Genomic DNA, 57,671 nt, shown 5'->3' on the forward strand with positions numbered 1-57,671 from the left:
ATTAAAGTAGGCGAAATCAGGATTACCAATTTCAATAAATTAAAGATATTTCAAACCATCCACGATCATCATACTTTTTCATTTGAAGTACGACAGGATTTATTAGTTGACGAGTTTAAAAGTGTGATGCCTTTTTCACAAAAACTGTACGGCGAGAAAATCAGCATCGAAATAAAACCTATAGACGGTCTGGAAGATCTCATGATTGGCGCAGACCTTAAACATTACACCATGCAGTTCTATGGTGTGGTAACCAAAGTAAAACTGAAGAAATCCCGTGTAAAAGATATAGAAGAAATTATCGTAATAAAAGGGAAAAGCTCCACGATAGCACTCGAAAACGGTCCCGAATGCAGTTCTTTTACCAATATGACCCTGAGCGATATTGTAACCAAAGTAAAATCAGGCTGTGATATTGATATGGATGTAAGACCATTTTATTTAGAAAACCTGCCTTATACGGTGCAGTATAACGAAAGTAATTTCTCTTTTCTAAACCGTCTGGCAAAAAGAAACGGACACTGGCTGTATTATAACGGACGCACCACTGTTTTTGGAAGCCCCGGCGGTGTGGGCGGACAGCCCCAGTTAGTTTACGGGGTAAACATGCAGGATTTTGATTATACCATTAAACTCATGCCGGCAATGTTTAAAGTAATAGAAAATGACAACCGAGACGGCAGTTACAGAACCGATGAAACCTTAAAATACAGAAGGGAAGCCGATGGTTTTCAGCAGAACTTTTTAAATAAGTCTAATGAGTTCTTTAATAAAGAAACCATAATACAGCTTAACCAGAATCCTGCCGGAGGATCTGCACGACGTTCCTCAGAAGAATATGCCAAAAACAAAATGCGTGCTATTTTAAGCCGTTTAACAGAAGTAAAAGCCTCCAGCGAAGTTCCGGGAATTACGATAGGAAACGAAGTCAGGATAGCGGGTGTCGACGTACAGCTGGAAAGCTCCTACCGCGTAACACAGATAACCCACATTTGCGACGACGGAGGCGGTTATGAAAATTATTTTACAGCCGTAAACTTTAACGGTTCTGTATTCTCTCCCCAGACCGATCCTGATTTAGTGCCGTTCTGCAGAAGCCAGACTGCTGTTGTAACGGGCAATGCGGACCCGGACGGACTCAGCGGCATACAGGTGCAGATGCCGTGGCAGGAAGCCAAAGGCGAAACCACTCCTTATATTCCCTTCGTGCAGAAATACGGAGGCGATGCCAGAGGAAACCATACGCTGCCGGAAATTGGCGATACAGTTTTTGTAGATTTTCAGGGCAATAATGCCGAACTGCCTATTGCAATAGGAACCATAACCAGCAGAAAAGAAAAAAGCGGTTTCAGCACACCAAATAATGATTTAAAGGTATTTAGAACCCGAAGCGGCAATAAGGCTATTCTTAATGATGAAACGGGCGATATTACCATTGAAAGCGAAAAAGGACAAGCTCTTGTTGTAGTATATGGTGACGGAAATATAAAACTAAAAGCACCTAAAAATATTGAACTGGAAGCTGGTGAAGATATTATTATAACAGCAGGAAAAAATATGAAAATTGATGCTGGCCAAAATATTTCTGAAACAGCGGGGGTCAATAAAACTTTAGGGGTCGGAGGAATAATGAATACAAAGGTTGACGGAGATAAAACACTTTATGTGGTTGGTGGATACCATGAACAAATTGACGGAGATTTTCATTCTCATACTGAAAAAGAAAGACAAGAAACAGCTTTAGAGGGTATTCAAAACAATACTGAGAAAGACATTCAAAAACATGCTAAAAATGATATCCAAAACAATAGTGGTGAAAATACTACCAATAATTAAATCATGAGGACAAGATTTGTAAAAGGTACGATCACAAAAACTACCGGTGGGAGTTATAAGATGTATAGTAATGGTAATATTATTAATAATGCAGGTGGATTTATTAGGGAAACTGCAGATAATCAAATTACATACGGAAATCCTGAAGATGCTCCAAAGAAAAAACTAATAAATTCTGCATTACTTTATGAAACAGACGGACACTATAGTACAGTATATTTAGTATGTTTAATGCTGGGGATGAATGAAGAAGATGCTGAAGAATTAGCAATTGCTACTGAAGCGCCAGACACTACAATTCATAGTGAAATAGATTTTGAATTAAACGACACTTGGGCGGATCCAGATTATCAAGGTCCTGTGCATTCTTTAACAGGAGGGTTTCATGGAATTGAAGAATTTATGACGGCAGTAAAAATTCTATGGTTAAAAATTAATGATAAAAATCGGGAAGATTGTATTCGTCAACTTGGAGAATTATTGCATAGGTTTGGTGATACCTATGCGCATACAAAATTAGATAATATCAAACCAAGTAATTTAACTGCTTATAATTTGCATTTAGGGGATGAAAACTTACCGAAAGCAATTGCCAGCTGGAAAGGTCAAGGAGGAAAATTATTGGCTAAAGATATAGAACCGTGGATTGTTAGAATTAACGAATTCACCAAAAAATATGGATATTCTTTTTTAACAAATGAAAATTATCAAAGAGAAGCTTTTAATGGAAAAACCTTAACCGAAGAATTTCAAGAAATCTATTTGCTTAAATCAACAGATAAATTTAAAATGTATGGCGGTGGATATTTTACAACAGAGCATCTAACTATAGATAGTGGTTATCCAGATATGATTTACATAAGACCTGACTGGTATTTAAACTATGTGAAGAATTTAGCATGGCTGCTTGCCCTAAAATTTAAATTAGATCTACAAAAATTTGACATAAGCGTTTTTGAAAGAATGACAAAATTTGCTGCAGAAAATAAATGTTCTTTAAAAGGAATAATTGATTATGAGATTGCTAAAAAAAGAGGAAAAAGAGAGTTTTTTATACCAGTTTTTTATTCTAGTCCTACAAGATTAGCAGCGTCAGGGGATTCTATTGCTTTTACAGATTATTTACAAAAAGCAAAAGAAGCTAAGGAATTTACAATTAAATATATGATGTACGAAGGAAACTATCCCATACCTTTTGATGGAGAAGAAATAACCAATTTATTAAATCTTAAATTCAGCATAAAAACTGAAAATTATTTTTACTATACTGACGCATATAAACTGAAATTTTAATGAAAAAAATAGCTTTAATTAGTTTTTTAATGTTTTTTGTACATTTTTTTATTCTGATTGTTCTTTTTACAAGATTAAACGCATACATTCCAAAACATTATGAAAGTAATGATAGAGGAATATTTACGTTAATTGCGTTCTATTTAACATTTTTGCTATATGCGCTGTCCGTTATTTTAGTTATAGTAGAAAAATTAATGAGAGTTAAATATAAATGGGGAATGTATTTTTTATTGTATTTGAATTGTTTGTCTGTATTTTGTATAAACGCGTTTTATCAATACCATTTATTTAATAATCCTAAATGTTTTGTAACATCTTCAATTGTTATTATTCTTATTTATTTATTATTTGAATTAATGGTTACTTTTTATGTGACAAAAATATTATATACAAAAAATAAATCTAATTAAAATTTTAATGAAAAAGCTTTTAATCTTTGGATTCTTAATATTCTTTATTCATTTTTTTTTATTTAGAGGATTATTTACCTCATTAGATTCTTACATACTTGAGAATACTTCTGGGAATCCTATATTAATAGCTCTAGAGTTTATAGTTACCACAATTATTTTGTTAATTGTTTTTATAATGGTATTTATAGAAAAAATCGTTGAAACAAGTCTAAAATATATATACATCTTTATACTATATCTACATTGCATATTTCATTTTTGTTGTGATGCATTTTATGAATATAATTTATTTAATGATTCAAAATCATTTAGCATTTCATCAATTATAATTATCTTGATTTATTTTATTTTCGAATTGTTTTTGACTTTTTTTATAGTTAACAAGCTTTATCAATCAAAAGATCACGAATAAATTTCTAATGAAAAAAATAATACTGCTATTGCTTCTATCATTTTTGTCGTGTGCAAAAAAAGACAGGATAAACCACTATTTGCCAAAGCCCGTAACGCCAAAAGAGTTGATGGATAATGGTTTTTACAGATATAACTACAAAATGAAAATAATATTATTACTATTAATATCACTACTACTGTTTAATTCATGTCAGAAAATTGATAGAATCAACCATTATACAAATGAACTTGTAACTCAAAAAGAATTAGCTGACAATGGATTCTATAAATATTCAATGACAGGATTGGAAGGAATTGTTAATGAGAAGCATACTTTAAAAGATGGAGATCCTGTAGTTCCATCAAAATTTACAAAATTCATTATGGTTGTTTATACTAATATTGCCCCAACAAATAATGATAAACGACCTATTCCTGTTTTTAAAGATAGCAATGCAATAAAAGGAAAAATTATTACCTATTTTTTTAAAAATGATATTTTAGAATTCAAAAGTATAATTAGCCCTATTGACAATAACAATCAACAAAAGGGATTGTTTAAAACAAAAAAGGATATTGAGCAATATTATAAAGAATTAAAAATTCCTATTAAAGAAATACCTCTTGAAAAATTACGCAATCATAACGACAGTATTGGTTTAAGATCAAGGTTTATAATAAATAATTATGAGTCGTACTTCTATTTATCGGATAGGAACGAAATGACAACATATTATATAAAAGATAAAAAAGGAAATGAAGATATGCTTGTTTGGGATTTTATAATGAAAATTCCCCTTATATATATGTTGAATAGGATAATACTTTTTATAATTTGATATGGCGTTTTTGAAAGAATGACAAAATTTGTTGCAGAAAATAAATGTTCTCTAAAAGGAATAATTGATTATGAGATTGCTAAAAAAAAGAGAAAAAAGAGAGTTTTATATACCAGTTTTTTATTCTAGTCCTAAAAGACCTTTAGCAAGTGGAGACTCAACTTATGTTATAAATTATCTAAAGAAGGTAAAGAAAGTAAGGAATTTACTGTTAAATATATGACGTATGAAGGAAACTATTCTATATCTATTGGTGGAGAAGAGACAACCAATTAAAAGAATTTTTTTATAATCCTATTTAATAGATCTTTTCTTTAAATCTTTAAAAATCTTTTTTAAAGCTCCTGTCATTAAAGCATTTGAATTTTTGTAAAAAACAACATTGTCAGCAAGTTTGCTTGATTTTTCTGTTTCCCACATTGATTTTGTATTGGCTTTATTAGTGATGCCTATAACGTTTTGCGAATAAATAATTTGCTGTAAATTCAAATCGTATATTTCCAGAATTACTGAAGCTTCATTTTTTCCTGAACTGTAGTCGTCCGGGTAAAGTTCTACAGATGATAAGTCGCTTTTATTTTTTTTGGTAGAAATATTAAAAAAAATCAAAGCCTGTTCCGTCTTTAAGTTCCTTTATTTTGACACTGTTGGGGTTTAAATTAATCTTTCGGGTAACAAGCAGTCCTTTTACGTCATGAATATAAAATATACGATCTCCTAAGTTCTTTTTAAAAAAAGTCAGAGACTCTTCGGTTAACTTGTCTTTTGAATTTTTGGGACAATCTAATTCATTTAGCAGCCATTTTCCAGATGTAAAATCAACTCCGGTTCTCTGCCCGATCATAAACATATAATGTGGCGATTGGCAGGATGAAAAAATAAAAAGAAAAACAAAGCCGAATACTAAATACATTGATTTAAAATTATCCATACGCCATAATTGATTTGCTTCAAATATAGTTTTAAATATATAGTTTTAAGATTTTTCTTTGAAAAAAATGAAAATCCCAAATTCCAATTGCTTGAATCAGAATTTGGGATTTTTTTATTATTGGAATTTAACTTCTTAAATCGAATTTAAAAAACCGCTGTTGTTTTTAAAAACCTCTTGGTTTACTTCATCTATATAGGTCAAAAGTTCATCTTTTCCAATAGATTCTGTTGATGAGGTTACAAAATACTGAGGCATTTCTGCCCAGTTGTTGGCATACATCTGTTTGCGGTAAGCCGCAATATGCGAATCGATTTTTCCTTTACTAATTTTGTCTGCTTTGGTAAAAATAATGCAGAACGGAATTTCACTTTCACCCATATACGACATAAATTCAATGTCTATTTTTTGGGCTTCATGGCGAATATCAATCAAAACAAAAGCGCAGACTAACTGTTCTCTGTTTTCAAAATAATCAGTAATAAACTGCTGGAAAATTGATTTCGTTTTTTTTGAAACTTTAGCATATCCATAACCGGGCAAATCGACCAAAAACCAATTATTATTGATTTTGAAATGGTTTATAAGCTGGGTTTTTCCAGGTTTTCCAGATGTTTTTGCTAAGTTTTTATGGTTGGTAATCATGTTTATCAACGATGATTTACCAACATTTGATCGGCCTATAAATGCGTATTCCGGCAAAAAATCTTTCGGGCATTTTGCTGCATCAGAATTACTGACAATAAATTCGGCGGTATTAATTTTCATGTTTTTTGGTTTTAAAACCTCCTTTAAATCGAAATTTAGATGCTATAAATTCTTTTCGGTAAGCCATTTCTCAAGAATTTCATTAAATTCCTGAGGATGCTCCATCATAGCAGCGTGTCCACATTTGTCAATCCAGTACAAACTTGAATTAGGCAATAATTTGTCAAATTCTTCAGCAACATTTGGAGGTGTTACTGAGTCATTTTTACCCCAAATGATGCAGGTGTCAACTGTCATTTTTGGTAAATCTTTGGCCATATTATGACGAATTGCGCTCTTGGCAATTGTTAAAGTTTTAATCAGTTTTATGCGGTCATTGGCGGTCGCATATACTTCATCAATAAGCTCCGGAGTTGCAATTTTTGGATCATAAAATACATCTTCAGCTTTCTTTTTAATGTATTCATAATCGCCTCTTCTAGGGTAACTGTCTCCCATTGCGCTTTCATAAAGTCCTGAACTTCCTGTAATTACAAGTCCGGCAACTTTTTCAGGATAAAGCTTTGTATGATACAAGGCAATATGCCCTCCTAGAGAATTTCCAAGAAGAATTACTTTGTCGAAACCTTTAAAAGTGATGAAATCTTTAACGTATTTAGCAAAACTTTTTACGTTCGTTTTTAAAATGCTTTGTGTGTATATTGGCAAATCCGGAATAACAACTTTATATCCTTTCGTTGGGAAATATTGTGCTACACCATCAAAGTTACTTAGACCTCCCATTAACCCATGCAAAATAACGATAGGGGTTCCTTCTCCTGCTTCAAAATAGCTGTATTTGCCTTCTTTTTTATAGTGTTTGTCCATCTAATCTAATGCCAATTTCAATTTCGACAAATATAGGGTTAAATAAATAAAAATGGATTTTTGCTGCCATTTTTTAACTACATAATTTTAGTAGAACTTATAACTGTTTAAAAATCAGCTTTTAAAACAGTTTTGCGAATATTATGTAAATGTTAAATTCATTGCATTATAATTAATTTTTTAAGAGAAATGCTACTTAATTTTTTTAATTGTTAAAAGAATCATTCTGCAGGCTGATTAATATCTAAAGTGTTGATTGATCAATGTTTATGTAAAGTGGTAGTAAATGGCTTAAACTTATCAACAAAGTGGTAGTAAGTGGTAATATGTGGTAAAATTTTTTATATTTTTGCTGTATAACATGTTAAGTAGTTTTTCTTGAATACAATTGTAGGGACATATGAGTGTAAAGTCGATGCAAAAGGGAGGTTAATGATACCTGCGCCTTTAAAAAAGCAATTGGCTTCGTCACTTCAGGACGGTTTTGTCTTGAAGCGCTCGGTGTTTCAGCAGTGTTTAGAATTGTATCCAATGGATGAATGGAATTTGATGATGGCGAAAATTAACAAGTTGAATCGTTTTGTAAAAAAGAACAATGATTTCATTCGAAGATTTACTGCTGGTGTTAAAGTGGTAGAAATTGATGCATTGGGAAGATTGTTAGTGCCAAAAGATTTGGTGACATTTTCAGGTATTTCTAAAGATGTGGTTTTTTCATCTGCGGTTAATATTGTGGAAATTTGGGATAAAGATTTATACGAAAAATCAATAAGCGGCGAAGATATGGATTTTGCCGATTTAGCCGAGGAAGTAATGGGAAATATTAATGACGACGACAATGGAATATCATAATCCGGTTTTACTTCATCCAACGGTTGATGGTTTAGATATTAAGCCAGACGGCATTTATGTAGATGTAACGTTTGGCGGCGGCGGGCACTCAAAAGAAATTTTGAGACGTTTAGGGCCAAACGGAAAATTGTTTGCTTTTGATCAGGATGAAGATGCGCTGGCAAATGCGCTGCCTGATGAGAGGTTTACCTTAATTAATGAGAATTTTAGATTTATAAAAAGATTTCTTCGTTTTCATGGAATAAAAGCAGTAGATGGGATCTTGGCAGATTTAGGAGTTTCATCACATCAGTTCGATGTTCCGGAGAGAGGTTTTTCAACAAGATTCGATGCTGAGCTGGATATGCGGATGAGTCAAAAAAATGACTTAAATGCTTACCGGGTGGTAAATGAATATGAAGAACAGGATTTACGTCGTGTTTTTTTTGATTATGGGGAATTGAAAAATGCACCAGTGCTGGCAAGAACAATTGTAGAAGCCAGACATCATAGACCAATAAAAACGACCGATGAATTAAAAGAAGTTTTGAAAAAATATTTACCGGAGAAAGTTCGAAATAAAATATTGGCTCAAATCTATCAGGCGATTCGAATCGAGGTAAATCAGGAAATGGATGTTTTAAAAGAATTTATAGAGCAGTCTCTTGAAATTTTAAAACCGGGCGGAAGATTCTCTGTAATCTCATACCACTCTTTAGAAGACAGACTGGTAAAAAGATTTATTAAAAACGGAATGTTTGAAGGAGAGCCAGAGAGAGATTTTTACGGAAACTTCTCGGTGCCGTTTAAAACAATAGGAAAACTGATTGTTCCGGATGATGAGGAAATCAAAATTAACAATAGAGCAAGAAGTGCAAAATTGAGAATTGCCGAAAAGATATAATACATATATATAGGTAGAAAATGAAAAGTGGAGTATTCAGCATATTAAAAGCAAGATTTCTAATAAACGACGATGCCGTAAAAAACTGGCGTTTCATTGTTTTTATAATTCTGCTTGCGATTCTGATGATTGCAAATACACAACGATACGAGCAAAAGGTTTTTGAAATAGCAAAACTAAACAATGAAGTAAAAGAACTAAGATCAGAATTTGTAGATCGACGTTCAGAATTAATGAAGCTGAAAATGGAGTCGACGATATCAGATAAAATGCTCGAAAAGCAGATTTTTCCATCAACGGTGCCTCCTGTAAAAATAGAAGTTAAAAAAGAAGAAGAAAAAAGTTTCTTTAAAAGAATATGGCAGTAGACGATAAACATATATCCTACAGAATTTACCTCGTAGCAGTTTTCATCTTTTTGATGGCAATTGCTATTGTCGTTAAATTAACCAATATTCAATGGGTTGAAGGAGATTATTACAGAAAACTGGCGAAACAGCGTACAGTAAGAAATTTTGTAATTCCGGCAAATAAAGGAAATATTTATTCTGCCGACGGAAGTTTACTGGCAACATCAATTCCAAATTATGAAATTCGTTTTGATGCAAAAGCGCCAAAAACAGAAACTTTTGAGAAATATGTAAAACAATTGTCAGATTCTCTGGAAACTGTTTTAGACAGACCATCAGGTTATTACGAAAAAGAATTAAGAAAAGCGAGAGCCAATAAAAACCGTTATTATTTAATTGCCCGCAACCTAAGTTATACCGAATATGTGAAAATTAAAGGATTTCCATTATTCAATTTAGGTGCTTTTAAAGGCGGAATTATCGTAGAGCAGGAAACCGTTAGAAAACATCCGATAGGTAAAATTGCCGAAAGAACAATTGGTTATGACCGAATTGACCCGGCAACCGGAGTTGAAGTTGGAAAAGGAATCGAATGGGCTTTTAAAAACTATCTAAACGGAAAAGACGGAAAAATTCTAAAACAAAAAATTGCAAAAGGACAGTGGAAACCGATTCGTGATGTAAATGAAGTAGATCCAATTGACGGCTACGATGTAATTTCGACTATAGATGTTTTTATTCAGGATATTGCACATCACGCTTTATTAAAACAATTAGAAGATTACGAAGCAGATCACGGTTGTGTTGTGGTTATGGAAACACAAACAGGTCATGTAAAAGCAATTTCAAATTTAGGAAGAGCAGAAGACGGATCGTATTACGAAACAACAAATTATGCTATTGCTGAATCTCAGGAACCCGGATCGACTTTTAAACTAGTTGATTTAATGGCGATTTTAGAAGATAAAGTGGCAGATACAAGTAAGGTTTATGATAGTCAGGGTGGTGTAGTTAAATATTATGGAAAATCAGTCCGCGATTCGCATCATGGCGGTTATGGAAAAGTTTCATTAGCCCGCGGATTTGAGCTTTCGTCAAACACCGTAATGGTTCAGGCTGTTTATGAAAATTACAAAAATAATCCATCGAAGTTTGTAAATCATATCAAAAGCTGGGGATTAAATAAAACTTTGGGCTTGCATTTTAAAGGAGAAGGAAGACCTTATATTCCGCAGCCGGGAGACAAACATTGGTCAGGAACTACACTTCCGTGGATGGCTTTTGGATATAATGTTTCGGTTACACCAATGCAGACACTGGCATTTTACAATTCAGTTGCAAATGATGGTGTAATGGTTAAACCGCAGTTTGTATCTGAAATTAAAGAATGGAATAAAACGATTAAAAAGTTTGATGTCGAAGTAATAAACCCAAGAGTCTGCTCGCCTGAGACTTTGAAGAAAGTAAGAGCGGTTTTGCAAAATGTGGTTAAAAAAGGAACGGGTTCTAAACTGTATTCGAAAGATTTTTCAATGGCAGGAAAAACAGGAACAGCTCAGGTTAATTACGGCGGGAAAGAAGGAAAATCAGCATTGTATTATGCGTCTTCTTTCGTTGGATATTTTCCGGCAGATCATCCAAAATATTCTTGTATTGTAGTGGTTCACAAACCCAATACTGCTAGAAATAATTATTATGGAGCAGACGTTGCAGGACCGGTTTTTAAAAGAATCGCTCAAAAAATATTTACAGATGCGCCATCAACCAATAAAATAAAACAACTGGATTCTAAGATTGCAAAACAGGAAGTCAGTTATGAAAAATATGAAAAGGAGGCTAATAAAAAATTAAGCCAGATTCCTGATTTAAAAGGAATGCCGGGAATGGATGCGATTGCTTTGCTGGAAAATTTAGGTTTGAAAGTAAAAGTAAATGGAATGGGGAAAGTAAAAAATCAATCGATTCAAGCTGGAACCAGTATTAGCAAAAACACAACAATTGTATTAGAATTATCGTGAAAGTATTAAAAGACATATTATATAAAGTAACTATTGAATCTGTAACAGGTTCAACAGATATTGATATTCAGAAAATCGAATTTGATTCACGCAAAGTAGAATCAAATGATGTTTTTGTGGCAATTCGCGGTTCACTTTCTGATGGACACGATTATATTGAAAAAGCAATTCAGTTAGGTGCAAAAGCTATTATCTGCGACAAACTTCCTGAAAATATTCAGAAAGACGTTACTTATATTCAGGTCAAAGATACCAATACAGCTTTGGCTTTTATGGCAGCTAATTATTTTGGAGATCCATCTGCAAAACTAAAATTAGTCGGCGTAACAGGTACAAACGGAAAAACGACAATTGCATCATTATTGTTTCAGCTGTTTGAAAAAGCAGGCTTTAAAGTCGGCTTATTATCAACAGTAAAAATTGTAGTTGATAAAACAGAATATCCGGCGACACACACAACACCAGATTCTTTAACCATAAATCATTATTTAAATGAAATGGCTGAAGCTGGAGTTACGCACTGTTTTATGGAAGTAAGTTCACACGGAATCCACCAAAAACGTACTGAAGCTTTGCATTTTGTGGGCGGAATTTTCACGAATCTTTCGCATGATCACTTAGATTATCACCCAACGTTTGCTGAATATAGAGACGTAAAAAAATCATTTTTTGATTCTCTGCCAAAAACTGCTTTTGTATTATCAAACATTGATGATAAAAATGGTTCAGTAATGCTGCAAAATACTGCTGCTAAAAAACTGACTTACGCTTTGAAATCTTATGCAGATTACAGAGCTCAGATTTTAGAAAGCCAGTTGTCCGGATTATTACTGAAAGTTAATGATAATGAAGTTTGGGTAAAACTAATTGGGACTTTCAACGCTTACAATGTTTTAGCTATTTATGGTACTGCAGTAGAGCTTGGAATTGATAGTTTAGAAGCGTTGCGTTTATTGTCTGATTTAGAAAGTGTTTCGGGGCGTTTTCAGTATATCGTTTCAGATAACGGAATTACAGCTGTTGTAGATTATGCACATACGCCGGATGCATTAGAAAATGTTCTAAAGACGATAAATGATATCCGTACTAAAAACGAACAATTGATTACAGTTGTGGGATGCGGCGGAAATCGTGATAAAACAAAAAGACCAATTATGGCAAAAATTGCGACAGATCTTAGTGATAAAGCAATTTTAACATCAGACAACCCAAGAAACGAAGATCCCGAAGTGATTTTGGATGAAATGGAACAAGGTGTTGAAGGTCATAATTATAAAAAAGTACTGAGAATTACCGACAGAAAACAAGCTATTAAAACAGCTTGCCAATTAGCTCAGTCAAAAGATATCATTTTAATTGCCGGTAAAGGACACGAGACTTATCAGGAAATAAATGGGGTTCGCCATCATTTTGATGATATGGAGACAGTAAAAGAAATTTTAGAACAACTGAATAAATAATAAAAGATTTTAAGTTCAAATACCACCACACAATTGGAATTTGGAATTTCAAAATTGGAATTTAAAAAATAGAGAAATATGCTGTACTATTTATTTGAATATTTTGACAAAACACTAGATGTGCCTGGAACAGGAGTTTTCCAGTACATTACTTTTAGATCGGCTTTAGCATTCATGCTTTCATTGCTTTTGTCAACTATTTATGGTAAAAGGGTGATTAACTTTTTGCGTCGTCAGCAAGTGGGAGAAACTGTACGTGAATTGGGTCTTGCGGGTCAAAACGAAAAAGCAGGTACACCTACAATGGGAGGATTAATTATCATTTTTGCCACATTGGTTCCGGTTTTCTTATTTGCCAGACTGCACAACATTTATATCGTGTTGCTTATTGTAACTACTTTGTGGATGGGAACTATTGGTTTTGTTGACGATTATATCAAAATATTTAAAAAAGATAAACAAGGATTAAAAGGAATTTTTAAAGTTATTGGTCAGGTTGGTCTTGGAATTATTGTTGGTGCAGTTTTGTATTTTAATCCTGCCGTTACAGTAAGAACAGATACAGGAAAAACAGATGTTTTTAAAACTGCAGCAAATACAACAGTTGTACTGCCTGCTCCGGTTGAGGAAAAATCTACAGCAACAACAATTCCTTTCGTAAAAAACAACGAATTTGATTATGCAGAAGTTCTTTCTTTTATGGGAGACGGATACGAAAAATGGGCTTGGTTAGTATTTATTCCGGTAGTGATTTTCATAATCACAGCGGTTTCCAATGGAGCTAATTTAACAGACGGAATCGATGGTCTTGCCGCCGGAACCTCCGCAGTTTCAGTCCTTGCGCTCGGAATATTTACATTCGTTTCAGGAAATATCATTTTTTCAAATTATCTGAATATCATGTACATCCCCAATTCGGGAGAAATGACCGTCTTTATTTCGGCATTTGTTGGAGCATTGATTGGATTTCTTTGGTACAATTCATTTCCCGCATCCGTATTTATGGGAGATACAGGAAGTTTAACAATTGGAGGAATCATTGCCGTATTAGCCATTGCAGTTCGTAAAGAAATATTGATTGTTTTATTCTGCGGAATTTTCCTTGCCGAAAGTGCTTCAGTAATTATTCAGGTAACCTATTTTAAATATACAAAAAAGCGTTTTGGCGAAGGCCGAAGAATTTTTCTGATGTCACCGCTGCATCATCATTACCAGAAAAAAGGATACCACGAAAGTAAAATCGTAACCCGTTTCTGGATTGTTGCCGTAATGTTAGCCATATTATCAATCGTTACTTTAAAACTAAGATAGATGAGATTAGTGGTATTAGGTGGAGGAGAAAGCGGGGTTGGAACTGCTATTCTCGGGAAGAAAAAGGGATACGATGTTTTTGTGTCGGATTTTGGAAAGATAAAAGAGAGTTATAAAGAAGTTCTTATCATTAATAAGATTGACTGGGAAGAAGAACAGCATACCGAAGATTTGATTTTGAATGCTGATGTGGTGATGAAAAGTCCCGGAATTCCGGATAAATCTCCGATAATAAAAAAACTGGTTGCCGCGGGAGTAAAAGTGATTTCGGAAATAGAATTTGCAAAACCTTTTACAGAAGCATTAACAATAGGAATTACCGGAAGTAATGGTAAAACGACAACCACAATGCTTACGCATCATTTACTAAAATCGGCCGGACTCAATGTAGGTTTGGGAGGAAATATAGGAAAGAGTTTTGCCTGGCAGGTAGCCGAAAATAAATACGACGCATACGTTCTTGAATTAAGCAGTTTTCAGTTAGACGGAATAATAGATTACCGGCCGGATATCGCCATAATAACCAATATCAGTCCGGATCATTTAGATCGATACGAATATAAATATGAAAATTATATTAATTCGAAATTCCGAATAACGATGAACCAAACCGAAAGTGATTATCTCATTTACGATGCAGACGATGAGGCAAGCACAGAATGGTTAAAAAACAACAAAACAAAAGCAAAATTAATTCCTTTTTCATTGACCAAAACATTCGATGAAGGGGCTTCTATAAATAACAACAAAATGGAAATAAAGATCAACCAAGAAGAGTTTACAATGGAAACAGAACACATTGCGTTAGAAGGAAAACATAATATGAAAAACGCAATGGCAGCAAGCTCTGTAGCAAAATTGATGCAAATTAGAAATGCAACGATTCGTGAAAGTTTATCTAATTTTCAAGGTGTTGAACACCGTTTAGAAAAAGTATTAAAAATTCAGAATGTACAATATATCAACGATTCAAAAGCAACAAATGTAAACGCTACTTTCTTTGCTTTAGACAGTATGAATGTTCCAACGGTTTGGATTGTAGGTGGGGTTGATAAAGGAAACGATTACAACGAATTAATGCCATTAGTTCGCGAAAAAGTAAAAGCAATTATCTGCCTAGGAATCGACAACCGTAAAATTATTGACGCTTTTGGAGCTGTAGTAGATATTATGGTTGAAGTAAATAACATGAATGATGCAGTAAAAACTGCTCAAAGATTAACAGAAAAAGGTGATGCTGTTTTATTGTCTCCAGCCTGCGCGAGTTTCGATTTATTCGAAAACTACGAAGACAGAGGGAAGCAATTCAAGCAAGCTGTACACAATCTATAATTTTAGATTTTAGATTTTAGATTTTAGATTGGTCTAAACTTTGAAATTGTAGGTTATAAATATTTAAGTTCTTTTTGATTATGACGACGGATGAAATGAAATTGAGAACAAAAAAGTTCTCTTTAATGATAATTGAGCTGGCTGAGAAAATGCCAAATACGAATGTGATTAGATCAATTACTAATCAAATAGTTAAGCGGAACATCTGTTGGAGCAAATTATAGAGCTGTATGCAGAGCCAGAAGTGATAGAGAGTTTGCAGCTAAAATGAATATTGTTTTAGAAGAAGCAGATGAAACTTTATTCTGGTTAGAAATTATAAAAGAAAAAATGTGGATTGCAAAATCTGAATTAGAAATAATCTGGAAAGAAGGAAATGAACTGACTGCCATTTTTGTAAGCAGTTTAAAAACAGTAAATAAAAGAATCAATAAATAAGGAAAACGAAGTTTTTAGAAAATAATCTAAAATCTAAACTCAGAAATCTAAAATCTACAAATGAAGGAGCTGGTTAACAAACTAAAAGGAGATAGAGTAATATGGTCATTCGTGGCCTTATTGGCGTTGTTTTCGTTTATGCCTGTTTTTAGTGCGAGCAGTAACCTGGCGTATATAGGTCACGGAACCGGGAACACATTGGGGTATTTAGTAAAACACTTAGCTCACGTCTGCATCGGTTTTTTAATTATTTACTGGGTTCACAAAGTGCCGTACCATTATTTCAGGGCAATTTCAAAAATTGCACTTCCTGTAGTGTGGCTCTTGCTATTGTACACTTTGTTGAAAGGAACTGTAATTGCAGGAGCAAATGCAAGTCGTTGGATTCAGGTACCGTTCATTGGAATTACGTTTCAGACATCAACATTAGCGGCAAGCGTATTGTTTATTTATGTAGCACGCTATTTGTCAAAAACCAAAGAAGAAAATGAGCCGTTTCAAACCTCATTTATTCAGCTTTGGATTCCGGTATTTATTACACTGGCATTAATATTACCAGCCAACTTTTCGACCACAGCGTTGATTTTTGCAATGGTAATGATGCTTACGTTTATTGGTAAATATCCGTTAAAATATATTGCTTTTATTATTGGGTCAGGAATTGCGATGTTAGCATTTTTCCTTTTAGTGGCAAAAGCATTCCCAGAATCAAGGTTTTTCAGCAGGGTTTCAACATGGGAAAGTCGTATCATGAACTTTACGACAGATAAGCCCGATGAAGATGATTATCAGATTGAAAAGGCAAAAATTGCAATCGCATCAGGAAAATTAGGAGGATTAGGACCTGGAAAAAGCGTTCAAAAGAACTTTTTACCGCAATCTTCTTCTGATTTTATTTACGCCATTGTAGTAGAAGAATATGGTTTAGTAGGCGGTGTTTCAATATTAGTTCTGTATTTATTGTTATTGTTCCGATTTGTGATTGCATCGCATAAAGCCAATACCTTGTTCGGAAAATTAGTTGTCGTCGGCCTCGGATTTCCGATGATATTTCAGGCCATGATTAATATGGCCGTTGCAGTAGAATTACTGCCCGTAACAGGGCAAACGCTTCCGCTAATAAGTTCCGGAGGTAGTTCGATCTGGATGACCTGTTTCTCTCTCGGAATTATTATTAGTGTAACCAAGAAAGAAGAAGAAATTGCCGAAGAACAAGAAGAAAAAGCAAGAAGAAAAGAAGCGCTTCAAAGATTGATAGATAAGGAACTGGCCGAAGATGATTTGCCGGTTGATGAAAAAGAAGAGATTTACGAAGAAGAAGCGATGTATTCCATCGAAGATAATTCAAGAAATCCAATGAATGCAGTTTTAAATAAATAAAAGGAGTAGAATAGTCATGACAAAGTATAAATTCATACTAAGCGGAGGAGGAACAGGAGGTCATATTTATCCTGCGATTGCGATTGCAAACGAATTAAAATTGCAATTCCCGGATGCTGAATTTCTTTTTGTTGGTGCCAAAGACAAAATGGAAATGCAGAAAGTGCCTCAGGCAGGTTACGAAATAAAAGGTCTTTGGATTGCCGGATTACAGCGAAAACTGACTTTGCAAAATATGATGTTTCCTTTAAAACTGGCATCTAGTTTATTGGAATCAAAAAGAATTATTAAAAAATTCAAACCCAATGTGGTAATTGGTACGGGCGGTTTTGCCAGCGGACCATTATTGCAGGCGGCGGGTTCTGCAGGAATCCCGACAGTAGTTCAGGAGCAGAATTCTTTTCCCGGAATTACAAACAAATTGCTGAGTAAAAAAGCATATGCCATTTGTGTGGCTTATGAAAATTTAGAAAGATTTTTTCCAAAAGAAAAAATCGTTTTAACAGGGAATCCGGTTCGTCAGGATTTAATTGATATTGATACGAAACGTGACGAAGCGATTGCTTTTTACGGCTTAGATCCAAATAAAAAAACACTGTTGGTTTTAGGAGGAAGTTTAGGAGCAAGGAGAATCAATCAGTTAATTGAAAAAGAACTTCAAAATTTCCTTTCGCAGGACGTTCAGATTATCTGGCAGTGCGGAAAATTATATTTTGAGGATTACAAAAAATACAATCAGCAAAACGTAAAAGTAGTTGATTTTATAGAAAGAATGGATTTTGTGTACGCAGCTGCAGATGTCATTATTTCACGAGCAGGAGCATCATCAGTTTCAGAATTATGTATTGTTGGTAAACCGGTAATTTTTATTCCGTCTCCTAATGTAGCTGAGGATCACCAAACTAAAAATGCTCAGGCAATTGTAGAAGCAAAAGGTGCGATTTTGTTGAAAGAATCTGAGCTTGACAACGAGTTTAGCATTGTTTTTGAAGCGCTGCTGAAAGACGATGGAAAACAAAAACAACTGAGCGCAAACATTAAAAAACTGGCTCGCCCGGATGCAACAAAAGTAATTGTAGAACAAATTAAAAAGTTGTTATAATATAATATTTTATAAAAATTATACAACACAGAAAATAAATAAGAAGGCTATTTTAGGCAATTTAGGCTTGAAAAGACTTCAGAAAACGCAAAGGATTAATTGTTAGTTTCTTACAAAAAAGTAAGAAGCAGTCAAGTCGAAAAAAACATATTTTAAAATGAATTTAAATCAAATAGAAAACGTTTATTTTATAGGTATCGGAGGCATCGGAATGAGTGCTTTGGCCCGTTATTTCAAATACATCGGAAAAAAAGTTTCCGGTTATGATAAAACGCCTTCTATGCTTACAAGTGAATTGATTGAAAGCGGTATTGATATTCATTTTGAAGACAACATCAATTTAATCCCATCTGATTATTATGTAGAGAATACGCTGGTAATTTTTACGCCTGCGGTTCCAACCTCACATTCAGAATGGCATTATTTTATTGAAAGAAATTACCAAATTAAAAAACGAGCAGAGGTTTTAGGAATTATCACTAAGGATACTTTTAGTTTTGCAGTTGCCGGAACACACGGTAAAACCACAACATCTAGTATTTTAGGACATATTCTACACCAAAGCGGAGCAGATGTTACAGCTTTTGTGGGCGGTATTGTAGAAAATTACAATTCAAATTTAATTGGAACAGGAAAAACGGTAACCGTTGTAGAAGCAGATGAATTTGATCGTTCATTCCTTCATTTGCATCCTGATATTGCCTGCGTTACCTCAATGGATGCAGATCATTTGGATATTTATGGAACAAGTGATGCAATTCAGGCTTCGTTTATTGAATTTGCCTCGAAAGTAGAAGATAAAAGCAAACTGTTTATAACCAAAGAATTACCTCTTGAAGGCGTTCAATGTGCTATAAATGAAGATGCAGTATATAAAGCTTATAATGTTCGAATTGAAGATGGAAATTATGTTTTTGATGTGCAGACGCCGTCAGAAATTATGAAAGACCTTCGTTTTGGACTTCCGGGAAAACACAATTTAATGAATGGGTTAATGGCTATTGCGATGGCGAAAACGTATGGCACCCCGACCGACGCCATTGCAAAAGCTATTGCCTCATTTAATGGAATTAGAAGACGTTTTTCTTATCAAATTAAATCAGATAAGTTAGTTTATATAGATGATTATGCACATCATCCAACAGAAATAAATGCTGTTCATCAGGCAGTTAGAGAGCTATATCCGGGACGTAAAGTTCTGGCAGTTTTTCAGCCGCATTTGTTTAGCAGAACTAGAGATTTTGCCGACGGATTTGCCGAAAGCCTGTCTCAGTTTGATGAAGTGTTTTTGATGGATATTTATCCGGCACGCGAATTACCAATGGAAGGAATTACATCGCAATGGCTGCTGGGTAAAATGACAAACCCGAACAGAAAAATTGTTGTAAAAGAAGATTTATTAGCGGAAATCAAAGCCAGTGATGCGCCAATAATTGTAACAATTGGAGCTGGTGATATTGGTGAAATGGTACCATCAATTAAAAAAATGCTGAATGAAAATATTTAATTGGACAAATATTCGATTAGTACTCATTTTAGGGCTTGTTCTTTTTCTATATTCTTTCGCGCAGCACCGAAATGGAGATAGAAAATTGAAAAAATCTATGGTTGTTTTTGTAGGAGAAAATACGCTTTTTGTAAAGCCGGAAACGGTTAATAAATTGTTGATAGAAAATAAAAGAGACGCTTCCAGTATTAGAAAAGATGAAGTAGATTTGAATAAGATAGAGAAAACCCTTGATGCGCAAGACATGATTGAGAAGTCAAATGTTTTTGTAAGTATCGACGGCGTTCTAAAAGCGGTAGTAAAACAGAAGACACCAATAGCAAGAATCTATAATGGTGATCGCTCTTTTTATATTGACTATGAGGGAAATAAAATGCCCTTGTCAGATAATTTTACGGCGCGAGTTCCTCTTGTTTCTGGGGCAATAAATGAAAAAAATAACGAAGATTTAGCTGCTTTATTTCGCACAATTTACGACGATGCGTTTTTGAAAAAAAACATCATTGCAATACAAATTATGCCTAATGGCAGCCTAAAAATGTTTAACCGAAACTATGATTACGTCATAGATTTTGGTCGTACAATGAATGTTGATAGAAAATTTAGAAACTATAAAGCCTTTTTTCAAAAGGCTGTTTTAGATAGTACGTTATACAAATACAATAAAATTGACCTTAGGTTTACGGAACAAGTAGTTTGCACAAAATAATAGAAGATGGAAAAAGATAACATTGCAGTAGGTCTAGATATTGGAACGACAAAGATAGTTGCCATGATAGGCAAGAAAAATGAGTATGGTAAATTGGAAATTTTGGGTATTGGAAAATCCAAAAGTCTTGGTGTTGCACGTGGTGTGGTAAACAACATTACGCAGACTATTCAATCTATTCAGCAGGCAATACTTGAAGCAGAAAACAATTCAGGTTATAAAATAAAAGATGTAGTTGTGGGTATCGCCGGACAGCACATCAGAAGTATTCAGCATACAGATTACATCAGCCGTAATAATCCGGAAGAAGTAATTGGCGAAAAAGATATTCAGCTTTTAATCGATCAGGTAAATAAACTGGCTATGTTACCGGGAGAAGAAATTATTCACGTTCTGCCGCAGGAATTTAAGATCGATGGACAATCTGAAATCAAAGAACCAATTGGAATGTACGGCGGAAGATTAGAATCTAGTTTTCACGTTGTAGTAGGGCAGGCTTCTTCAATCAGAAACGTTGGAAGATGTATTCAGAGTTCAGGAATCGAATTATCTGGATTAACATTAGAACCATTAGCTTCTGCAGATGCTGTTTTAAGTCAGGAAGAAAAAGAAGCGGGAGTTGCGCTTATCGATATCGGAGGCGGAACAACCGATTTAGCCATTTTTAAAGACGGAATTATTCGTCATACAGCTGTAATTCCTTTTGGAGGAAATGTAATTACAGATGATATTAAAGAAGGCTGTTCGATTATCGAAAAACAAGCAGAGCTTTTAAAAATAAAATTCGGATCAGCATGGCCGGGAGAAAATAAAGACAACGAAATTGTTTCTATTCCTGGTTTAAGAGGCAGAGAACCAAAAGAGATTTCATTAAAAAATCTTTCAAAAATTATCCACGCCCGTGTGGTGGAAATCGTAGAACAGGTTTTTGCAGAAATCAAAGCTTACGGACATGAAGATCCCCGCAAAAAGTTAATTGCAGGAATTGTTCTTACTGGTGGTGGTGCACAATTAAAGCACATTAAACAATTAGTAGAATACATCACTGGTATGGATACCAGAATTGGATATCCAAACGAGCATTTAGCAGGAAACTCAAGCGAAGAAATCTCCAGCCCGTTATTTGCAACAGCAGTTGGTTTAGTAATGAACAGCATCGAAAACAGCACACAAAGTGCTATTAGAATGGAAGTTGTCAATGAACAGCCAAAAGTAGTTTACAGAACCGTTGAACCGCCTGTACAACAGCAGCGATACGAAGTTGAAGAAAACTACGTTGAAAAAGTAGAAGCTATGGAACAGGCAAGGGAAGTAAAAACAATAAAGGCCGGACCAGAATCTACAGAAACAAAAATCAGAAGATCATTTTTTGATAGATATGTCGACAAAATCAAGGATTTTTTAGACAACGCAGAATAATAAAAGAGAAGGATTACTTTCTTGCCCCAAGTCAAGAAGTAAAAAATGTACTAAATAAGAATTTCAAAAAACCAAAAAGATGATGAGCAACTCAGAATTTGGAAGTATTTCATTTGATTTACCAAAAAACCAATCAAATGTAATCAAAGTAATAGGTGTAGGTGGAGGAGGAAGCAATGCTATCAACCACATGTTTAAACAAGGTATTAAAGGTGTAGATTTTATAGTTTGTAATACCGATTCACAAGCACTGCAGAACAGTTCAGTACCTAACAAAATTCAGTTAGGAGTAAATTTAACAGAAGGTCTTGGAGCGGGAGCAAATCCTGACGTAGGACAGCAGTCTGCTATTGAAAGTATCGCCGACATTGAGAAAATGTTGGACCGCGGGACTAAAATGGTATTTATTACCGCTGGTATGGGTGGAGGAACCGGTACTGGAGCAGCTCCCGTTATCGCACAATTAGCAAAAGAAAGAGAAATCCTTACAGTGGGTATCGTGACAATTCCGTTTCAGTTTGAAGGGAAAGTACGTCAGGAGCAGGCACTTTTAGGAATCGAAAAATTACGCAAACAAGTTGACTCTTTAATTGTAATTAACAACAATAAATTAAGAGAAGTTTACGGTAATCTTGGTTTCAAAGCCGGATTTTCTAAAGCAGATGAAGTTTTGGCAACTGCCTCTAGAGGTATTGCCGAAGTAATTACGCACCACTATACTCAAAATATCGATTTACGCGATGCTAAAACAGTTTTGGCAAACAGCGGAACGGCTATTATGGGATCTGCTGTGGCAGAAGGAGAAAACAGAGCAAAAGATGCGATCGTATCTGCATTGGATTCACCATTATTAAATGACAATAAAATTACAGGAGCCAAAAACGTATTGTTGCTTATCGTTTCTGGGTCTAACGAGATAACGCTTGACGAAATCGGAGAAATCAACGATCACATTCAGGCAGAAGCAGGTTACAATGCCAATATCATCATGGGGGTTGGAGAAGACGAAAGCCTTGGTGAAGCTATTGCAGTAACTATTATTGCAACTGGTTTTGACGTTGAACAACAAAACGAGATTGTTAATACTGAGCCTAAAAAAATCATTCATACGTTAGAAGATGAGCAGAGAAGTGTTCATAATTTAACAAACAAACCGCTTACTTCATTTGATTTAAATGCAGAAACACCTACTGCAAAATCAGAGGAGAAGATTGTTTTTGAATTAATGGAAGATACGGTTGCTCCCGTACAAACTCCAGTTGCTCCGGTAACAACACCTACAATCAATCAGGAAGAATTGGTAGTGATGTCTGAGTTCATTAAAAACCTTGATGTAACTTTTGAAATTGTGTCGCCAATTACTGATATTGATTTTAAAATTTCGACTCCTGCTGCAGAACCGGTTCAGGAAGTAAAACCTGTACAGCAAAGAACTTTTGAAAGAGAAGAACAACAAACTACTTTTTCATTTGATTTACCGCTTTTCAAGTCAGAGCCTGAAATTAAAAGAGAACCAATTGCAGAACAAGACAATAAAATTGTTTTTGAACTGTCAAACGAAACTCGCAACATAAAAGTAAATGATCCGGTTTCATTTGTACCGGTAACGGAGCTTTCTGATAAAGGAATTATCAAATATTCGTTAGAAGAATATATGGAAGTTGAGAACGATTTACTAACTTCTAAACCAGTTGAAAAAGTGGTTGAAGATGTTGTTCCTGAAGAATTAAACATTACGTTGAAATCAAGAGCTGATTTTGCAAGCCAGCCAGATTTTACAACAACTTCAGAAGTTTCTCCAATGGAATTAACAATTGAAGAAACACTTCGTTTAAGAGCTGAAGAAAGAAGAAAGAAACTAAAAGAATTTAATTATAAATTCCACAATAACGTTTCAAGAATAGATGAGCTGGAAAAAGAACCAGCTTACAAAAGATTAGGAATCGATTTGTCGAATTCTCAATCAAACAATACAAATTCTAGAATTTCGGTTGGAACAGATAGTAACAACGATTTGCAATTGCGTTCAAATAATTCATTTTTGCACGACAACGTAGATTAATTTTACAATCTTAATATAAGGATAGCCCGAAAATTGGATTTAATTTTCGGGTTATTTTTTTTATCTTCGCACAGAATTTAGAAATTTGACTTTTAAATTAGTATTTTAAAGACAATATTGTCACCCTGAGCGAAGTCGAAGGGTTTCTTGTCGGAAAGGGCTTCGACAACGTTTATCCTGAGCAAAGCCGAATGGACTCAGCCTGACAACTAGAATATTATTTAAAATAAAAAATACCTGATTAATAATCAATTTATAAGCACAGCTTATTCAAATAAAAAAATATAAAGATGAGTTTACAAGCAAAAATCATGGACGAGATCAAAACGGCCATGAAAGCAAAAGATACAGTAGCATTAGAAGCATTAAGAGCAGTAAAATCTGAATTATTATTAGCTTCGACAGCTTCAGGATCTAAAGAAGATTTAAAAGAAGACGAAGAAATTAAATTACTTCAAAGATTAGTAAAAACTCGTAAAGAAAGCGCAAGAATCTTTACAGAGCAAAACCGTCCTGACTTAGCTGAACCAGAATTGGCTCAGGTAGCGGTAATCGAGAAGTTTTTACCGGCTCAGTTAAGCGAAGAAGAAGTAGAAGCTGTAATTGCAAAAATCATTGCAGAAACAGGCGCTTCTGGAATTGCTTCAATGGGTAAAGTTATGGGATTAGCATCTGCTCAATTAGGCGGAACTGCTGAAGGAAAAACCATTTCTACAATTGTAAAGAAGTTACTTTCGTAAATATAATTTATGATTTTATTCCGATAGCTATCGGGACTAAAATCATAAATCTAACATTAACTGACCTCGTAGTTCAACTGGATAGAATATCAGATTTCGGCTCTGAGGGTTGGGGGTTCGAACCCCTCCGGGGTCACTTTAAAAATTGAAAAGCCTGCAAAGTGAATATTTTGCAGGCTTTTTTATGGTTCGAAAATGATAGTCAAATTTTTTATTTTTTTGCAACGTCAATGTTTACGGCAGATTTTGGTTCGAACTCCGTCAAGGATCTAAAATTCTTGAGTAACTTTTTATTTGCATATTGAAAATAAAGTTATTAAGTTCACTTTGTCAAATAACTTTAAACATCTTGAAACAAGAAGTAATAAAAAATATATCGACGGAAAGCGGTGAAAATGAATTTCAAATCCGTCTGCTTAAAAATGAGGGAGTTGGACTTTTGACAACTAAAAATGAAGAAAACTATCTTATTCTTGACAGTTTAGACTTCTGGTATGACTTGATACAAAGCGAATATCCAAAAAAGAAAAAATGTAGTTGTAAAAGCGAATGGTTTAAGATTGCATTTAATTACATACCAAGACTCGGAACGGATGATTTTAGGGAAATACAAATTGTAACAACTTGCGTTCTTTGCAATAAAATTTCTAAACCAATTTCAATAGACATTGATTATTCTCCAACTGAAGAATTGATTGAAAATCCCATTACTTTTTGTCCGAAGCCAAAGTTAAAATATAAATTCCAAGAATTGACAAGTTATTGGTCGGGGGACGATTTAAAAAATCTTTTGCAGTTCATTTTCCAAGACCTAAATCTTAATGTTTATTGTTGGTTTTCACAACAACCAGAAAACAAAAGGAGATTTGAAAAAGTATCATTTGAAAAAGCTATACAAATTATCACAGTTAATCACAGATACCTAAATTTTTATTTTTCAGAAAAGGAATTAGAAACCTCGAAGTATATAAAGTTTACTGATAATAATGGCGTTTATTTAAAAGAAGGGATTTGGAGGAGAGATGAAATTATTCAATTAACTGCTCCCTACGTAATTATGGGATATGGACTTTTATATTACATAAATTTCTGTAATCAATATCTTGACAAAGGAAATGTAAAAGATAAGTCTACTCAATTTGAAGTAGTTACAATTCAGCTTAAAAATTGGCTTAAAGAAAAATTTGTAACCAAACGCGGCGCAAATTGCTTCGACGGAGAGAAAGCATATGAGAAACTTCTTGAAAAGAAAAATGCAAAAAGATAAAATAATTGCGTGCTACTCGTTGATAATATTAAAGTTGTCTGTAATATTGTCTGGTCTAATTTTTTTCGCTTGTAATACAAATAATAAAAATGAAACTTCAAATAGTATGATAAAACTTTATAAGAAAATTGATACACAATTACACTACTGGGAAACTTGGGAAAAAGATGAAAAAACAGCTATAGTACATTGGGGAATTGTAGGACAACGTGGACAAGATAAAGAAGTAACAAATGGACTATTTTATGATTTTCGTAAAGCTGTACAAAAAGAAATAAACTCAAAATTGAAAGAAGGGTATTCAGAGTTTGACAAAAACAATGTTGTTTTTTTAGAAATTGAATATGAAATTGACGGATTTGGAACAGATCAGGATTTAGATAAACGACACAGACTTGAGAATCTAATGGATGAAGTTTTAGGCTGGTCAGGACTTGGACATACAGATGGAGGAAGTATCGGAAGCGGAACAATGGAAGTTGGCTGTGTGGTAGTCGACTTTGATATTGCTAAAAAAGTTATTGAAGAAAAGTTAAAACATACTGAATTTGGTGATTATTCAAGAATATTCAAAATAGATGATGAATGATAATGAATAAAATTGTGAGGAGAGCAAGATCAACTTAAAAGTTGTAACCTAAAATCTTCAAATCTTCCATTAAATGGTTCGAATTCTGTACCGTCAAGGTCACTATAAAATTGAAAAGCCTGCAAAATATTTTTTTTGCAGGCTTTTTTATGGTTCGAAAATTTAGATGATTTTTGCTTTAGTTTTGAAAATGCCAATATTTAAAGAGAATTTTGGTTCGAAGCTCATCATGGATGGATCTTTTAAGTTTTACAATTCTCTTTTAGATTCTAAAGTTAAGGTTTAGCTCCTATTTTGAACTCTCTCTTAAGTTATCTCATCTAGTTTTTAGTTGTTAGCGGTAGTTATTTCTAGTTACTTACAAGTTCATCATTAGCAAAAGTTTGCTGTTTTTTGAGTTTTCCTTTTTCATCATACCATGAAAATGTACCATTACGTTTCCCCTCTTTAAAATCTCCCTGACTTTTAACTTTGCCATTCTCATAGTAACTAGTAACTAGTCCTTCTACTTTTCCAGAGATAAATTTCATGACACCTTTTTTGTTTCCATTGGAATACCATTGTAAAATATCTCCTTCTCGAACTCCGTTATTATAAAATTCCACTTGATCTTTCTGACCGTTTTCATACCAGTTTTCACGTTTACCATCAAGTTTATCATTGATCCAATTTGCTTTTTCTTTTAGATTTCCATTTTCGTGATATGTTTCACAAGTGCCATCTTGAATTCCATTTTTCCAATGAGAAATCTCTTTGATTTGACCGTTTTCAAACCAAATTTTTACTTCTCCATTTGTCTTTCCGTTAACATGATAATTAATGTCTGAGATTTGTCCGTTTTTATAATACCAGCGATTCCATCCAGTTCCATTTACAAGTTTTTTAGTCCATTCAATTTTACCATTGTCAAAATATTTAGTCCATTCGTTACCAATCTTATGATTTTCGATATTTCCTTTTTCTAGAATTTTACCGTTTTGAAGGTATGAAATATAAGGTCCGTTATTAATGTAATAATGAAGTAAAGTATCAGGTTTAACTATTTCATATTCTAAAAGATTATTATTGAGATCATAGTCATATATTGTGTCGATACGCTTACCATTTTTCAATTTGCCTTTTTGATAAATATTACCATTATTATAAAATGATGTAAAACTACCATCTTCTATTGTTGTTTTATCACCAACGGGAATCCAAGATGCTTCACCAGTCTTTGTGTCTATCCAATATACCCAATGTTCGTTTCTTTTTTCTTTGTCATTAATGTCTGCATTATTACAGCCATAAATTAGAATTGATATAAATATTATAAGTAGTTTTTTTGTCATATGGTTTCTTCTTAGGTACAATTACCGATAACGTCCTGATACTACAGCGGGTTTGGGATTAAATTAAGCTGACTCTCTGGATTTCCTAAATCATTTAAATATAAAACCATTTTCCATTAAATCAGTTGTAATAGCTATAGGTAGTAGTTTTTTCTTAGTATATAAAAGTTATTTTTGGCATTTTGTTTTCAAAGTCCAAAATTATTTTTTTATCTATTTTGTTACCATCTAATGTAATTGATTTTAGTCGCTTCATTCTAAGTAAATTACTAGGAAGGTTAGTCAATTCGTTTTCGTATAAATTTAACTCTTCCAAATTATTAAGTAATGAAATTTCATTTGGAAGTTCTTTTATATGATTAACACTTAAATGTATAGTTGTAAGTTTTTTACATTTAGAAAGCTTTAAAATTATACTTAAAATTATTCATTCCAATATTTAAAATTTGAAGGTTTTGCAGTTCTTCTAAATGATTTAGTGCTGTTAAATTGTTTACGGAAAGATTTAATTCTTTTAGATTAGGCAGTTTGAAGATTACTTCTGGGATTGTAGTCAGATCATTTTTTGATAAATCAACACGACAAACCAACTCTAGATTTTTGGGAAAGCTATCTAAATTTTTGTATATTTTTTCATTCTGTAATTCACTTAACAATATTTTTTCGTCTTGCTTTTTTTTACAAGAGGTGATTATAAGTAGAACTAAAAATAGTGTTGTTATTTGAATTTTCATAAAATTATTGCAAACCTTTACACATGTGACTTATTTACCTTAATGGTCTCCTCACAATGGACAAATATTATTGTTTTCTTGTTTTCAAAAATAGGATTTTTATTTCATCAATCATGAAAAGTGTTTTTATTAATTGAACACTTTTCTTGTAAATTTCGATGGCCTTGCTACTTTGACGAATTGAACGTAGCACAATTCAAACTAATAGTGATATTAAATTCAAACATCATTAAAATCTTTAAATCCTCTAAAAGATGGTTCGAATTCTGTACCGTCAAGGGCACATTTAAAATTAAAAAGCCTGCAAAATATTTTTTTTGCAGGCTTTTTTCATGCCTTGAAATTCACTTATAAACAACAAATAAACTACTTTGTATTATTATTGGAAATCTTAATAAAAAAACCGAAATTGAGCTGGAATTAAACTAAATAATAACCCCATCTGCTGAATATTGTTCTAATTTATCAAATTAAACAAAATATATCAATGAGACATACATTAATAATTATGGGATTTTTTACAACAATTTTAAGTTTCTTTGGATGTTCAGGACAAACAAAACAAGAAAGCGATGTGATGATTGTCACTGTAATGGAAGAAAAAAAATTTGAACCATCAAAAGACAAGCTTGTTAATATGCATTTGACTAAACAAACTATATACGGAACTGCGGATAAATATTTATTAGACGAAATTTTTGATCATCTTTATAGTCAGTGCTCAGTTGAGAATCAAAGAGAATATGATATTGTAATGTCATGGAATAAATCAAAACAAGCGGTTTATAAAGTTTGTTTATTAAAAGGAGAAGTAAATAATGGCGGTTATAATCAGTTTTACAACAATTCTGGTGTACAGTATTATAAAGATTTACCAGACGCTTTAAATCTTATTGGAGCTCACAAATTTGCAGACTTAACAAAACGCGCTAATGACACTTTTGAAAAAGAATACGAAAGAGTCACAAAGTATCAGGAAAAATTTGTGGATGACCCATTAGAGGAGTTTGATGATGAGTTTTTTGACTTGAATAAAACTAAAAATCTTGAAAAACTGCTTGTTGACTACATCAGAAAACATAAAAAAGAACTTGTTGATTAATTTTACTGAAGCTTAATCTCTAGAGATGCTGTTTTGAATATTATTGCGTGTTAATTTAAAAGTAAAATCTAAAAAGAAGGCTTCTCAATTAAAGAAGCCTTCTTTTTTATTATCGAATTATTTTTAGATAAGCAGTGTAAACATTGTCTTTAAGTGAAGTTCGCATATAATATACGTTTTCGTCTTTTTCTTTTAAATCAAACTGAATTAAACCGGCATCACAGTAATAGTAAAGTAAGTTATCATCATTGTCCGGGAACTCAATGTTTGAAACAGGCAGGGTTGTTAATTTTGCATCAAATGCTATTTCTCCATTATTTAAATCCAGCTCAAAAAGTTTCTTTTTACGAGTGTATCCCCAAATGTTTTCACTTTCTTTAAGAATGTATTCGATATTATCATCCTTAAAGTCTGTTTTCCAAAGCTGAGTTCCTGTTTTTGAATCAACAGCATATATAGAAGAAAACTGAGGCCCTTGTGCTGCTAAATATATTTTTTTGTCATGGCACAATATACGTTCTTTTGTATTGTATTGACTTTCATCTAATTTAAATTCCCATACAATATCAAGATTATTAGGATTTAATGCAAAAAGTACATTTTTTTCATTTGCAATAAACACATTTTCACCATCTGTTACAGGTTTTCCAGTCATGGCATCCTCAAAGCTTTTTTGGCTTAGTACTTTTCCTGTATCGGCTTCAAAACTATAAACAGTTGAACCGCTTTGAGTAAAAATTTTGTTATTAAAAACTAATGTCTGAATGTCGTTATTTGGAGTGTCTAGTTTGTAATTCCATGCCAGACTTCCGTCTTTTATGTTAAGAGCATAAAGATTACTGCTTCCGTTTTGATTTTGAGCAATGATAAAAAGTTTTCCATTGCTTATAGTTGGGGCCTGATCTTTTAGTATAATTTGATCTGTAATATTACCCAGTCTTGATTTCCAGAAAAACTCACCAGATTGATTGTCTACAGCAAAAATTTCACCATTAATAAACGGAACATATACAACACCATCCTGCAATGTAACTTTGTTGCCGCACATTTCAGTATTAGCATCTGAAGGTTTTACGGTCCAGTTAATTGTTTCGGTTTCTAAATCAAATGAAAAAAGTGCGCCGTCGTAATCATAAATAAGCATTGATTCGCCGTCTAATGGGATTTTTTTAACCGGTTTAAAAGCCTTGTTAACAACCATTTCAGCAACGGGAAGTTTATTGTTGACATTGTTAGTTTTACTGGCTGGCGCTTGTCCAAACATATTTACAGCAATAAATGCAAATAAAAATGGTACTAGTGTTTTTTTCATTTTTGAAATTTTGATTTGGGTGATTTTTTTAAGCAGGTATTTTATTTCTGTGTTTTCTTTCTGAAATTTTTAATTAAAACAAAAACCGAAAAAACAAAAACAATTAAATACACAATTGCCAGGGCAGGTTTTTCAAATTTTAAAGTTTCAAAGTCAATTTGTTTGTACAATGCTGCACCTACAATGATGGCTACAATACTAAACGTAAATACTGGCACATTATTTTTGTTTTCCATGTTTTGATGTTTTTGATTTATAATTGGTTATTTAATAGTTTTTCCTGCATTTCCCGTTTTTACTTCTCCGGCGCGTTTGTAACTGGCTAAAATTACTCCGGTCGAAGTAACAGTATTTTCGATAAATTCAAATCCTGACGGATGTGCATTATCGTCAAATAGTTTTTTTCCTCTGCCAAGCAGTAATGGATGAATTTTTAATCTAATTTCATCTACTAAATCATTTTTGAGCAGTAAATGAATCAGTTCGCTGCTTCCCCAAACCTGAATATCTAAACCTTCTGTCTCTTTTAGTTTTTTTATTTCTGCCAGATTTTTGATAAAGATAGAGTTTTTCCAATCTGATTTTTTTCTGGTTTTAGAAAGAACATATTTATTGCCTTCATTAATGCCAGGCCAAAATGCTGCGTTTTTCGGCCAGTAATCTTCCCAAATTTCAAAAGTCTTTCTGCCCAAAAGATAATCTGCTGGTTTTAGCTCATTTTTTACAGCACTGCTATAAGCTTCGTCTCCATAAGGCGCAGTCCATCCTCCATATTTAAATCCGTCTGATTTATCTTCTTTTGGTCCGCCCGGAGCCTGCATTACACCATCCAGCGAAATCATCGACAAAACAATTATTTTTCTCATAATATATTGATTTTGTGTTTATGTAAATTTAATAAACTTATATTATTGAGAGATAAATAAAATTTTATTCAATAACCAGTTTTATATATTTATTTCCGTCTTCATCAATATCTTCGGCATTGTAAGCACGTTTTCCAATAAGATTTTGAACGGCTTTTTGAGCATCTTCTAAATCACCGCCTAATTCAAGTGTAACAATTCTTGAAGTATTAAAAGCATCTTCATCAACAAAATCTGAAACATGCAGATAGAATTCGTCCAGAATATCTTCTAGCGGATATTGTGAATCTTCGTTTTCTTCTAACTCATATGTTACGGCAAAAACATATAAATCTCCATCTTGTTTGTCAAAATAGATTCCGTTTTCGATTAATTCATAATTAGGCGTATTGTATTTTGGTAATTCAATCTGGCTGATATTCTTCATAATAAGGTAAATATGATTTAAGAAGCTGGTTTTAAGATTATCAAGCGAATATAAAGAAATATTTAATTTCAATTTTATATTTTAGCAAAACAGAGATCAATAAAGCTTTCTGTTTTTTTAATTGAATTAAAACTATGCTTTTTCTCTTTTTAGGTGGAATTTTATTTGGTTTAATAATAGTGTTCAGAATTATTGAACCAACTTATTTACTGCTTTTTAATAAACCGTTGTTTATATTTTGGCATCCTATTTTGAATAAAATGAATGGCGCCGATAAAACAATTTTACGCCGTGAATTTCCATTTTACCTCAATCTTTCAGATAAAAAGAAAGGTTATTTTGAACATAGGGTAAAGTGTTTTATTGATCATTATAATTTTGACGGAAAAGATATTGAAGTTACACAGGAAATGAAACTCATCATTGCCGGTACTTATGTAATGCTGACTTTTGGAATGCGAACCTATCTCATTCACTTATTTGAGAATATTGTCATTTATCCTTCTGTATATTACTCAACCATTAATGATGCATATCATAAAGGAGAATATAACCCGAGAATGAAAACCATTGTTTTTTCGTGGGAAGATTTCCTGAGCGGACATCAGACAAAAGATAATATTAATCTTGGACTTCATGAATTTACGCATGTTCTGCATTTTCATTCCAGAAAAAGAGCAGATCCTAATGCGATAATATTCTATGATGAATTTACCGAAATAGAAAAGTATTTTGATAAGGAAGACTTAACAAATAGGCTTAAGGAAAAACAATATTTTAGAGATTATGCATATACGAACAAGTTTGAATTTCTTGCCGTAATTCTGGAGCATTTTTTTGAAACTCCGGAAATCTTTAAGAAAGAATTCCCGGAGCTGTTTGAAAATGTAAAAACCATGATTAATTTTAAAGAAGAGGTTTAAAATTTTAGTTTACCATGTCTAAAGTCAGAGAAGTATCGCTGCTGTATTACTAAATTGACTTAAACCTTTTTTACTGCAAAAGCAGTTCTGTAAAACTCATATCCTTTTTCAGCACGATCAGGAAGAAATTTTTGTCGGTATTCATCGGCTCCTAAATCTTCCAGAAGCTGAATATTAAACTGATTTAAATACTCTGGCAGCTCATTTGGCATAAAACCAAAAGTCCAGTGCTCTTCTAGTTTTTCCAGATCTTTTAAAAGTTTTTCTCCGCCTAAAAATAATTCAGGATTTTTGAGTATTTCTTTATGCACATAAGTAAATATGACGTAACTGTTTTGGGTAAATTTAGAAATGAAAGAAAAGGTGCTTTTTACGGCTTCTTCTGTTAAATAATTCGTTACACCTTCCCATATCACGGCTGTAGGTTTAGAAAAATCTAAGTTGTTTTCTGCTGCAAGCTGGTCTAGGTTTTGCTTGTTAAAATCGATTTGAAGAAAAGTGACATTTTCTGGAATCCTGCCTATTCGTTTTTTATAAATTTCGGCTTTAAAATTAGATGTATTGGGGTGGTCAATTTCTATTACAGGAATTGATTTTAAAAAGTCAAGGCGCACCGCTCTGGTATCAAATCCGGCTCCTAAAATTATAACTTGCTCCACGCCGTTTGAAACTGCAGTTCTAAGCAATTCGTCAATATATTTTGTTCTGGCAATTCCAGAAGATAAAGCGCCCGGGATTTTTTTATTAATTGTATGGTTGATGTATTTTGAGAAAACAGAATATTGAGACAAACGAACAGCGAGCCTTAATTTAGAATCTACAAAATGTATGGCATAAGGATCAGAAAATAATCTGTCCTTTTGATTGCGTTTAGTTTCCAGCGCTCTAAAAAAAGACATGTATTGAGCTGTTCTGCTGGTTTTTTGAGCTTTCATTATTTTCTGGAGAATAAATTTTCGACAACCCAAGCCGGACCAATCAATAAAAACTGAAGATCTTTTAAAAAAGATGGTTTTTTGCCTTCGATATTATGACCGTAAAACTGCCCAATCCAGGCAATTACAAAAACGCCAATCGAGAATGCCCATAAAGGAAAAATCTGCCCGATATAATAATTAACAACAAGACAAATTCCTGAAAACAGAGCAATTTTTACTGCCATTGCAATCGATAATCGAATGTAGAAAATAAGCACAAAAAGCAAAACTACAAAAGCCCAGTTTTCGATAATTGGCGCATTTAGTTTTAAAGTATTGGCAATAATACCACTCGGAATACTCATTAGTAAACCTACTATAGAAAAGTAAATTGCCGGAACGCAAATGTAATGTATCGCTTTGTTTTTTGGATTTTGATGACTTACGGCATACTCGGCAAACCATTGGTCTAATGTTCTCATTGTTTTGGTTTTATAAGGTTAGTTACCGTAAATCTAGTAAAATTTCTTTTAGCTTTTACCGTGCTGTATTTTCATTATTTCATTTACAATAGCTGTGGCTTTTTCAAAAGTAATTCCTTTTTCCTGATCCAGAGTTAAAGGATGGTTTTCTTCAATCATTTTTATTTCAGGAATCAATCCCAGTTCTTGTTCTATGGCAATTGTTTTAAGAGAAATAGTTTTGCCGTATGTAGGAACATCAGTCTGCATCCAGCCAAAATACGGTTCCTGGTTTATACGGTTTGGGTCTTCCCACAAATCCATTCTCAGGCAAAAGTTATCTTCGCTTATTGTGGTCCATACATTAAAAACCAAATCCTCATGATAATCAATTATCGGAATGGTTAATCTTCCGCGGTGAAAAAAATGTTCTTCATCTACATAACACCAGCTGCCGCCGTATTCAATTCGCTGTTCTCTTTCGTCGGGCGGAACAGCATAATAATAGGCAGGATATTCATTACCGAAACATAAAGGCACTTCGTCGAAAATTTCGCCGCAGCAAGAACATGTGTAGCCTGAATTTGTTTCGTTTGGAGAAGAATTGGATAGTTTCAAAAGATATTTTTTTGTGATTTATAAATTTTAAAAAGTACAGAAGCTTTCGTTTTCTGTACTTTTTAATTAAAATGCTTTTTAAAAATTAAAATATATCGCTGGTGTCAGTTACTAATTTTAGCTTTTTAAATCGGCTTTTATCGAAGTCTATTCGGCTGGCTTTAACCGCTATTGGAAAAAGGGTATCAGTATTTGAAACCATTTTGAGCTGTTTTTGCGCGTTAATCGAAAAATCGGCTTTACCGCTGGCAATTTCGTTTAAGCTGGCAGTTAAATTGGTGTCTAAAGCAAAATCAGTTTCGATATCGACAATTACATTTTTTGCGAAAACAATACCGCTTATTACGAGAATATAATTTCTGTTGGCATTTTTTAGAAGAGAAGGATTTGGATGCAGAAAATCAGCTCCGTACATGTAATCTTCGAGGTTTCCAATTGCGTATTCTCTAGTAACCGAATTGTCATAACTTATGGTTACTTTTTTTCCGGATTTAATTTTTGATGATAATTCAAAATTTCCAAGGCCCAAAGTTTCCATGATCTGCTGAAGAAGTGTTATACCAATATTGAATCCGTAATCATCTTTGTGAGTGGAATTAATATTTAATGCCGGATTTTCAATTTCATTTAATATAATACTGCTTTTAAAAGCATGTTCAATATGGGCATAATAAAGCTGTGCTTCATCAAAAGGCTTTTTGAGCCATAATTGTAAGGGTTTGTGGTTTCTAACGGGGCCCTGAATTATATCATAGCCCTGGTCGCTTAAAAAATTGGTAAGTTTCATTTTTTGGGGTCTTTAAAGTTATCAGGCTCGTTGATTAGTAAGCCCGCTGCAGTTTTAAATAATTTAAAAACGGCAATTGTTCTTACAAAATTACGGATTGCTTATGAAGTTTCCTTCCAAAAAATGTATTATTATTGGTTCTTAAAAATCAATAAAAGAGGATTTATTTCTGGTTGTATTCAAAAACATTATCCCATAATTCATCAATTTTAATCAATGCTTCTTTTAGCGATACAACCTGCCATTTTCCGTCATTTTCAATTCCAAGACCAATACTTTTTAGTTTCATTAAGGCATCGTTTACGTCAAAATCCAATTCGGTTTTTAGGTTTAAAGCAAACCAGGATTCAATTTGAGAATCCAGTTCTTCGGCAGTCAGCGAAACCGGGCTTTCGTGTAAAAAGGTATAGGCTAAAATGGTTTCTTTTAATGCCTCTTCTTCAGATGAATTTAAAAGCGAATAAAAAGCACCACTGTTGTTTCCTAAATTCTTAAAATACAAACTGTCTGAAAGTGTTTTAGAATATCTGATTTTTTTGTTTATGAAATTATTGTACTGGCGGAAACAATACGCAGCCAGAATTCCCAAAGCAATTAATCCTTGATTTAAGGAGGTTTTACTGTTTAGTAAATCGATCGTTTCGCCCGTTTGGTAAGCTTCATACATATTTAGAAGAGCCGGAATTACTTTGGCGCTTAATAATGAAATACCACCAAAAACACCCGGAACCCAAAGCAGCATTTTGTCTTTAAAAGACATTTTTGGAACCGCATTTGGAAAAATGGTTTCAAGGTCATTTTTAGGAACACGCTTAAAGATTTTTAATGCGATAGAACCCGGATCGATTGGCATTTTGCCTAATTTAACTTTTTTTGCTGCCAGATAATCGGCATCGCTGTAATTGAGGTAAATAAGAACCCGATCGTAATATTCGATTTCAACTTCTTTTTTCCAGAAAAAATATTTCTTAATTTTTTCTTTTGCTTTATGATGACCACGGGCATACAATTCGTAATCTTTAAAAGCATTAAAATCAATTGTGAGATTTAAACCAATCAAATCAGATTCCTGAAAGGCTTCTTTTAAAGTTTCTTCGCTGATTCGGTAATAATTCCCGCGTTCTAAAACAGTAAGCAGTGTGTTCTTGAAGATAGAAAAATCGCTTTTGCCAATAAAGCCTTCTCGCTCTCTTTCGCTTAAATCCGGATCATACAAAGCATAGTTCTGCTTTAAGTTTCGGTTTAGATTAAAAGATTCATAATGATAATAATGTTCGATAATTTCGAATAATTTTTTAAAATCATCAGCCTTTTGTTTGTCTTCGGCGAAAGCTGCAATTTGTTGTTCGAGTAAAAATTCCTTATTAAAGGGAATATAATGTTCTCGTGTCATATCAATGAGGGCATTAATTTGTTTTAGGCGCGGATGCCGCAAAGATATGCTTTTGTTTCAAGTTTTTTGAAGCTTTAATGCTGTATAAAAACAAAAGCCGTAAGATGATTTACGGCTTTGCTTTCCTAGGGACATACATTAAACAAGCCCGGATTAGCTGCCTGCCTAATTTTGTAATTAAGATTTAAGTCCTCTCATATAGCGTATTTAGAAAGATAGCGGATTTCTAAACACATTTTATGATACTCCTGGCGAAAGAGCTTTTTGGACTATTATGATCCCTGGTAAATTGTATATTAAAGTTTATTTTGTTCGTCTCTTAATCTTTTGGCCTGATTCTCTCTTACTATTTTATATTCATTGTCAAGCCTTTTGTATTCTGCCTTAATAATGTCGCATATAATGCCTGTACGGTCGCCTCTAATGGATTTTCGAATATAATCGTAAGAATAACCGTGTTTTTCTTTAATAATCTTTAACACTTCTTGGTTGTAACTTGGCTGAGATTTTATATTTTTGTCCATTGCATTTTTTGTATTAAAAGTAAGACAAATATACGTAGGATATTTCTTAATTGCAAATAATTGTAAGATATTTTATAAAATAAAAGTAAACTATGGCGGAAAATACACTTAAAAGGATTAAACAGTATTTGGATTACAAAGGTATTAGAATTAGAGCTTTTGAAAGAGTGGTGGGAATGTCTAATGGTTCATTTGCCAGTCAGTTAAAGAATGACAAAACGATTGGTGTAGATAAATTAGAAAATATCTTACACCAATATCCTGATATCAATTCAGAATGGCTTTTAAAAGGCAATGGCGATATGCTTTTGTATGATACTGTAAATGAAGGACGGGCATTTTATAGAAAAACAGAAAAAACGCAAAGCCGTAATATTCCGGTTTATGATATCGAAACTACGGCAGAAATTGCAGAGCTGCTTGGAGAAACGAATTCTCAAAAGCCTATAAGTTTTTTAAATGTTCCCAGAATTTCTCAATATGACGGGGCTTTGTATTTATTAGACGATAGCATGTATCCGTTATTAAAAAGCGGCGACATTGTGGTCTACAAAAAAATAAATAATCTGGAAAATAATATTATCTGGGGCGAAATGTATTTAATATACGTAAGCAGTGATAATAATGAATTTTTCTTAATTAGGTATTTAAGACAATCTGAACGCGAAGGATACGCACAATTTGTATCTCATAATTCGCATTATCAAACACTGGAATTTCCAATTAGCAGCATAAAAGCAATTGCATTAATAAAAGCATCGGTTAGAGTTAATTCTCTGTTTTAAATTTAGACAGAATTCAAAAAAAGAAAAGTGGGATTTCTAATCGTTACCAGCGATTTGAAATCCCACTTTCTTGTTCCAAAAAAAAAGTGACAAAATTTAACAAGCTTTCTTGCGAAAAACTATATTCTAAAATTAAAAAAATTATTGCATGCAATGATACGCCTAAATAATGTTTAGACACAGCGTATTTATACCTGTTTTTTGTATATTAAGGTATAAAAGATGCAAAGATTAATTAAGTTCAGATTTTTTTAATTCGATTACTCTTTCGATGTATTGTATGAGGTTTTCTCTTTCTAATGAAAATAAAGCTGTTTCTTCTTCAGTTTTTAGATACAAATCAGCAATACTTTCTGCATCCATGTTTTTGGTTTGATAATGGTGCAGGGCATATAATATAAGGTTGTCTACAAAAAGCTCTTTTTGACGTCCTTTTTCGAGAGTTTCAGGATCAGCATTTTTAATTTTTTCTATTTCAGATTCAGGTAAATCAATCGTAAGGTAAGTCGTATCTACAGGAACTTTTGAAAGTATTTCGGGAGTAGTTCTTCCCGAAGCATTGCAATAGGCACAAGGCGCGGGAACCCATTTTAATTGTTTATTTAAACGTCGAATATCCTCCCAGTCTACAAAACCTTTTCCGAGGCATCTGGGGCATTCTAAATCTGATTTTTTAAATAAATTAAAAAAGGACATTTTGCTGAAAATTTTGGTTAGTGGTTTATGACTGCGAAGATAATTAGTTTATGTAAGAAAATTATTTTATAGGTCTTATTTTTTAGGAAGAAAGATTTTTAACAAAAATCTGTACTTTCTAGAGCTATATACTTTTCTAGTTTGGTTGTGTTTTTATTTCTTCAACAATTAAATTTAAACATGGATATTAGACAACTATTTAACCGAGAACATACAAAGCAATTTGCGGGTTAATGTTCTAAATTTGAATGAAGGTTTATAAAGACTATACTTAAATTATAAAAATCATGCAAAATATAGAGACAACCAAAACGCAGAATTTCTTTAGAATCCTATTGGGGCTTTTTATGATTACAGCTGCAATAGGACATTTTACTTTTCAAAGAGCCGATTTTCAGGCGCAGGTTCCAAATTGGGTGCCGCTGGATAAAGACCTTGTTGTAATTCTTTCCGGAGTTGTAGAAATAGCTTTGGGACTTAGTATGTTATTTTTAACACGATATAAAGTGTTTGTGGGCATTGCGCTGGCTGTATTTTATATTTTAGTTTTTCCGGGAAATATCGCCCAATATGTAAACAAAACGCCCGCCTTTGGACTCGACACAGATCAGGCGCGTTTAATAAGATTGTTTTTTCAGCCCGTTTTAATTTTTTTGGCTTTGTGGTCTACTGGGGCGATTACGTACTTTAAAAGGAAATTCTGAAATTTAAATTTGTAAGAAAATATCTTATTTTTTTATTCTTTGTATAGCTTTAATTTTGTACGTTTGTCATCGACAAAATACTTCGGATATATTATTAAAACTTCATAGAAGTTAACATAATCGGATCCCTCGCCATGATGAGTAGTTTAAACCGAAAGGCTAGTAAATCTATCCGTAATACGGGTATTTTGTCACATCTAAAGCGGGGGATTCGTGCGTTTAAAAATTTTCGACATGACAAAAGAAAATCAAAAAACACACCGCGACGTAATGCGGTCAGTAGCTATTTTCGTCTCAAACTTAAGTTATGATGGCGAATTTCAAAAACAACCCATGTATTTGCAAGAAGTTTTGGAAGTATTGCTCAATACCGAATTTGGGAACGATCTCATTTTAAGGCAGAAAATGTTAAGCTGTCTTAAAACCAGCAGAGATTTGGTTAAAGTTTTATCTCAGTTTACAGATAAACAAATTCAAAAAGCCTGCGATAATGTAATAATGGTCAAAGCAATTTAGGTTTTGTTATTCTAAAAATTAAAAGCTCCGTTAATGCGGAGCTTTTTTTGTGTTTTAGTTTGAAAGATTAGCTTTTTCTATTGCTGTTGTTCACGAGCGAGACGCTCGCGCTAGCGGGGGGAAACACTTGAATATTCTTACAAAAATATTTTTTGTATATAAAAGAAATGTTTCAACTTTTGATTTTTTCTATATGATTATTTGGCTAGAAGTCCTATATTAACGAAACGATGTCTGCATCAATTTTATTCTCATTAGCTATATGTTTTTCTAGATCATTAACTATTATTTTTAGTTCAAGAGTAAAATCTATTAAAAAAGGTTGTAAATCGACTTTCGCCAACTTCATTAATTTTTTTTCAAGTGAAGAACTTTCATCGCTATTTGGATCGTCATTAAACTCTTCACTATACAATTGAAAATTTTTATTGATTATTTCCTTTTGCTTTTCTAATTTTTCAGATTTAATAATAGTTGCAAAAGAATTAAATAAAGAAGTTAAAACTAAATAACCATCTATCATTTTATTTGTGTCATATTTTTCAGGTTTTAAAGTACGAATTACATCTTTAATATAGGGAATTAAACCAAATTTAATGACATTTAGTTCGTCTAATTCGGATAACAAAAGATGAAAATTTTCGCGTCCAGCAGCATTAAAAGATTGTTTAATATGAAAACTTTGCATAACTTTTTTGTACACAACTTTTTTGTTTTCATCACTTAAAGAATAAATATAAAGAGCCGCGAAGTACTCTTGCAATGATCTGTGTGGGAATGTATAATCTGTGCCTTCTTTATTTAAAATGTTTATTGCAACTTGTAGATCACTTAACAATTTAGAGTTGTCAAAAAGAATGTTTTTTCTCTTTTCTTTTATATATTTTAATTTATCTTCAAGATATACTTGAGAAAACATAAATTTCTCTTCAAAATAAGAAATAAAAGATAATAATTTTAAGACTTCAATTATTTGTTCTTTTGATAGTCCACTCTGTTTTTCACGTACAAATGCAAGTTTTGACATACTATCATGAACAGAGAATAAAGCATCAAAAACTTGATTGTAAAATTCACTTCTTTTTTGAGGTATATTAGAATATGATTGAAATGTCAAAATGAACATTGATAGTAATAAAGGATTACTTATAAAACTTTTATAAGGTATATTTTCCTTGCTATCTACAGCCTCAATTATTTTTGTTATTAATTCTTTTTCTTCTTTCGGTATTTGTTTAGTTATAAAATCTTTAATATCCTCATCTGACAATTCACAAACATTAAAATTGTGAAAAAGAGGCAATAAATCAATATCTGTATAAGGTCTTGAAGTTAAGAGATAACAGTTTTTATTGTAAATCTTTACAAGATTGTCAATTTCAATTGTTATTTTTTCTTTCTTTGATAAAGAAATTTCATCATATCCGTCTAAAAAAAACACAAAATTACCAGAGTTCATCAAACGTTCGATAATTCTATCATTAGTTGCGATACTAGATAATTTAAATATTTTTTCTTTAATGAAATTAACTAACTCTCCATTGTAGTCGTTTAAATATCTTAGCTCTACTTTTATTGGTATTTTAAATTTTGTTTCAATAGCGTTTATAAATAGATACTTAACAATTGTACTTTTCCCACTTCCAGCGTTTCCAACTAGAGTTATAAACTGTTTTTCTGAAAAAAGGTTTTTTATTGAAGAAGTTGAAATTTTATTGAACTCATCATCATTAAAGGAATAAATATCTTTTTTATCATAAAAGCTTATATAAAGAGGTTGATAAAAATCTTTTAGTTTTTTTGGCTGAACCCTATGTAAAATTGTTTTTGAGTAATAATTTCTATTATACTCTTCAATTTGATATTCTAGAATATTGTTATTTATTATGTGTTTTACTTCTTCGCCAAATTCTTTAGTGATTTTATTAAATAAGGTTTTTAAATTTTCTCCTAGAAAACTTTTTACTAATAGTGCTAATTCCATTTTGTCAAAATTTATAAATTAAATCTATTTGAAAAAAAATTATGTAGAACAGTAATCAATATTATTAATTTGTTACAAATTTTTTATTTATTGAAATCTCTAATCTTAATAAAATTTATTTCAAAGCAATTTTAACAATAAATAAAAATCAATCAATAAGTAGAAATACCCTTTTTTGAAAGAATTAAAGATAAAAAGCCCAACCTAAAAAAAGTTGAGCTTTTCAAAAATTATCTAAATTGACAAATTATCTAATCGAAAGATTATCCAACAAAATCTGATACTTCCTTCCCACAGGAATAATTTCCCCATTTGACATGGTAAGATTTTTAAAAGTAACTGCGGAGATTTTGTTTGCATTTACGATATAAGAACGATGTACTTGTACAAAGCTCGTGCTGTCAATTTCTGAGGCAATGCTCGAAAGCGAACCGTAAATAATGTGGGGTAAATTGTGTTTTGTGCTGTAAAGTTTCATGTAATTGCCCAGGCTTTCGATATATATAATATCACAAAGAGGCATATCAATTGTTTGTCCGTTTAAACGGTAAGAAAAAGTTTTTGAGTTTGTATTGCTTTCTTTTTTTAAGCTGTTGCCAGAGAAATAGGTTTTGGCTTTTTCTATGGCTTTGGCAAATTTTTCGGGCGAAATGGGTTTTAGTAAATAATCGATCGCATCGTTTTGGTAAGCCGAAAGTGCAAAATCAGAATAAGCAGTGGTTACAATTGTAAGCGGTCGGTTGGGCTGCAGTTCCATTAATTCTACACCCGAAATTACAGGCATATTAATATCCAGAAAAATAATGTCGTATTGGTTTGCGTTAAGCAGTTTTAAAGCTTCCATACCGCTAAAAGCGCTTCCGGAATGTTCCAGTTCGTCAAATTTTGAGATGTGCGAAATGAGCGCCTTGTGCGCCGGCGATTCGTCATCGACTATAAGACAGCGGTAGGTAAGTGCCATATACTTAATTTTACAACAAACATATTTTTCTCTTTTTTACAGCTCAAATTGTGTTTTAGGCCGTAAACTTCCAAACGTCTTTTTAGGTTTTCAATTCCAATTCCGGTGCTCGAAAGACGCGAACCCGAATCGAGATAATTGTTTTTTATCGTAAAAGACAAATTCTGGCATTTTACTTTTAAATCTAAAATAATAAACGGCTCGGCAGTTTCGGCAGAAAATTTAACCGCATTTTCTACCAAAGGTAAAAAGAATAAAGGCGGAATTTCGATTTCATCAAAAGCACCTTCAAAATTCTGGGTTACGTTTAAGCGTTCGTTTCTAAAAGTGTAATATTCAATATATTTTTTTACGAAGGCAATTTCTTCTTCAACTAAAACATAATCTTTTTTTGTTGCTTCAATCTGGTAGCGCAGCATGTCTGAAAGATTCAGGATTCGGTCTGGAACTTTGTCTGGTTCAGAAAGAGATTCTCCGTAAAGATTATTCATGGCATTCAATAAAAAATGCGGATTTAACTGCTGTTTCAAAAACGAAAGTTCTGACTTGAAATTCATAATATCCTTATCAGCGTCCATTATTTTTTTTGTGATAACAACATGCATAAAATAGAAAAACATTCCGTTGATAATAAGCGATAATATCTGAAGTGTTTTAAAATTTCCAAGACCCACAAGAGGGAAAAACCAATTCATAAAGAAGTAAAAACAAGTCCAATACACCACAAGCAGCGTAAAGAAAAGCTTAGCTTTTTTTCTAAATAAAACTGGTTTGATAATGCAGATATTAAATATGGTAATCCAGACAATGCAGGGAAAATAACCTAGGGCAATTTTACTTAAAATGTACGACCAGCTGTGACCGTCTAGCTTTATTTCGTCATACACACAGGCTAAAATAACTAAGTAAACCAGGGTATTTACGAGTAGATTTCGCAGAAAAAAGTTTTGATAAATTTTAGAAATTGTCATAACTGCAAAATTAGTTTAATATTATAGTTTATAGCGCTTTGCAGGCTATAATTTATACAAACGCCATTCGTATAAATGATACGCCACTGGTATAAATATTCTATTATAATAGGAACTGCTAAATTACTTTTGATCCCGAATTTCAATTATAATCCACTAACAAAACTTATATAATCCATTTATGAAATCAAGAATCACTTCGGTTTTAATTGTATTTATATCGCTGCATACAATCGCTCAGGAAAAAGAACCGGGAATTAAAACATTTGGTAAAGCCATTGTAGATAAATTTCCAACAACAAGAACTTTTGATGTGCAATACGAACAGTTAGGGCCGTCTAATTACAATTCTGATTTGTTTGGAAATAATTTTGAAAGAGGACGAATCGAAAGCCACAACCGATTTAAAGCTGCTTTTAATCTGCCTTTTTATGCTTCAAAATCAAAGCAGTTTGTTTTAACAACTTCTCTTCGATATAAATATGAAACGTATGAGTTTGGCGATATTTACAATTATACAAGTATGCAGACTTATTCGCGGGATCGTCAGGAACTGCATTTGTGGGGAGGTTCTTTGAGTGCAACTTATATGACGTCGCTTTTTAAAAAACCGGTTATTTATAATGCTACAGCAACAGTTGACGGAGATGAAGATGGTTTTCAGCGCTTAAAAGGATTTGCATCGGTTGTTATAGTGCTGAAACGAACGTCAAGCACAACTATTACTTTGGGAGCTTTGGCTTTGCTGGATCCGTCTTCTATTGTGCCGGTTACACCGCTTTTTTCGGTCAATCATAAATTTAATAATTCAAAATGGGATATGGATTTTATTTTACCGCAGCGTTTGTTGTTTAGAAGGGAATTATTAGAAAACGGAAGAATTTCATTTGGTACTGAATTGAATACTGAAAGTTTTTACTTAAATTTAAATACCTCAAATTTAAATGGCGTTTACGAACTCAATCAGCTCGAGTTAAAATCCGGAATTACCTACGAATATTGCTTTACGCCAAAAATAATTGCATTTGTAAAAGGCGGTGTTAATAATGTTGTAAGTGCACGTATTACCGAAAAAGGCACACGCACTAATCGCTATGTGTATGATCAGAGAGAAGATGCACAGGGATATGTTAGAATTGGTGTATCGTATAATCTTTTTCAGAAAAAATAATTCAGGAGTTTAAGAATTAATATAAATAGTTATGATTGTTGAGGTTTTTAAAACAAATGTCCAGAAAGAATCAGAAAAGAATTATGTTATAGCTGTTATTCAAAATCAGTTTCCAGATTATAAAATTAATTTTGATCTCGAAGACTGCGATAAAATATTACGAGTAGAAGGTGTTGAACCTCAGTATAATGATATTATCGATTATGTAAATTGTCTGGGCTATACGTGCATTCGATTAGATTAACATTTTATTACACAAAACAGGTAAAAATACGCAGCCGTATATTTAGCTTTATAAATAGTTTTGTACGATAATTTCATCTAAAAATAAAACCAACACCAATGACAAGTTTCATTCTTTGGCTGTTCATTTTACTTCTAAAACAATTCTGTTAATACAACAGCTGTTTCTTATTCTTGCTTTTTTTATGCTGAAAAGGTTTGCGTTGTTTTCGGGCATATTTTTTACATTTGTGCCATATGAAAAAAGCTTTCCAACTCTTCGATTTCTCTCAAAAGGTAAATTATAAAAACGAAATTTTAGCAGGTTTAACTGTTGCCATGACAATGATTCCAGAATCGTTGTCATTTGCTATTTTAGCTGGATTTCCGCCTTTGGTTGGTTTATACGCCGCATTTATTGCCGGATTAGTTACGGCCATTTTTGGCGGAAGACCCGGTATGATTTCGGGCGGAGCAGGAGCAACGGTAATTGTTTTGATTGCTCTGATGAAATCGCATGGCATAGAATATGTTTTTGCTGCTGTCGCACTTGGCGGTGTGGTGCAAATTTGTATCGGACTTTTTAAACTCGGAAAATTTATTCGGTTAGTGCCTCAGCCTGTAATGTTTGGTTTCGTAAACGGATTGGCTGTTGTAATTTTTATGTCGCAGCTGGAGCAGTTTAAAACCATAGTAAACGGTCAGGTTTCATGGCTTCAGGGAACTCCTTTGTATATTATGCTGGGTTTGGTTGCGCTTACAGTTGCAATTGTTCTTGTTTTTCCTAAAATTACAAAAGCAGTTCCGGCATCTCTGGTTGCCATTATGGTGGTTTTTGCATTGGTAATTATTTTTAATATCGAAACTAAAACGGTCGAAGATATTGCTTCTGTTCAAGGCGGTTTTCCTCCATTTCATGTACCTAATATTCCCATTTCTTTTGAGACTTTAAAAATCATTTTTCCGTATTCAGTAATTGTTGCGGCAGTTGGTTTGACTGAAGGTTTGCTTACGCTGAATTTAGTCGACGAAATTACCGGAACACGTGGTAACAGCAATCGTGAATGTATTGCACAGGGAAGTTCGAATATTTTAAACGGGTTTTTCTACGGAATGGGCGGCTGCCCAATGATTGCACAAACGCTGGTAAATCTGGGTGCAGGTTCTAGAGCAAGACTTTCGGGAATTATTGCTGCTTTGACGATTTTATTAATTATACTTTTTGGAGCGCCCGTAATTGGAAAACTGCCAATGGCAGCTTTAGTAGGCGTTATGATGATGGTAGCCATTACGACTTTTGAATGGGCGAGTTTCAAGATTATCAATAAAATGCCAAGACACGATATTTTCGTGGGAATTCTGGTGGCGTTAATTACAATTGTATTGCACAATCTGGCTTTGGCGGTTTTAATTGGCGTGATTATCTCAGCTTTGGTTTTTGCGTGGGAAAGTGCCAAAAGAATCCGTGCGAGACAATTTATAGATGAAAACGGCATAAAACATTATGAAATTTACGGTCCGCTATTTTTTGGGTCGATAACCGCTTTTCTGGAAAAATTTGATGTACAGAACGATCCGGAACATGTTATAATTGATTTTAAAGAAAGTCGTGTTTCAGATATGTCAGCTATTGAAGCATTGAACAATTTGACTAAAAAATACCGTCAGGAAAATAAAACAATAGAATTACAGCATTTAAGTGCAGACTGCAGACAGTTACTTAAAAACGCCGATGCGGTTATAAATGTAAATGTTATTGAAGATCCTACGTATAAAGTAGTTTCTTGATAATGGTGAATTGTTAATTGTTAATTGTGAATGGTTAATTATGAATTAATTTATTCATTGCAATAAACCCGACAGGTTTTTAAAACCTGTCGGGTTTGTTGTTATATCTGTATCTTTTTTGTCAGGCTGAGCGAAGTCGAAGCCCACGTGCTAATTGCAGTACCCTTCGACTTCGCTCAGGGGGACAATCACTTCATTATTAAATTATCTAATTAACTAAAGATTGATTTTTGTAACTTTGCAAAATGAAACTGACAGAAACTTTAGAAGATTTTTACACTGTAAAAATAAAAGGGATGCCCGAAAATCTTAAAAAAGAGATCGGACATTTTAATGTTTTTAAATTGGATGATTATATCGGGAGTACTTGTAATCCATTGCCTTATACTAGAAAAGACTTTTATAAAATAAGTTTGATCGTGGGCAGGAACAAAGTGCATTATGCTGATAAAGTCGTGGCAATCGAAGATCAGGCTTTGTTCTTTGCAAATCCGCAGATTCCGTATAGCTGGGAACATATTGATGAGAATCAAACTGGATTTTTCTGTATTTTTACAGATGCTTTTTTTAGCCAGTTTGGAAATTTAAAAGAATATCCTTTGTTTCAGCCCGGCGGTAATCCTGTTGTTCCGGTTTCTAAAGAACTGGCCGAATCTTTAAAAACAGTTTATCTTAGAATGCTGGAAGAAATCAATTCAGATTATGCTTTTAAATATGATGTACTCCGAAATCTGGTTTTTGAAATTATTCACCTTGCGCTCAAAACGCAGACTGTAACTGCTTCATTATACAGTAAATCAAATGCTACAATTCGAGTTTCTTCTTTATTTCTGGAGCTGCTAGAACGTCAGTTTCCAATCGAATCGATTACACAGCAAATTAATTTTCGTTCGCCTTCAGAATATGCCAATCAGTTAAATGTGCATGTCAATCACTTGAATAAAGCATTAAAAGAAACAACTGGAAAAACAACTTCACAGATTATTTCTGAAAGAATTATTCAGGAAGCAATGATTCTGCTAAAACAAACCAATTGGAATATTAATGAAATTGCGTGGTGTTTAGGCTTCGAAGAATTGTCTCATTTTATTAATTTCTTCAAGAAAAATGTTCAGGTTTCGCCTAAAAACTATCGTTTAGCAGAAATTGTTTGATTTTTGCAGCTTCTTGTTTGATTGTTTCAATATTTAAGAAGCACTTCACAAATACCTTTGTCCTGTAATTAATAACGTAAAAAATTAAAATCATGGACAATAACAAAGTTTGGTTTATCACAGGTGCTTCAAAAGGACTTGGATTAGAATTGGCTAAAAAATTATTAGCAGAAGGTTTTAAAGTTGCTGCAACATCAAGAAGTGAAGAGGCTTTGGTAAAAGTATTAGGAAATTCATCTGAAAAATTTCTTCCTCTTGAAATGGATTTAGTTGATGAGAAAAGTGTAAAAAATGCAATCGACAAAACTATCAACCATTTTAAAACAATTGATGTTTTGGTAAATAATGCCGGTTATGGTTTATTGGGAGCATTGGAGGAATTAACAGACGCTGAATCAAGAAAAAACTACGAAGTAAATGTTTTCGGATTATTGAATGTAATTAGAAATACAATGCCGATTCTTCGTGCAAACAAATCGGGGCATATCTTTAATATTTCTTCTGTAGGAGGTTATTATGGAGAATTTCCAGGCTGGGGAATTTACTGTTCTACAAAATTTGCAGTTGCGGGTTTAACAGAATCTTTAGCAGCAGAAGTAAAATCGTTTGGAGTTCATGCTACAATCGTGTATCCGGGCTATTTTAGAACTGATTTCTTAAAAGACAGTTCTTTATTACTGCCTCAAAACCCAATTGCAGATTATAAAGAAGTAAGGCAATCTGAAAGCGCGCACAAGGAAGATATCAACCAAAATCAGCCGGGAGATCCTGTAAAATTAGCTGAAGCTTTGATTAAAGCAAGCGAGGATCAAAATCCGCCTCTGCATTTGTTTTTAGGGGAGGATGCCTATAATATGGCAAACCAAAAAATAGCAAGTGTACAAAGCGAATTGGAAGCATGGAAAGCGGTTTCTGTTTCTACTGGTTTTTAATTAAATAATGATATTTATAACGATTGGTGTTAATTTATCCAAATAGTAAACCCGACAGGTATCTAAAACCTGTCGGGTTTGTTGTGTTTATATGTTTGTCAGGCTGAGCGAAGTCGAAGCCCGCGTACCAATTGGAACGTCCTTCGACTTCGCTCAGGATGACACTCAATTCATTTTCTAATTAACCAGCATCGATTTTACATCGCTTAATTTCCCGTCAACTTGATCAATCTGCAATCCTAAAATATGTGCAATTAAAGGGTAAACAGAAACGTTTTGAAAGGTTTTAACTTCTTTATTTACTTTAAAAGCAGGTCCTTTTGCATAAAAAATAGCATGCATATCTTTGTTTTCATTGTCGTAGCCGTGAGTTCCGCCTTTTATATGAGTGCTTTCTTTGCTTACTAAACTCCATCCTTTTTCAGCTTCAATAACAAAGTCATGTACACGCGGATTAGTTCCGTAATGCAGTCTTTCAGGTACTTCGGTAGATTTCCAGAATTTAATATGCGGTACTTTTTTCAAAGCATTTGCAATAGAATCCTGATAACCGGCTTTGGCCTGCAGACTCATTATTGGGTTAATTACATCTTTGTAACCCAGCCATTCTGGTTTTAAATAATCCAGAACCGCTACTTTTTTATCGTTGCTTATATCGGCCATTCCGTGATCTGAAACGATAATTAAATTGATTTGTTTTCCAATAGGCAGTTGATCTAATTTACGGGATAATTCTCCCATAATAGAATCCATTTTTGTTGCTGCTTTTTTAGTTTCAGGCGAAAGCGGACCAAAATTATGTCCTGAATGATCTGGTTCGTCAAAATATAAAGTAACCAGATGAGGTCTTTGTTTTTCCGGAAGCTGCAGCCATTTTAGAACTGTGTCTATTCTCGCTCCGTACGGGATTTTATTATCATAATCTTTGTAATAACTTGGATTTCTTTTATCAATATCAGATCCCGGCCAAAAGAAAGAAGCAGCTTTTACGCCTTGTTGTTCAGCGACATTCCAAATAGGGTTTCCGCCATAAAAACGAGAATCACTTTTTGCTTTACTTGACAATGAAAAAGATTCGTTTAAATCAGCATCGTAAAAAACATTATTAATAATTCCGTGATGATCCGGATAAAGTCCTGTTACAATAGCGTAATGATTTGGGAAAGTTTTGGTAGGATAAGAAGGTTTCATCGATTTTGCATGAACACCTTTTTTAGCAATCTGCGGCAGATTTTGAAGATTAAACTGCTTGGCATAATCCCATCTAAAACCATCCATAGAAACTAAAACAACATAATTGTCTTTGGTATTTTGGGCTTGTAAAAAGAATGAAAGTGAAAGAAAAATTAAAGACAGGAGCGAGGTAAAATGCTTTTTCATTTTTTGAATTTATTATACCTGCAAAGGTAGAGATAACAGATTTTTTAAATAAAAAGAGAATGTTAAATAAAAAAAGTTTGCCACGACTCGAGCGATAGCGAACTGACGAAGTAATTGCACTAATTTCCACGAATGATTTTGCTTGTAAAAAGTTGCCACAGATTATACAGATTAAAAAGATTTCCTTATTGGATGCACTAAAAATTTTTCACGCAGATTCTACAGATTCAAGCAGATTAATTTTATTTTTATAATCTATGATCTGCATAAAATAAAAATCCTTTTAATCTGTGTAATCTGTGGCTGAAAAGAAAAATAATTCGTGGAAATTCGTGGCAAACAAAAAAAGCGCCAGATAAAAATCCGGCGCTTTTAAGTTTTAAGAACAGAATGAATTACATCATTCCTGGCATTCCGCCTCCCATTGGCATTCCGCCTCCGGCATTTTCTTCTTTAATATCAATTAATGCACATTCTGTAGTTAAGATCATTCCAGAAACAGATGCAGCGTTTTCAAGAGCTACACGAGTTACTTTCTTAGGATCGATAATTCCAGCTTTAAGCATATCTACATATTCGTCAGTTTTTGCGTTATATCCAAAATCGCCAGAACCTTCAGCAACTTTAGCCACAACAACAGATCCTTCAAGACCAGCGTTTTCAACGATAGTTCTTAATGGAGCTTCAATCGCGCGAGAAACGATTTGGATTCCAGTTGCTTCGTCAGCGTTATCTGCTTTTAAGTCAGCTAAAGCAAGTTTAGCTCTTAATAAAGCAACACCACCACCAGCAACGATTCCTTCTTCTACAGCAGCACGAGTTGCATGTAAAGCATCGTCAACTCTGTCTTTTTTCTCTTTCATTTCAACTTCAGAAGCTGCGCCAACATAAAGAACTGCAACACCTCCGGCTAATTTAGCCAGACGCTCTTGTAATTTTTCTTTATCGTAATCAGATGTAGTAGTTTCCATCTGACCTTTAATTTGGTTTACTCTGTTTTTGATGATATCTGCTTCACCAGCACCGCTTACGATAGTTGTATTATCTTTATCGATAGAAACTCTTTTTGCGTTTCCTAACATTTCGATAGTTGTATTTTCTAGCGTATAACCTCTTTCTTCAGAAATTACAGTTCCACCTGTTAAGATTGCTATATCTTCTAACATTGCTTTTCTTCTGTCTCCAAAACCTGGAGCTTTTACAGCAGCAATTTTAAGAGCACCTCTTAATTTGTTTACTACTAAAGTAGAAAGCGCTTCTCCGTCAACATCTTCAGCAATAATCAATAATGGTTTTCCTGATTGAGCAACTGGCTCTAAAACCGGAAGTAATTCTTTTAAAGAAGATACTTTTTTATCGTATAATAAGATGTATGGAGAGTCTAATTCTACTTCCATTTTCTCAGGGTTTGTAACGAAGTAAGGAGAAAGGTATCCTCTGTCAAACTGCATACCTTCAACAACATCAACAAAAGTATCAGTTCCTTTTGCTTCTTCAACAGTGATAACACCTTCTTTTCCAACTTTAGCGAAAGCTGTAGCGATTAATTCACCAATAACTTCGTCATTGTTAGCAGAGATAGAAGCTATTTGCTGAATTTTATCAGAATCACTTCCAACAACTTTAGCTTGTTTTGCTAAGTCAGCCACGATAGTTTCAACAGCTTTGTCGATACCACGTTTTAAGTCCATTGGGTTTGCACCTGCAGCAACGTTTTTAAGACCTTCTTTTACGATAGCTTGAGCTAAAACTGTAGCAGTTGTAGTTCCGTCACCCGCTAAATCATTGGTTTTAGAAGCAACTTCTTTTACCATTTGTGCACCCATATTTTCTAATGGGTCTTTTAATTCGATTTCTTTTGCAACAGAAACACCATCTTTAGTAACAGTTGGTCCACCAAATGATTTCCCGATGATTACGTTACGACCTTTTGGTCCAAGAGTTACTTTTACAGCATTTGCTAATGCATCAACACCACGTTTTAATCCGTCACGTGCTTCAATATCAAATTTTATATCTTTTGCCATTTTTTTTTATTTGCTTTAGGCAGTAGGCTTTAAGCTTTAGGCTCTTCTACTGCTGAGTTAATATTTTTTTATTTTTCTTACAGCTTATAGCTAAACCAATACTTGTTTTAATTTGTAAATTTTGCTTTTTATACTGTTGATTTTTTCTATTTGTTTTTCTGCAATTTCATTATTTAGATATTGCAGGTCTTTAGCTAAAATCAAAAGATATTCTGTTTCATTGGCAGAACCTAAAGCGATGTTGAGAAATTGATTGAATTCTTTGTCACTATTTCTTCCGCATCCTTCACTAATGTTAGTAGGGATTGAAGAACAAGCTCTTCTTATCTGACTTGTTAATCCATAAAGTTCTTCTTTTGGAAAAAGAGAAGTTATTTTATAGATTTCTAAAGTAAAAGAATGACTTAACTGCCAAATATCATATTTTTTGAAATCTCTCATTTTTTTTGAGGCTTTACGCTTTAGGCAATAGGCTTTACGCTTTTGTGAGAGCCTATAGCTTACGGCTTAAAGCTTACAGCTATTTTAGATTATCGCTAAGATATCATCCTCACGCATGATCAAATAATCAGTTCCTTCCAGTTTTAATTCTGTTCCTGCGTATTTACCATAAAGTACAGTATCACCAACTTTTACGGTCATAGTGTGGTCTTTAGATCCGTTTCCTACTGCAACAACAGTTCCTTTTTGTGGTTTTTCTTTGGCAGTATCTGGAATAAAAATCCCTGAGGCAGTTTTAGTTTCAGCAGCAACAGGCTCAATAAGTACTCTGTCTGAAAGCGGTTTAATGTTTAAGGCCATGATTTTATATTATTATAGTTATACGTTTTTTAATGTTCTTTAAACTTTCAGAAATTATGCCATGCTCTATAAACTGACATTTTTTCTTAAAAAAAATGCCAGCTTTGACAGGCTGGCATTTTTAATATATATTAAAAATATTATTTTGCTGGTGCTGCCGGAGCAGGAGTTTGCTGTGCTGGCGCTGCTGGTGCAGTTGCTGCAGGAGCTTCACCTTTTTCAATAATTTTAGATCCTGTATCACCTAAAGCTCCAGTAAAGCTTAAGCTTGAAAGCAAGATTAAAGCAATCAGAATAGTAGCTAATGTCCAAGTACTTTTATCTAAAAAGTCTGTTGTTTTTTGTACACCGCCTAACATTTGAGTTCCACTGATAGTAGAAGATAATCCTCCTCCTTTAGGGTTCTGTACCATAATTACTACGATCAATAGAAAGCAAACTATTGTGATTAAAACTAAGAAAATTGAAAATGTGCTCATTGTATTAATTGTTATTGTTATTTTGTTGTAAAATCTTTATATCCGAAATGCGGTCTGCAAAGAAACTAATTTTTTCTGGATATTTCAAAATTAATATTTCATATGCTTGTATGGCCTTTGTATATTTTTTTTGTTCCAAATATACACGGGCTAAAGTCTCTGTCATTAGGTATGAATTGTCCTCTTCATTACTATTAAGTTGAATAGGAGGAGTCGCCATTGTTGGTTTTATTGGAGAGATTTTTGGATTTGTCTCAATAAATCTGTCAATAATTTCGGCTTTTTTCTTTTTTTCTTCCTCAACAGTAACTATTTCAGTTGTTTCTGTGGTTTTTTTTTCACCGTTTTCACTTTCGCTGCGGTCAATAGGTTCTGCTCTTGCCAGTTGAAGCCATTCCTGGAAAGAATGTTTTTCGCTGACAGAAAAATCTATTGGTTTTCCTATTTCAAGATTTTCCTGGGCTTCTTTTACCGTTTCTGGAATTTCAATTTCAGAGGTTTCAATCTCAGGTGTTCCAAATTCTAAAAGTTTTGCTTTTTCAGTAATTTCTTCAACAACTTCTGGTTCTTCAGTAGTTTTTGTTTCTTCTGTAACTGCTGGTTCTTCAAAAGTAACATTTGCAGCTTCTTTTATAGAAACAAGAACAGGGTTTTCGATTGGGTCAACCTGTACTTCTGCGATTTCATCGTCTACAAATTCATCAAAGAAAGTAGCTTTCACAACTGGTTTTTGAATAATTGGATCAGCTGTTTTTTCTTCAACTTCTTCGACTTTTTTAAATGTATCTAATATTTCTTCTTCACTTGGTGCAGCAATTGTTTCTTCTTCTGGAGCTGGTTCAAAAACTGGCTCTTCAGTTTCTGTAACTTCTTTAAAAGTATTTAGTATTTCTTCTTCACTTGGAGTGATAACAGATTCAATAACGACTCCTTCAACTGGTTTGTCTTTTATTTCTTCATTTTCTATAGAAGTTTTTGTTTCTTCTTCTTCAAAAATTTCAATTGAATTGTCTGCAGATTGAGTTGTTTCTTCTTCGTCTCTAGTTACTTCTTTGAATGAGTTGAATATTTCTTCTTCATTAAGAATTGCGATTGGCTGTTCAGAAAGTACTTCTTCTTGGTTTTCTTCAACTTCGTTTACTTCTTTAAAAGTACTTAATATTTCTTCTTCACTTGGAATAATAAGCGTAGGTTGTTCTTCAATAACAGGTTCTTCTGTTTTTGCGAAAGTATTAGATTCCGTTTCTTCTGTTTTTTGCTGAATTTTAGACGGTTCTTCAAAAACTACAGTGGTAGCTTCTTTTATCGATTTTAAAATTGATTGTTCAATAGGATCGATACGAACTTCCGGAGCTTTCTTAACTTCTTCAAATGTAACGACTTCGCTGTCAAAAACTTTAATTTCTAAAAGGTCTTTTAATTTTTGATCATAAAAATCGTTTTGGATAGAAGTGAAAGTTTCTGATGTTATAAAATCAAATAAAACCGAACGATCTGCAGTATGAGCTGCAGTTACTTTTAAAGCATAATTATACTTAAAACTGTTTTGATTGTAAAGTCCTTTTAGTCGAAGTGCTCTGGCACTTTGAAAATATGGAAATTCATTCAAAACACTTCCTAATGCTTCTACCTGCTTTTCTGTAATAGCATCGGGTTTATTCATTAAGTAGGTATAATCAGTAACGTTCATTATTTATTGTTTAATCGTTTATTTTGTTTAATCGTTTAATTGTTTATTTGTTGAATCGGTTAAACGGTTAACCGATTGAACAAATAAACTGTCTTACCATTTTGCCAGTGACTCATTAAAAATATCCTGAGTTATTCTCTCAAAAATAGTTTTAATAGCTTCGTTTAATACAGATCCTGTTGGCAGACTTGCTCCAGGGAAGTCATAGTAAAATTCAAAAGGTTTTTCAAAATCGTCAGTTTCTTTCTTTTTATTGGTGAACCTTACATTAATACGAATAGTTAAACGGTTTTGTGCCGCGCCGACATCACCTGTTGAAGTTACAGCTGTTGCTGTCATTGGTGTGATTCTATAATCAACTATTTCACCTTCATAGGCTAGTTCTCCGCCATTGCTTACCAAGTTTAAATTGGTCTGATTCATAATTAAATCCTGCAATGCTAATGTAAAATCCCTGTCAATTCCGGGTTCAATTAAATCAGCATTGTTGTGGAAAAAGCTAACCTGAAATGTTTTAGCATCTATTGGACTTGCTCCTGTAAAGTTATAAACGCCGCATCCGCTAAAGGTTGTTGCGACTAATAATAGTAAAAGATATTTTAAGTGTTTCATTTTGTTTTAAGGATTGCTTCGCCATTTTGCTGAGGCTAGGGTCAAAGATATTCATTTCGTTTAAAACATTTTTGAGTTTTAACTTCTTTACAGGAAATTACAAATCAAATTGTTTAATTTTTCTATATAAAGTTCTTTCTGAGATTCCCAGTTCATCAGCAGCAGCTTTTCGTTTTCCTTTGTTTTTCTCTAATGATTTTTTGATCATTTCGATTTCTTTTTGTTCTAAACGTAAAACTTCTTCTTCTTCAATAGTTTCAGCAAACAAATAATTGTCATCTGGAATTTGATAGCTTTCTTCACGAACTGCCGGCGTCATAACAGCGGTTCTTGGTTCTTCTTCAAAATCAATTTCACTGTCATTTTCCTGAGAACCGTATATCTTTTGAATCAAATTCGGATTAATATCCTGCATTTTAGAACTTCCCCCATTCTTCATTAATTCTAAAGTCAGTTTTTTCAAATCATTCAAGTCGCTTCTCATGTCAAAAAGCACTTTGTATAAAATATCTCTTTCAGTACTAAAATCGCTTTCCTTTTTACTGTCGTTTATAACTGAAGGCAGATTACTTCCTTCAGCAGGAAGATATGAAGATAATGTAGAAGCTGAAATGTCGCGGTTCGTTTCTAAAACCGAAATCTGCTCTGCCACATTTCGAAGCTGACGGATGTTTCCATTCCATCTAAATTTCTGCAGAAGA

The 57,671-nt window shown here is 33.2% G+C and carries 58 protein-coding genes, 1 tRNA gene and 1 pseudogene (1 of these 60 running past the window's edge); 31 read left to right on the top strand and 29 right to left on the bottom strand.

Translation table 11 applies throughout. From position 1 onward, the window contains the following. The 3 genes from ACTJIW_RS19015 to ACTJIW_RS19025 form a co-directional block, all read left to right on the top strand. Positions 1-1,836 (top strand): contractile injection system protein, VgrG/Pvc8 family (locus ACTJIW_RS19015; protein ID WP_440718471.1); only part of this gene is annotated, 1,836 nt, incomplete at its 5' end. Positions 1,837-1,839: 3 nt separating this feature from the next. Next, a complete protein-coding gene (locus ACTJIW_RS19020; protein WP_440714418.1) occupies positions 1,840-3,129 on the top strand; it encodes a hypothetical protein in 1,290 nt (429 codons plus the stop codon). A gap of 835 nt (positions 3,130-3,964) precedes the next feature. After that, positions 3,965-4,777, top strand: coding sequence for a hypothetical protein (locus ACTJIW_RS19025; protein ID WP_440714417.1), 813 nt, complete (start codon positions 3,965-3,967; stop codon positions 4,775-4,777). Positions 4,778-5,071: 294 nt separating this feature from the next. On the opposite strand, the gene ACTJIW_RS19030 is transcribed toward ACTJIW_RS19025, so the two are convergent. From ACTJIW_RS19030 to ACTJIW_RS19045, 4 genes are all read right to left on the bottom strand, one after another. Further along, positions 5,072-5,386 (bottom strand): hypothetical protein, encoded by a 315-nt coding sequence (locus ACTJIW_RS19030; RefSeq protein ID WP_440714416.1) that lies wholly within the window; start codon positions 5,384-5,386, stop codon positions 5,072-5,074. Then, positions 5,373-5,621 carry a hypothetical protein gene (locus ACTJIW_RS19035; protein WP_440714415.1) on the bottom strand — a complete coding sequence of 83 codons (249 nt, stop codon included), beginning with the start codon at positions 5,619-5,621 and terminating at the stop codon, positions 5,373-5,375. Before ACTJIW_RS19035 ends, ACTJIW_RS19030 begins: the two co-directional genes overlap by 14 nt. A 222-nt stretch (positions 5,622-5,843) precedes the next feature. After that, on the bottom strand, positions 5,844-6,476 hold the full coding sequence (gene yihA / locus ACTJIW_RS19040; protein WP_012023876.1) for a ribosome biogenesis GTP-binding protein YihA/YsxC: 633 nt from the start codon (positions 6,474-6,476) through the stop codon (positions 5,844-5,846). A gap of 42 nt (positions 6,477-6,518) precedes the next feature. Next, a complete protein-coding gene (locus tag ACTJIW_RS19045) occupies positions 6,519-7,283 on the bottom strand; it encodes an alpha/beta fold hydrolase (protein WP_012023877.1) in 765 nt (254 codons plus the stop codon). Positions 7,284-7,661: 378 nt separating this feature from the next. Here ACTJIW_RS19045 and ACTJIW_RS19050 point away from each other — a divergent pair, with 378 nt between their 5' ends. The 18 genes and pseudogenes from ACTJIW_RS19050 (at position 7,662) to ACTJIW_RS19135 (ending at position 26,702) form a co-directional block, all read left to right on the top strand. After that, the gene (locus ACTJIW_RS19050; RefSeq protein ID WP_044047617.1) at positions 7,662-8,135 is read left to right on the top strand and encodes a division/cell wall cluster transcriptional repressor MraZ; all 474 of its coding nucleotides are present in this window, start codon (positions 7,662-7,664) and stop codon (positions 8,133-8,135) included. After that, positions 8,110-9,018, top strand: coding sequence for a 16S rRNA (cytosine(1402)-N(4))-methyltransferase RsmH (gene rsmH, locus ACTJIW_RS19055; protein WP_012023879.1), 909 nt, complete (start codon positions 8,110-8,112; stop codon positions 9,016-9,018). Before ACTJIW_RS19050 ends, rsmH begins: the two co-directional genes overlap by 26 nt. Before the next feature lie 20 nt (positions 9,019-9,038). Then, positions 9,039-9,386: an FtsL-like putative cell division protein gene (locus tag ACTJIW_RS19060; RefSeq protein ID WP_012023880.1), complete on the top strand. Its 348-nt coding sequence runs from the start codon at positions 9,039-9,041 to the stop codon at positions 9,384-9,386. Continuing rightward, complete coding sequence (locus tag ACTJIW_RS19065) at positions 9,377-11,386, top strand: penicillin-binding protein (RefSeq protein WP_012023881.1); 2,010 nt, start codon at positions 9,377-9,379, stop codon at positions 11,384-11,386. The genes ACTJIW_RS19060 and ACTJIW_RS19065 overlap by 10 nt, the downstream gene beginning before the upstream one ends. Next, positions 11,383-12,846, top strand: a complete 1,464-nt coding sequence (locus tag ACTJIW_RS19070) for a UDP-N-acetylmuramoyl-L-alanyl-D-glutamate--2,6-diaminopimelate ligase (RefSeq protein ID WP_012023882.1) — start codon at positions 11,383-11,385, stop codon at positions 12,844-12,846. The genes ACTJIW_RS19065 and ACTJIW_RS19070 overlap by 4 nt, the downstream gene beginning before the upstream one ends. A 78-nt stretch (positions 12,847-12,924) precedes the next feature. Then, positions 12,925-14,157: a phospho-N-acetylmuramoyl-pentapeptide-transferase gene (gene mraY / locus ACTJIW_RS19075; RefSeq protein WP_012023883.1), complete on the top strand. Its 1,233-nt coding sequence runs from the start codon at positions 12,925-12,927 to the stop codon at positions 14,155-14,157. Continuing rightward, the gene (gene murD, locus ACTJIW_RS19080) at positions 14,158-15,489 is read left to right on the top strand and encodes a UDP-N-acetylmuramoyl-L-alanine--D-glutamate ligase (RefSeq protein ID WP_073407775.1); all 1,332 of its coding nucleotides are present in this window, start codon (positions 14,158-14,160) and stop codon (positions 15,487-15,489) included. A gap of 255 nt (positions 15,490-15,744) precedes the next feature. Then, positions 15,745-15,927 (top strand): annotated as a pseudogene (locus ACTJIW_RS19085) (four helix bundle protein); the annotation flags it as partial. Positions 15,928-15,987: 60 nt separating this feature from the next. Next, positions 15,988-17,307: an FtsW/RodA/SpoVE family cell cycle protein gene (locus ACTJIW_RS19090; RefSeq protein WP_149208391.1), complete on the top strand. Its 1,320-nt coding sequence runs from the start codon at positions 15,988-15,990 to the stop codon at positions 17,305-17,307. 16 nt (positions 17,308-17,323) lie between these two features. Further along, the gene (gene murG / locus ACTJIW_RS19095) at positions 17,324-18,409 is read left to right on the top strand and encodes an undecaprenyldiphospho-muramoylpentapeptide beta-N-acetylglucosaminyltransferase (RefSeq protein ID WP_440714414.1); all 1,086 of its coding nucleotides are present in this window, start codon (positions 17,324-17,326) and stop codon (positions 18,407-18,409) included. Between the two features lie 157 nt (positions 18,410-18,566). Then, positions 18,567-19,916 (top strand): UDP-N-acetylmuramate--L-alanine ligase, encoded by a 1,350-nt coding sequence (gene murC, locus ACTJIW_RS19100; protein WP_440714413.1) that lies wholly within the window; start codon positions 18,567-18,569, stop codon positions 19,914-19,916. Then, positions 19,903-20,625 carry a cell division protein FtsQ/DivIB gene (locus ACTJIW_RS19105; RefSeq protein ID WP_440714412.1) on the top strand — a complete coding sequence of 241 codons (723 nt, stop codon included), beginning with the start codon at positions 19,903-19,905 and terminating at the stop codon, positions 20,623-20,625. Before murC ends, ACTJIW_RS19105 begins: the two co-directional genes overlap by 14 nt. Positions 20,626-20,631: 6 nt before the next feature. After that, positions 20,632-22,044, top strand: a complete 1,413-nt coding sequence (gene ftsA, locus ACTJIW_RS19110) for a cell division protein FtsA (protein WP_149208387.1) — start codon at positions 20,632-20,634, stop codon at positions 22,042-22,044. 79 nt (positions 22,045-22,123) lie between these two features. Then, complete coding sequence (gene ftsZ, locus ACTJIW_RS19115) at positions 22,124-24,106, top strand: cell division protein FtsZ (RefSeq protein ID WP_274252450.1); 1,983 nt, start codon at positions 22,124-22,126, stop codon at positions 24,104-24,106. A gap of 290 nt (positions 24,107-24,396) precedes the next feature. After that, complete coding sequence (locus ACTJIW_RS19120; protein ID WP_012023891.1) at positions 24,397-24,846, top strand: GatB/YqeY domain-containing protein; 450 nt, start codon at positions 24,397-24,399, stop codon at positions 24,844-24,846. Between the two features lie 62 nt (positions 24,847-24,908). Next, a tRNA-Arg gene (locus tag ACTJIW_RS19125) sits at positions 24,909-24,982 on the top strand. 213 nt (positions 24,983-25,195) lie between these two features. Beyond that, positions 25,196-26,113, top strand: a complete 918-nt coding sequence (locus ACTJIW_RS19130; protein WP_440714411.1) for a hypothetical protein — start codon at positions 25,196-25,198, stop codon at positions 26,111-26,113. 106 nt (positions 26,114-26,219) lie between these two features. After that, entirely contained in the window at positions 26,220-26,702 is a 483-nt protein-coding gene (locus tag ACTJIW_RS19135; RefSeq protein ID WP_440714410.1) for a WGR domain-containing protein, read from the top strand. Between the two features lie 350 nt (positions 26,703-27,052). Here the strand turns inward: ACTJIW_RS19135 and ACTJIW_RS19140 are convergent, their stop codons facing one another. The 3 genes from ACTJIW_RS19140 to ACTJIW_RS19150 all read right to left on the bottom strand — a co-directional run bounded on the left by ACTJIW_RS19140 (position 27,053) and on the right by ACTJIW_RS19150 (position 28,767). Continuing rightward, positions 27,053-28,033, bottom strand: a complete 981-nt coding sequence (locus ACTJIW_RS19140) for a hypothetical protein (protein WP_440714409.1) — start codon at positions 28,031-28,033, stop codon at positions 27,053-27,055. 154 nt (positions 28,034-28,187) lie between these two features. Further along, complete coding sequence (locus ACTJIW_RS19145; RefSeq protein ID WP_440718472.1) at positions 28,188-28,460, bottom strand: hypothetical protein; 273 nt, start codon at positions 28,458-28,460, stop codon at positions 28,188-28,190. Continuing rightward, complete coding sequence (locus tag ACTJIW_RS19150; RefSeq protein WP_440714408.1) at positions 28,429-28,767, bottom strand: hypothetical protein; 339 nt, start codon at positions 28,765-28,767, stop codon at positions 28,429-28,431. The genes ACTJIW_RS19145 and ACTJIW_RS19150 overlap by 32 nt, the downstream gene beginning before the upstream one ends. Before the next feature lie 508 nt (positions 28,768-29,275). Here ACTJIW_RS19150 and ACTJIW_RS19155 point away from each other — a divergent pair. Next, on the top strand, positions 29,276-29,869 hold the full coding sequence (locus ACTJIW_RS19155; protein ID WP_440714407.1) for a DMP19 family protein: 594 nt from the start codon (positions 29,276-29,278) through the stop codon (positions 29,867-29,869). Between the two features lie 109 nt (positions 29,870-29,978). On the opposite strand, the gene ACTJIW_RS19160 is transcribed toward ACTJIW_RS19155, so the two are convergent. The 4 genes from ACTJIW_RS19160 to ACTJIW_RS19175 all read right to left on the bottom strand — a co-directional run bounded on the left by ACTJIW_RS19160 (position 29,979) and on the right by ACTJIW_RS19175 (position 32,546). Beyond that, positions 29,979-31,181: an outer membrane protein assembly factor BamB family protein gene (locus ACTJIW_RS19160; RefSeq protein ID WP_440714406.1), complete on the bottom strand. Its 1,203-nt coding sequence runs from the start codon at positions 31,179-31,181 to the stop codon at positions 29,979-29,981. A 41-nt stretch (positions 31,182-31,222) separates the two neighbouring features. Next, positions 31,223-31,417, bottom strand: coding sequence for a hypothetical protein (locus ACTJIW_RS19165; protein ID WP_121362184.1), 195 nt, complete (start codon positions 31,415-31,417; stop codon positions 31,223-31,225). Positions 31,418-31,444: 27 nt separating this feature from the next. After that, positions 31,445-32,047, bottom strand: coding sequence for a dihydrofolate reductase family protein (locus ACTJIW_RS19170; RefSeq protein WP_440714405.1), 603 nt, complete (start codon positions 32,045-32,047; stop codon positions 31,445-31,447). 64 nt (positions 32,048-32,111) lie between these two features. Beyond that, the gene (locus ACTJIW_RS19175) at positions 32,112-32,546 is read right to left on the bottom strand and encodes a hypothetical protein (protein ID WP_052295180.1); all 435 of its coding nucleotides are present in this window, start codon (positions 32,544-32,546) and stop codon (positions 32,112-32,114) included. A gap of 62 nt (positions 32,547-32,608) precedes the next feature. Here ACTJIW_RS19175 and ACTJIW_RS19180 point away from each other — a divergent pair, with 62 nt between their 5' ends. Then, positions 32,609-33,397, top strand: coding sequence for a zinc-dependent peptidase (locus ACTJIW_RS19180; RefSeq protein ID WP_073407768.1), 789 nt, complete (start codon positions 32,609-32,611; stop codon positions 33,395-33,397). A gap of 59 nt (positions 33,398-33,456) precedes the next feature. On the opposite strand, the gene ACTJIW_RS19185 is transcribed toward ACTJIW_RS19180, so the two are convergent. The 6 genes from ACTJIW_RS19185 to ACTJIW_RS19210 all read right to left on the bottom strand — a co-directional run bounded on the left by ACTJIW_RS19185 (position 33,457) and on the right by ACTJIW_RS19210 (position 38,097). Beyond that, positions 33,457-34,332 carry a class I SAM-dependent methyltransferase gene (locus ACTJIW_RS19185; protein ID WP_440714404.1) on the bottom strand — a complete coding sequence of 292 codons (876 nt, stop codon included), beginning with the start codon at positions 34,330-34,332 and terminating at the stop codon, positions 33,457-33,459. Then, positions 34,332-34,796 (bottom strand): Mpo1 family 2-hydroxy fatty acid dioxygenase, encoded by a 465-nt coding sequence (locus ACTJIW_RS19190; protein ID WP_149208382.1) that lies wholly within the window; start codon positions 34,794-34,796, stop codon positions 34,332-34,334. Before ACTJIW_RS19190 ends, ACTJIW_RS19185 begins: the two co-directional genes overlap by 1 nt. Before the next feature lie 48 nt (positions 34,797-34,844). Next, complete coding sequence (locus ACTJIW_RS19195) at positions 34,845-35,393, bottom strand: DUF2199 domain-containing protein (protein ID WP_440714403.1); 549 nt, start codon at positions 35,391-35,393, stop codon at positions 34,845-34,847. Positions 35,394-35,478: 85 nt separating this feature from the next. Continuing rightward, positions 35,479-36,180, bottom strand: a complete 702-nt coding sequence (locus tag ACTJIW_RS19200) for a gasdermin (RefSeq protein WP_073407763.1) — start codon at positions 36,178-36,180, stop codon at positions 35,479-35,481. Positions 36,181-36,343: 163 nt separating this feature from the next. Then, positions 36,344-37,573 (bottom strand): TMEM143 family protein, encoded by a 1,230-nt coding sequence (locus ACTJIW_RS19205; RefSeq protein ID WP_440714402.1) that lies wholly within the window; start codon positions 37,571-37,573, stop codon positions 36,344-36,346. Between the two features lie 296 nt (positions 37,574-37,869). After that, entirely contained in the window at positions 37,870-38,097 is a 228-nt protein-coding gene (locus ACTJIW_RS19210) for a hypothetical protein (RefSeq protein WP_440714401.1), read from the bottom strand. 92 nt (positions 38,098-38,189) lie between these two features. Here ACTJIW_RS19210 and ACTJIW_RS19215 point away from each other — a divergent pair, with 92 nt between their 5' ends. Continuing rightward, entirely contained in the window at positions 38,190-38,882 is a 693-nt protein-coding gene (locus tag ACTJIW_RS19215; protein WP_440714400.1) for a S24 family peptidase, read from the top strand. 231 nt (positions 38,883-39,113) lie between these two features. On the opposite strand, the gene ACTJIW_RS19220 is transcribed toward ACTJIW_RS19215, so the two are convergent. Continuing rightward, a complete protein-coding gene (locus ACTJIW_RS19220) occupies positions 39,114-39,578 on the bottom strand; it encodes a hypothetical protein (RefSeq protein ID WP_073407758.1) in 465 nt (154 codons plus the stop codon). 287 nt (positions 39,579-39,865) lie between these two features. Here ACTJIW_RS19220 and ACTJIW_RS19225 point away from each other — a divergent pair, with 287 nt between their 5' ends. Both ACTJIW_RS19225 and ACTJIW_RS19230 read left to right on the top strand, forming a co-directional pair. After that, positions 39,866-40,282, top strand: coding sequence for a DoxX family protein (locus tag ACTJIW_RS19225; protein ID WP_433815445.1), 417 nt, complete (start codon positions 39,866-39,868; stop codon positions 40,280-40,282). A gap of 234 nt (positions 40,283-40,516) precedes the next feature. After that, positions 40,517-40,798 carry a hypothetical protein gene (locus ACTJIW_RS19230; protein WP_440714399.1) on the top strand — a complete coding sequence of 94 codons (282 nt, stop codon included), beginning with the start codon at positions 40,517-40,519 and terminating at the stop codon, positions 40,796-40,798. A gap of 214 nt (positions 40,799-41,012) precedes the next feature. On the opposite strand, the gene ACTJIW_RS19235 is transcribed toward ACTJIW_RS19230, so the two are convergent. The 3 genes from ACTJIW_RS19235 to ACTJIW_RS19245 all read right to left on the bottom strand — a co-directional run bounded on the left by ACTJIW_RS19235 (position 41,013) and on the right by ACTJIW_RS19245 (position 44,714). After that, entirely contained in the window at positions 41,013-42,782 is a 1,770-nt protein-coding gene (locus ACTJIW_RS19235) for an NACHT domain-containing protein (RefSeq protein WP_440714398.1), read from the bottom strand. Between the two features lie 247 nt (positions 42,783-43,029). Next, positions 43,030-43,743: a LytR/AlgR family response regulator transcription factor gene (locus tag ACTJIW_RS19240; RefSeq protein ID WP_274252467.1), complete on the bottom strand. Its 714-nt coding sequence runs from the start codon at positions 43,741-43,743 to the stop codon at positions 43,030-43,032. Continuing rightward, positions 43,716-44,714, bottom strand: coding sequence for a sensor histidine kinase (locus tag ACTJIW_RS19245; RefSeq protein WP_012023911.1), 999 nt, complete (start codon positions 44,712-44,714; stop codon positions 43,716-43,718). The genes ACTJIW_RS19240 and ACTJIW_RS19245 overlap by 28 nt, the downstream gene beginning before the upstream one ends. A gap of 181 nt (positions 44,715-44,895) precedes the next feature. Here ACTJIW_RS19245 and ACTJIW_RS19250 point away from each other — a divergent pair, with 181 nt between their 5' ends. The 5 genes from ACTJIW_RS19250 (at position 44,896) to ACTJIW_RS19270 (ending at position 49,981) form a co-directional block, all read left to right on the top strand. Further along, positions 44,896-45,885 carry a hypothetical protein gene (locus tag ACTJIW_RS19250; protein ID WP_440714397.1) on the top strand — a complete coding sequence of 330 codons (990 nt, stop codon included), beginning with the start codon at positions 44,896-44,898 and terminating at the stop codon, positions 45,883-45,885. Between the two features lie 31 nt (positions 45,886-45,916). Beyond that, positions 45,917-46,129: a hypothetical protein gene (locus ACTJIW_RS19255; RefSeq protein WP_012023913.1), complete on the top strand. Its 213-nt coding sequence runs from the start codon at positions 45,917-45,919 to the stop codon at positions 46,127-46,129. Positions 46,130-46,365: 236 nt separating this feature from the next. Continuing rightward, positions 46,366-47,895: a SulP family inorganic anion transporter gene (locus tag ACTJIW_RS19260; protein WP_440714396.1), complete on the top strand. Its 1,530-nt coding sequence runs from the start codon at positions 46,366-46,368 to the stop codon at positions 47,893-47,895. A 245-nt stretch (positions 47,896-48,140) separates the two neighbouring features. Then, positions 48,141-49,049 carry a helix-turn-helix domain-containing protein gene (locus ACTJIW_RS19265; protein ID WP_012023915.1) on the top strand — a complete coding sequence of 303 codons (909 nt, stop codon included), beginning with the start codon at positions 48,141-48,143 and terminating at the stop codon, positions 49,047-49,049. Between the two features lie 92 nt (positions 49,050-49,141). Next, positions 49,142-49,981, top strand: a complete 840-nt coding sequence (locus ACTJIW_RS19270) for an oxidoreductase (protein WP_433815458.1) — start codon at positions 49,142-49,144, stop codon at positions 49,979-49,981. Between the two features lie 177 nt (positions 49,982-50,158). On the opposite strand, the gene ACTJIW_RS19275 is transcribed toward ACTJIW_RS19270, so the two are convergent. The 8 genes from ACTJIW_RS19275 to ACTJIW_RS19310 all read right to left on the bottom strand — a co-directional run. Then, positions 50,159-51,361, bottom strand: coding sequence for an alkaline phosphatase family protein (locus ACTJIW_RS19275; protein ID WP_440714395.1), 1,203 nt, complete (start codon positions 51,359-51,361; stop codon positions 50,159-50,161). A 395-nt stretch (positions 51,362-51,756) separates the two neighbouring features. Further along, complete coding sequence (gene groL / locus ACTJIW_RS19280; RefSeq protein WP_012023918.1) at positions 51,757-53,388, bottom strand: chaperonin GroEL; 1,632 nt, start codon at positions 53,386-53,388, stop codon at positions 51,757-51,759. A 90-nt stretch (positions 53,389-53,478) separates the two neighbouring features. After that, on the bottom strand, positions 53,479-53,829 hold the full coding sequence (locus ACTJIW_RS19285) for a four helix bundle protein (RefSeq protein ID WP_121362165.1): 351 nt from the start codon (positions 53,827-53,829) through the stop codon (positions 53,479-53,481). An 84-nt stretch (positions 53,830-53,913) separates the two neighbouring features. After that, the gene (locus ACTJIW_RS19290) at positions 53,914-54,189 is read right to left on the bottom strand and encodes a co-chaperone GroES (RefSeq protein WP_012023920.1); all 276 of its coding nucleotides are present in this window, start codon (positions 54,187-54,189) and stop codon (positions 53,914-53,916) included. 140 nt (positions 54,190-54,329) lie between these two features. Then, the gene (gene secG / locus ACTJIW_RS19295; protein WP_012023921.1) at positions 54,330-54,668 is read right to left on the bottom strand and encodes a preprotein translocase subunit SecG; all 339 of its coding nucleotides are present in this window, start codon (positions 54,666-54,668) and stop codon (positions 54,330-54,332) included. A gap of 4 nt (positions 54,669-54,672) precedes the next feature. Further along, the gene (locus ACTJIW_RS19300; protein WP_440714394.1) at positions 54,673-56,358 is read right to left on the bottom strand and encodes a tetratricopeptide repeat protein; all 1,686 of its coding nucleotides are present in this window, start codon (positions 56,356-56,358) and stop codon (positions 54,673-54,675) included. A 93-nt stretch (positions 56,359-56,451) separates the two neighbouring features. After that, a complete protein-coding gene (locus ACTJIW_RS19305) occupies positions 56,452-56,970 on the bottom strand; it encodes an LptE family protein (protein ID WP_149208368.1) in 519 nt (172 codons plus the stop codon). A gap of 97 nt (positions 56,971-57,067) precedes the next feature. Further along, positions 57,068-57,671: the 3' end of a sigma-54 interaction domain-containing protein gene (locus ACTJIW_RS19310; RefSeq protein WP_149208367.1), read on the bottom strand. The gene runs 656 nt beyond the window's last position; 604 of the gene's 1,260 nt are visible here — the last part of the coding sequence; the start codon falls outside the window, past its right edge — the gene reads right to left on this strand; its stop codon occupies positions 57,068-57,070.

The sequence above is a fragment of the Flavobacterium sp. 22659 genome (assembly GCF_052044235.1).
Taxonomy (GTDB): Bacteria; Bacteroidota; Bacteroidia; order Flavobacteriales; family Flavobacteriaceae; genus Flavobacterium; species Flavobacterium johnsoniae.

What these genes read in the sequence shown, in the direction of transcription:
- ACTJIW_RS19020 (WP_440714418.1), top strand. Translation starts at nt 1,840, where the DNA reads ATGAGGACAAGATTTGTAAAAGGTACGATCACAAAAACTACCGGTGGG.
- ACTJIW_RS19025 (WP_440714417.1), top strand. Translation starts at nt 3,965, where the DNA reads ATGAAAAAAATAATACTGCTATTGCTTCTATCATTTTTGTCGTGTGCA.
- ACTJIW_RS19035 (WP_440714415.1), bottom strand. Translation starts at nt 5,621, where the DNA reads ATGATCGGGCAGAGAACCGGAGTTGATTTTACATCTGGAAAATGGCTG.
- yihA (WP_012023876.1), bottom strand. Translation starts at nt 6,476, where the DNA reads ATGAAAATTAATACCGCCGAATTTATTGTCAGTAATTCTGATGCAGCA.
- ACTJIW_RS19045 (WP_012023877.1), bottom strand. Translation starts at nt 7,283, where the DNA reads ATGGACAAACACTATAAAAAAGAAGGCAAATACAGCTATTTTGAAGCA.
- rsmH (WP_012023879.1), top strand. Translation starts at nt 8,110, where the DNA reads ATGACGACGACAATGGAATATCATAATCCGGTTTTACTTCATCCAACG.
- ACTJIW_RS19060 (WP_012023880.1), top strand. Translation starts at nt 9,039, where the DNA reads ATGAAAAGTGGAGTATTCAGCATATTAAAAGCAAGATTTCTAATAAAC.
- ACTJIW_RS19065 (WP_012023881.1), top strand. Translation starts at nt 9,377, where the DNA reads ATGGCAGTAGACGATAAACATATATCCTACAGAATTTACCTCGTAGCA.
- mraY (WP_012023883.1), top strand. Translation starts at nt 12,925, where the DNA reads ATGCTGTACTATTTATTTGAATATTTTGACAAAACACTAGATGTGCCT.
- murD (WP_073407775.1), top strand. Translation starts at nt 14,158, where the DNA reads ATGAGATTAGTGGTATTAGGTGGAGGAGAAAGCGGGGTTGGAACTGCT.
- ACTJIW_RS19090 (WP_149208391.1), top strand. Translation starts at nt 15,988, where the DNA reads ATGAAGGAGCTGGTTAACAAACTAAAAGGAGATAGAGTAATATGGTCA.
- murG (WP_440714414.1), top strand. Translation starts at nt 17,324, where the DNA reads ATGACAAAGTATAAATTCATACTAAGCGGAGGAGGAACAGGAGGTCAT.
- murC (WP_440714413.1), top strand. Translation starts at nt 18,567, where the DNA reads ATGAATTTAAATCAAATAGAAAACGTTTATTTTATAGGTATCGGAGGC.
- ACTJIW_RS19105 (WP_440714412.1), top strand. Translation starts at nt 19,903, where the DNA reads ATGAAAATATTTAATTGGACAAATATTCGATTAGTACTCATTTTAGGG.
- ftsA (WP_149208387.1), top strand. Translation starts at nt 20,632, where the DNA reads ATGGAAAAAGATAACATTGCAGTAGGTCTAGATATTGGAACGACAAAG.
- ftsZ (WP_274252450.1), top strand. Translation starts at nt 22,124, where the DNA reads ATGATGAGCAACTCAGAATTTGGAAGTATTTCATTTGATTTACCAAAA.
- ACTJIW_RS19120 (WP_012023891.1), top strand. Translation starts at nt 24,397, where the DNA reads ATGAGTTTACAAGCAAAAATCATGGACGAGATCAAAACGGCCATGAAA.
- ACTJIW_RS19135 (WP_440714410.1), top strand. Translation starts at nt 26,220, where the DNA reads ATGATAAAACTTTATAAGAAAATTGATACACAATTACACTACTGGGAA.
- ACTJIW_RS19140 (WP_440714409.1), bottom strand. Translation starts at nt 28,033, where the DNA reads ATGACAAAAAAACTACTTATAATATTTATATCAATTCTAATTTATGGC.
- ACTJIW_RS19150 (WP_440714408.1), bottom strand. Translation starts at nt 28,767, where the DNA reads ATGAAAATTCAAATAACAACACTATTTTTAGTTCTACTTATAATCACC.
- ACTJIW_RS19155 (WP_440714407.1), top strand. Translation starts at nt 29,276, where the DNA reads ATGGGATTTTTTACAACAATTTTAAGTTTCTTTGGATGTTCAGGACAA.
- ACTJIW_RS19160 (WP_440714406.1), bottom strand. Translation starts at nt 31,181, where the DNA reads ATGAAAAAAACACTAGTACCATTTTTATTTGCATTTATTGCTGTAAAT.
- ACTJIW_RS19165 (WP_121362184.1), bottom strand. Translation starts at nt 31,417, where the DNA reads ATGGAAAACAAAAATAATGTGCCAGTATTTACGTTTAGTATTGTAGCC.
- ACTJIW_RS19170 (WP_440714405.1), bottom strand. Translation starts at nt 32,047, where the DNA reads ATGAGAAAAATAATTGTTTTGTCGATGATTTCGCTGGATGGTGTAATG.
- ACTJIW_RS19180 (WP_073407768.1), top strand. Translation starts at nt 32,609, where the DNA reads ATGCTTTTTCTCTTTTTAGGTGGAATTTTATTTGGTTTAATAATAGTG.
- ACTJIW_RS19185 (WP_440714404.1), bottom strand. Translation starts at nt 34,332, where the DNA reads ATGAAAGCTCAAAAAACCAGCAGAACAGCTCAATACATGTCTTTTTTT.
- ACTJIW_RS19190 (WP_149208382.1), bottom strand. Translation starts at nt 34,796, where the DNA reads ATGAGAACATTAGACCAATGGTTTGCCGAGTATGCCGTAAGTCATCAA.
- ACTJIW_RS19200 (WP_073407763.1), bottom strand. Translation starts at nt 36,180, where the DNA reads ATGAAACTTACCAATTTTTTAAGCGACCAGGGCTATGATATAATTCAG.
- ACTJIW_RS19205 (WP_440714402.1), bottom strand. Translation starts at nt 37,573, where the DNA reads ATGACACGAGAACATTATATTCCCTTTAATAAGGAATTTTTACTCGAA.
- ACTJIW_RS19210 (WP_440714401.1), bottom strand. Translation starts at nt 38,097, where the DNA reads ATGGACAAAAATATAAAATCTCAGCCAAGTTACAACCAAGAAGTGTTA.
- ACTJIW_RS19215 (WP_440714400.1), top strand. Translation starts at nt 38,190, where the DNA reads ATGGCGGAAAATACACTTAAAAGGATTAAACAGTATTTGGATTACAAA.
- ACTJIW_RS19220 (WP_073407758.1), bottom strand. Translation starts at nt 39,578, where the DNA reads ATGTCCTTTTTTAATTTATTTAAAAAATCAGATTTAGAATGCCCCAGA.
- ACTJIW_RS19225 (WP_433815445.1), top strand. Translation starts at nt 39,866, where the DNA reads ATGCAAAATATAGAGACAACCAAAACGCAGAATTTCTTTAGAATCCTA.
- ACTJIW_RS19230 (WP_440714399.1), top strand. Translation starts at nt 40,517, where the DNA reads ATGACAAAAGAAAATCAAAAAACACACCGCGACGTAATGCGGTCAGTA.
- ACTJIW_RS19235 (WP_440714398.1), bottom strand. Translation starts at nt 42,782, where the DNA reads ATGGAATTAGCACTATTAGTAAAAAGTTTTCTAGGAGAAAATTTAAAA.
- ACTJIW_RS19240 (WP_274252467.1), bottom strand. Translation starts at nt 43,743, where the DNA reads ATGGCACTTACCTACCGCTGTCTTATAGTCGATGACGAATCGCCGGCG.
- ACTJIW_RS19245 (WP_012023911.1), bottom strand. Translation starts at nt 44,714, where the DNA reads ATGACAATTTCTAAAATTTATCAAAACTTTTTTCTGCGAAATCTACTC.
- ACTJIW_RS19250 (WP_440714397.1), top strand. Translation starts at nt 44,896, where the DNA reads ATGAAATCAAGAATCACTTCGGTTTTAATTGTATTTATATCGCTGCAT.
- ACTJIW_RS19255 (WP_012023913.1), top strand. Translation starts at nt 45,917, where the DNA reads ATGATTGTTGAGGTTTTTAAAACAAATGTCCAGAAAGAATCAGAAAAG.
- ACTJIW_RS19260 (WP_440714396.1), top strand. Translation starts at nt 46,366, where the DNA reads ATGAAAAAAGCTTTCCAACTCTTCGATTTCTCTCAAAAGGTAAATTAT.
- ACTJIW_RS19265 (WP_012023915.1), top strand. Translation starts at nt 48,141, where the DNA reads ATGAAACTGACAGAAACTTTAGAAGATTTTTACACTGTAAAAATAAAA.
- ACTJIW_RS19270 (WP_433815458.1), top strand. Translation starts at nt 49,142, where the DNA reads ATGGACAATAACAAAGTTTGGTTTATCACAGGTGCTTCAAAAGGACTT.
- ACTJIW_RS19275 (WP_440714395.1), bottom strand. Translation starts at nt 51,361, where the DNA reads ATGAAAAAGCATTTTACCTCGCTCCTGTCTTTAATTTTTCTTTCACTT.
- groL (WP_012023918.1), bottom strand. Translation starts at nt 53,388, where the DNA reads ATGGCAAAAGATATAAAATTTGATATTGAAGCACGTGACGGATTAAAA.
- ACTJIW_RS19285 (WP_121362165.1), bottom strand. Translation starts at nt 53,829, where the DNA reads ATGAGAGATTTCAAAAAATATGATATTTGGCAGTTAAGTCATTCTTTT.
- ACTJIW_RS19290 (WP_012023920.1), bottom strand. Translation starts at nt 54,189, where the DNA reads ATGGCCTTAAACATTAAACCGCTTTCAGACAGAGTACTTATTGAGCCT.
- secG (WP_012023921.1), bottom strand. Translation starts at nt 54,668, where the DNA reads ATGAGCACATTTTCAATTTTCTTAGTTTTAATCACAATAGTTTGCTTT.
- ACTJIW_RS19300 (WP_440714394.1), bottom strand. Translation starts at nt 56,358, where the DNA reads ATGAACGTTACTGATTATACCTACTTAATGAATAAACCCGATGCTATT.
- ACTJIW_RS19305 (WP_149208368.1), bottom strand. Translation starts at nt 56,970, where the DNA reads ATGAAACACTTAAAATATCTTTTACTATTATTAGTCGCAACAACCTTT.